The organism is Massilia rubra (genome assembly GCF_011682065.1).
Taxonomy (GTDB): Bacteria; Pseudomonadota; Gammaproteobacteria; order Burkholderiales; family Burkholderiaceae_D; genus Telluria_A; species Telluria_A rubra.
On the sequence record NZ_VUYU01000017.1, the window covers coordinates 113,702 to 164,508 of the forward strand.

Genomic DNA, 50,807 nt, shown 5'->3' on the forward strand with positions numbered 1-50,807 from the left:
GAAGGTTCTGGTGGTGGATGACGACATCGTATCGCGCATGGTGCTGATGCACTTGATCGACGCCTGCGGCAAATACGAAATCCTCGAAGCGGAAGACGGCGCTGACGCCTGGGACCAGCTGGAACAGGGCTTGCGCCCGGCGATCTGTTTTTGCGACCTGCGCATGCCGCGCCTGTCCGGCATGGACCTGCTGCAGCGCGTGCGCGCCGACGGCGCACTGGGCACGATGCCGTTCGTGCTGGTTTCCTCGGCCACCGACCGCGATACGGTCGACCAGGCCAGCGGCCTTGGCGCGTCGGGCTACATCGTCAAGCCGTTCCAGGGCGAGCAGGTGCGCGAGCACATGGCCGGCCTGACCGGGCGCGATCCGATCGCGGTGGCGCCGCGCGCCGAAAAAGTGCAGGCGACCCTGCTGCGCCTGGGGATCGGGGCCGAGCGCCTGATGGTCTACCTGGGCGGGCTGCAATCGCAGGTGGCCGCGGCCGGCGCCGACATCGCCGACCTGCTCGAACGCGGCGACGATGGCGCGGCCCGCGTGCGCATCGAACGCTTGCATGCCGGCTGCCTCACCCTGGGCCTGGACGGCGCGGCCGACACCCTCAAGTCGCTGCAGCCCGGCGCGCTCGATCCTGCCCAGGTCAAGCTGGCGCTGGCCGAGGTGGTGCGCTCGGCGATGCACCAGAGCGAAGCGCTCAAACGGGTAGGCGGCGCCTCCTGACGGCGCTGCGCGAAAGCGCTTGATGTTGTGATAGTTTAGGTCTAAAGTATCTCTCGGTGAACGACTGACACTTTTCCCGGGGCGACCATGACACATTCGACGGCATCGGCATTGAGCGCTTCGGCCTACCAGGACGGCTTTGCGCGCGAACACCTGCCGCCGCCGGGCCAATGGCCCGCCTTCCTGTTCGACCTCCCCGAACTGCAGTACCCATCGCAGCTGAACTGCGCCGCCGAACTGCTCGACGCGGCCGTGGAGCGCGGCGCGGGCGAGCGCATCGCCATCGTCGGCGAGCACGAAAGCTGGACCTACGCGCAACTGCAGCGCCGGGTCGACCGCATCGCCTACGTGCTGCGCGCCGACCTGGGACTGGTCACCGGCAACCGCGTGCTGCTGCGCGGCGCGAACAACCCGATGATGGCGGCCTGCCTGCTGGCCGTGCTCAAGGCCGGCCTGATCGCCGTGCCCACCATGCCGCTGCTGCGCGCGCGCGAACTGACCGCCATCGTCGACAAGGCCAATGTGGACGCGGTGCTGTGCTCCGCCACCTTGCGCGGCGAGATCGACGCCGTTTCCGCCTTGCCGCGCCATGTGGTGACGTTCAACGACCCCGATAACCCGGCCTCCATCGAGGCCATGATGGCGCGGCACCCGGTGCCGTTCGCCGCGCACGCCAGCGCCGCCGACGATGTATGCCTGATCAGTTTTACCTCGGGCACGACCGGCATCCCGAAGGGCACGATGCACTTCCACCGCGACGTGCTGGCCATTTGCGACTGCTTCCCGCGCCATACCTTGCAAGCGCGCGAGGACGATATTTTCATCGGCACGCCGCCGCTGGCGTTCACCTTCGGCCTGGGCGGGCTGTTGCTGTTCCCGATGCGCGTTGGCGCGGCCGGCGTGCTGCTCGAAAAGCTCACGCCCGACACGCTGCTGGCCGCCATCGACAAATACCGCGCCACGGTGTGCTTTACCGCGCCGACCTTTTACCGCCAGATGGCGCCGCTGGCCGCCAATTACGATTTGTCGAGCCTGACCCGGACCGTGTCGGCCGGCGAAGCGCTGCCGCTGGCCACGCGCGACGCGTGGCAGGCGGCGACCGGGCTGCGCATGATCGACGGTATCGGCGCGACCGAACTGCTGCACATCTTCATTTCGGCTGCGGGCGACGCGATCCGGCCAGGTGCGACCGGTAAACCAGTGCCGGGCTACCAGGCCTGCATTCTCGATGCGAGCGGCCGGCAGGTGGGGCCGGGCGTGATCGGCCGGCTGGCGGTAAAAGGCCCGACCGGCTGCCGCTACCTGGCCGACGAACGCCAGAACGATTATGTGAGCGATGGCTGGAACCTCACCGGCGACGCCTACGAGATGGACGCCGACGGCTACTTCTACTACCGCTCGCGCACCGACGACATGATCATCTCGGCCGGCTACAACATCGCCGGCGCCGAAGTCGAAGACGCCCTGCTGCGCCATGAAGCGGTGGCCGAATGCGGCGTGGTCGGGCGCCCTTGCGAGGAACGCGGGCAGGTGGTGGAGGCGCATGTGGTGCTCAAACCCGGCTTCGATCCGAGCGAAGCCCTGGCTACCCAATTACAGGATTTCGTCAAGCTGCAGATCGCCCCGTATAAATATCCCCGTTCGCTCAGGTTCATCGACAAATTGCCGCGTACCGAAACCGGCAAGCTGCAGCGCTTTAAGCTGCGCGTCGCCTAGCGCGTCGCCTAGCGCGCTATCTAAACACAAGACCAAGCCCATGAATATTGTATGTATCGGCGGCGGCCCCGCCGGACTGTATTTCAGCCTGCTCATGAAAAAGCAGGACCCGTCGCACCAGATCACCGTGGTCGAACGCAACCGCCCGTACGATACCTTCGGCTGGGGCGTGGTGTTTTCGGACCAGACCTTGGGCAACCTGGTGAACGCCGATGAACTGACCGCGCGCGCGATCCTGCAGTCGTTCAATCACTGGGACAATATCGACATTTTCTTCAAGGACGAAAAAGTCACTTCGGGCGGGCATGGCTTTTGCGGGATCGGGCGCAAGCGCTTGCTCAACATCCTGCAGCAGCGCTGCGAGGAGCTGGGCGTGCGCTTGGTCTTCGAGAGCGACGTCGATGACGACCAGGCGCTGGCCGCCCAATACGGCGCCGACCTGGTGATCGCGTCGGACGGCTTGAACAGCCGTACCCGCAAGCGCTACGCCGCCACCTATCAACCCGAGATCGAGGCGCGCCGCTGCCGCTTCGTGTGGCTCGGCACGCGCAAGAAGTTCGATGCGTTCACCTTCGCCTTCAAGGAGACGGAGCACGGCTGGTTCCAGGCGCATATCTATCAGTACGATGGCGACACCTCGACCTTCATTATCGAGACGCCCGAAGACGTGTGGCGCCGCGCCGGCCTTGACCAGATGACCCAGGAAGAGAGCATTGCCTACTGCGAGCGCCTGTTTGCCGACCAGCTGGACGGGCATGCGCTGATGTCCAATTCGCCGCACCTGCGCGGTTCAAGCATGTGGATCACCTTTCCGCGCGTGGTGTGCGCGCAGTGGGTGCATTGGAATGGGTCTGTACCTGTTGTGCTGATGGGCGACGCCGCCCACTCGGCGCACTACTCGATCGGTTCCGGCACCAAGCTGGCGCTGGAAGACGCGATCGAGCTGGCGCGCTGCTTCGGCGCGCACGCCGGTGCGGCGCAGGCGCTGGCGGCCTACCAGGAAGTGCGCGCGGTCGAAGTGCTCAAGCTGCAAAGCGCTGCGCGCAATTCGATGGAATGGTTCGAGAACGTGGAGCGCTACACCGCCATGGAGGCGCCGCAGTTCGCGTACTCGATGCTCACGCGCAGCCAGCGCCTGTCGCACGAAAACCTGCGCCTGCGCGACCCGGAGTACATCGCCGGTTTCGAAGCCTGGATCGCGCGCCGCGCCTGCGAGCAGGCTGGCGTCGAGGCGCCGCTTGGCGCGCGCGTGCCGCCGATGCTCACGCCCTTCAAGCTGCGCGGCGTGACGCTGAAGAACCGCATCGTGGTCTCGCCCATGGCGCAGTATTCGGCGGTCGACGGCGTGGCTGGCGACTATCACCTGGTGCACCTTGGCGCGCGCGCGCTGGGTGGCGCGGCTCTGGTATTTGCCGAGATGACGTGCGTGTCGGCCGATGCGCGCATTACCCCGAACTGCCCCGGCATGTACGCCCCGGAGCACACGGCGGCGTGGAAGCGCATCGTCGACTTCGTGCATGCCGGTTCGGACGCCAAGATTGCGCTGCAACTGGGCCACGCGGGACCGAAAGGATCGACCCGTGCCATGTGGGACGGAATCGACCAGCCGCTCGAGAACGGCAACTGGCCGCTGGTGGCGGCGTCCGATGAACAGTACCTGGAAGGCGTCTCGCAGACAGCGCGCGCCGCCACGGTCGAGGACATGGACCGCATCGAAGCCGATTTTGTGCGGGCCACGCGGGCGGCAGCCGATGCGGGTTTCGACTGGCTGGAGCTGCACTGCGCGCACGGCTACCTGCTGTCGTCGTTCATCTCGCCGCTGACCAACCGGCGCGACGACGACTTCGGCGGCACGCTGGAAAACCGCTGCCGCTATCCGTTGCGGGTGTTCCGGGCGGTGCGCGCCGCCTGGCCGGTGGACAAACCGATCAGCGTGCGCATCTCGGCGCACGACTGGGTTGAGGGCGGCATCACGCCCATTGACGCGGTGCTGATCGCGCGCCTGTTCAAGGAAGCCGGCGCCGACATGATCGACTGCTCGTCGGGGCAGGTGAGCAAGCGCGAAAAGCCGGTGTACGGGCGCATGTTCCAGACCCCGTTTGCGGACCGCGTGCGCAATGAAGCGAAGATCCCGACGATGGCGGTCGGCTCGATTTTCGAGGCCGATCACGCCAACAGCATCATCGCCGCCGGCCGCGCCGACTTGTGCGCGGTGGGGCGGCCGCACCTGGCCAACCCGGCGTGGACATTGAGCGAGACGGCGAAGATCGGTTTTTCGGCGATCGCGTGGCCCAAGCCGTACCGGCCCGCCAAGCAGCAGCTGGAACGCAACCTGGAACGCGAACGCCAGTTGGCCGCCGCGGGCGCCGGCATAACCCCGCAGCAGGTCGCGGCCAGGCTGCTGGAGGGTTGATGGACGAGATCACTCAAGACAACAGCGGTGCTGGGCTGGACCTGGCCAGCCGCCTGACGCAAGACCATCACCAGTCGCTCAAACTGTGGCTGCGCATGCTCTCGTGCACGGTGCGCATCGAAAACGAAATCCGCAGCCGCCTGCGCACGACCTTCGACATCACCCTGCCGCGCTTCGACTTGATGGCGCAGCTGGAGCGCCATCCGGACGGGCTGCGCATGGGCGAGCTGTCCAAGCGCATGATGGTCACCGGCGGGAACATCACCGGCATCACCGACCAGCTGGAACAGGAAGCGCTGGTGGTGCGCGTGCCCGACCCGAAAGACCGGCGCGCCTACAGCGTCAAACTCACGCGCGAAGGGCACATCGCCTTCGCCAGGATGGCGGTGGTGCACGAGGAGTGGATCGCCGACCTGCTCAAGGATATATCGCCCGACGATAAAGGGCGGCTCATCGCGCTGCTCTCGCAAATGAAACAGCATCTTCAATAAGGAATACCATGCGTTACCTTCCAGGCCAGGCACAGCAACTGCCCGGCAACCGCAGCGCGCTGGCGTCGTACCAGGCCAGTCATTTCCGTTTCGAGGTCGAGGGCGCGGTGGCGACCCTGACCCTGAACCGCCCGGAGCGCAAGAATCCGCTCACCTTCGACTCCTACGCCGAGCTGCGCGACCTGTTTCGCGCGCTGGCGTATGCCGACGATGTGAAGGCGGTGGTCATCACCGGGGCGGGCGAGAATTTTTGTTCGGGCGGCGATGTGCACGATATCATCGGGCCGTTGACGCAGCTCGACATGCCCGGCCTGTTGGCGTTCACGCGCATGACGGGGGACCTGGTCAAGGCGATGCGCGCCTGCCCGCAGCCGGTGATCAGCGCGGTCGATGGCATCTGCGCCGGCGCCGGCGCGATCCTGGCGCTGTCGTCCGACCTGCGGCTGGGGACTGCGCGCAGCAAGACGGCGTTTTTGTTCACGCGGGTCGGCCTGGCCGGCTGCGACATGGGCGCCTGCGCGCTGCTGCCGCGCGTGATCGGGCAGGGCCGCGCCGCCGAACTGCTGTATACGGGGCGCTCGATGTCGGGCATCGAGGCCGAACGCTGGGGCTTTTTCAACAGCGTCAGCGAGCCCGAAACGCTGCTGGCCGACGCGCAGGCGCTGGCCGCGTCGCTCGCTACCGGGCCGACCTTCGCGCATGGCATGACCAAGAAAATGCTGCAACAGGAGTGGAACATGGGCGTGGACGAAGCCATCGAGGCGGAAGCGCAGGCCCAGGCCATCTGCATGGCGACCAACGACTTTCATCGCGCCTATCACGCTTTCGTGGCCAAACAGCGGCCTGTGTTCGAGGGAGATTGAGATGGCTGACAAAACCTACCTGGACTGGCCGTTTTTCGAACCCGCGCACGGCGCGCTGGAGCAGGCGCTCGATGCCTGGGCCGGCGCCAACATCAATGCCACCCACGGACGCGATGTCGACGGCGTTTGCCGCACGCTGGTGCGCCAGTTGGGCGATGGCGGCTGGCTCGATCACGCGGTGGGCGCGATCGACACGCGCGCCATTTGCCTGATCCGCGAAACGCTGGCCCGCCACGATGGCCTGGCCGACTTTGCGTTCGCCATGCAGGGCCTGGGATCGGGCGCGATTTCGCTGTTCGGCAGTGTCGCCAACAAGGAGCGCTACCTGCCGCGCGTGGCGCGGGGCGAGGCGATTGCGGCCTTTGCGCTGTCGGAGCCGCAGGCCGGCTCGGACGTGGCGGCGCTGCAGTGCGCGGCCGTGCCGGACGGCGACGGGTATGTCTTGACTGGCGAGAAGACCTGGATTTCGAATGGCGGCATCGCCGACTTTTACGTGGTGTTTGCGCGCACCGGCGAGGCGCCCGGCGCGCGCGGCATCAGCGCGTTTATCGTCGATGCCGATACGCCGGGCTTGTCGGTGGCCGAACGGATCGAGGTGATCGCCCCGCATCCGCTGGCGCGCTTGCGCTTCGATGGCTGCCGCGTACCTGGCACGCAGCGCCTGGGCGAAGCGGGGCAGGGCTTCAAGGTGGCGATGGCGACGCTCGATGTGTTCCGCACCTCGGTCGCGGCGGCGGCGCTGGGCTTTGCGCGGCGCGCGTTCGACGAGGCGATCGCGCATGCCAGCACGCGCAAGATGTTCGGGCAAACGCTGGCCGACTTCCAGCTCACGCAGGCCAAGCTGGCCGAGATGGCGACCGGGATCGACGCGGCGGCGCTGCTGACGTACCGGGCGGCGTGGCAGCGCGACCAGGGCCGCAAGGTCACCAAGGAGGCGGCGATGGCCAAGATGACGGCCACCGAAACGGCGCAGAAAGTCATCGACGCGGCGCTGCAGATGTTCGGCGGGATGGGCGTGGTCAGCGAACATCCGGTGGAGCGGCTGTACCGCGAAATCCGGGCGCTGCGCATTTACGAGGGCGCCACCGAAGTGCAGCAGTTGATCATTGCGCGCGAGCTGCTGCGCGAAGCGGCGCCGGCGCTGGAAGGGAAGGCATAGCATGGAATTTCTTCAACCGCCGGGCTGGGCGCGCGCGCGCGGCTATTCGAACGGGGTGGCGGCCAGCGGACGCACGGTGTGCGTGAGCGGCATGATCGGCTGGGACGGGCAGGGCGTATTTCACACGGATGACTTCGCCGGACAGGTCAGGCAAGCGCTGCAGAATGTGGTCGACGTGCTGGCCGAGGCCGGCGCGCGGCCGGAGCATATCGTACGCATGACGTGGTACGTGCTCGATAAGCATGAATATCTGGGTGCGCACAAGGAAGTCGGGGCGGCGTATCGCGAGGTGATCGGCAGGCATTTTCCGGCCATGACGGCGGTGCAGGTGGCCGGCTTGATCGAGGACCGGGCGCGCGTGGAAATCGAGGTCACGGCGATCGTGCCGGCCTGAGCCCGGTAGCGCGGCGCATGCCGCGCATGCAGCAACGGCAGGCGGATAGACCGCGCATCCGACGCCAATCGTGCGTCCGTTGCGGGTGTATGCGGGACGCCGTATGATGGCTGCATGGACCCGCATCCGACACCGTTCGAACGATGTAGCTGTTGCTGTTCGGCGCCCAAGGCCGACCAGGATCAATCGCGTTTCGACCCGGTGGGGATCGTGATGAAAGGGCTGACGGTCATACTTATCATCGTGTTTATCGGGATAATGCTTTTAGGTAATATGTGCCTCGATCAACAGAAAAAGCTTGCCGAAGAGCTTGCCGAAGCGCGGAGTCAATTGGCCAACGAGCGTGTGGCGCATCAACAACTACGACAGCAACTACAGCAACGACAACAACCGTTACCTGCTACTTTGCCGCCCGCGCAGCGCTGAGCTTCCTGTTTTTTGAATTGGTTCCCCTCGTTCTTCCCTTGTCTGATTCACGACAAAGCGCCTCTGAAAAGCGTCATGACGGCAATCGCACGCGCCTACACTTGATGGCGCGGCGTGTGCCGTAACAGCCGGGGAAGGTAGATGACAATGAATGCCGTGCCAAGCGGGCCATCGAAGCCTGACAACAAACGTGCGCCCGGTGCGGGCGGTGGCGGACCGCCGTACGATGGCGGCACCGAACGCCGCCTCACCGCGCTGGAAACGCGTTTCGATACCATTTTGCCGACGTTGGCGACCAAGGCCGACATGGGCGAGCTGCGCCTGGATCTGGAAAAGATGCGATCCGAGCTGGTTGAGAAAATAGGCGGTTCGAGCACCGAGCTGCGTGGAGAAACCAGTGCGTTGGGCACCGAATTGCGTGGAGAAATCAGCGCGTTGGGCACCGGGCTGCATGAAAGAATCAGCGGGCTGGGTACTGAATTGCGTGCGGAAACCAGCGCATTGGGCACTGGGCTGCATGAAAGAATCAGCGGGCTGGGTACTGAATTGCGTGGAGAAACCAGCGCGTTGGGCACCGGACTGCATGAAAGAATCAACGGACTGCATGAAAAAATCAACGTGCTGGGCACTGAATTGCGTGGGGAAACCAGCGCGTTGGGCACCGGGTTGCGTGGAGAAACCAGCGCATTGGGTACAGGGTTGCGCAAGGAAATCAGTGAATTGGGTTCGAGTCTGCGCGCAGAAATGAAGGAGCTGGGCAAGGAAGTGCACCGTAGCTTGATGAGGGCAATGATGTGGTTTGTGGGGTTTACCGCCACCGCGATGCTTGGCGTTGCCGGGGCCTTTTATCACCTGAATAGTCAAGTTGGCAGTCTCGCTGCGCGCCTGCCTCCCGCCTCTTCTGTAGCGCCTGTGCCGGGGCAACCCGCAGCATCGCCCGCAGCCCCGGCGTCTCGTGCACCGTCCCTGTCGTGGGAAGCACCGGGACCCAGTTGAACAATGGTATGACTCGGCCGCTCCTGCTCGCCCCGGAGCCGCTGGCCAGCGCACTTGGCGGCTGGCTGTGCTGGCGCGCCGGCCGTCGGGCTGTTTTTGCTGGCGATGGCGCTGCTGTTGTTGGACACGCCGAAGGTGGTGTTGGCGGGCGGCATCGCAGCCAGGCTCGAAGTGGCTTGACTTGGTGGGCGCGGCGATGTTGCTGCCGGTGATCCTGGCCGGCACGGTGCTGGTGTTCTGGCTGATCAGGGGGAAGGTCAGGGCGCGGAAGGGCGATCACGCGTGACTGCGCCGGGGCACCGGAGGCACCGGTGCTGGGGGTTTCTTTACCGAAATGTGCGACAACATTCATGCTGAGCTTGTAGGCTGCGGCTTTCGGGCGGCTTGCTACCAGCCGACCATCGCATTCGAAGGAGACCACATTTGGATATGCGCACGTTTACCTCCCCGCTGGCCGGGATCGACCCCACCAACTGGCTGCTGGCGGCAGCCGTGGCCGTGGGCAGCTATGTCATCCTGCACGGCGCCGTAGTCCTGTTCCGCCGTCACTTGGCCAGGCTGAGCGAGCAGGGAAGGGCCGACCGGCCCGCCGCCGAATTGCTCAAGGCGACCCTGGCGCGCACCAGCAAACTGGCGCTGATGGTCACCGCGCTGCTGTTGGGGCTGACCGTGCTCGACCTCGGCGCGCCGTGGGACGAGCGCGTACGCCACCTGTGGTTCATCGCCCTCGGCGCCCAGTTGGCGCTGTATCTGGACCGCGCGCTCAGCGTCGGCGCGCAGCGCTATTTCCGCAGCCGCGCCAGTGCGCCGGACGCGCCCGCCACCGTGGCCAATACGCTCATGGTGTGGGTGCTGAAAACCGTGTTGTGGGTGGTGTTTTTACTGGCGGTGCTGTCGAACGTGGGCATCGATGTGTCGACCCTGGTGGCCAGCCTGGGCATCGGCGGCATTGCCGTCGCGCTGGCGGTGCAAAATGTGCTGGGCGACCTGTTCGCCTCGCTGTCGATCGCCGTCGACAAGCCGTTCGAAGTAGGCGATGCGATCAGCGTGGCCGGGTTCTCCGGCAATGTCGAACACGTGGGCCTGAAAACGACCCGCATCCGCTCCGACAGCGGCGAGCAGATCGTGATCGCCAACGCCGAACTGCTGAAAAATACCTTGCGCAACTTCAAGCGCATGTCGACCCGGCGCGTGCAGTTTTCGCTGCGCGCCAATCCCTCGACCACCCGGGCCCAGGCGGCCCAGGTGCCGGGCGTGCTGCGCGCCATCATCGAACGCCAGGAAGGCGTGCGCTACGACCGCGTACACCTGAAAAGCGTGACCCAGGAAGCGCTCGAGTTCGATGTGGTGTTCCATGTGCTCGATCCTTCCTACGGTCGCTACATGGATATCCAGCAAACCATTTTGCTGGCCGCGATGGAGGCTTTCGAGGAACTGGGCGTGTCCACGGTCGGCGCCTCGCGCCATGTGCTGATCGAACGGATGCCACGCCCCGACAACGGCAAGCCGGCCGCGCCCGCCAAGCCGGCGGCGGCGCTGCACAATATTGTGTCGACGCGCAAGCAGCCGTCCTGAATAGACTTTTGCTGCGGTAACGAAATGGCGTCGCATGGCGTTTCCGCGCACAATGTCTTGAAGGAGGAACGTTCCATATGGATACCGCAGTCAGATTTCCCACCACGCCCAAGGCAGTGAAGGCGCACGCGCTCAAGCTCTCGCCGCGCATGAATGTCGAGAAAGCCTTCCAGGCCATCATGCGCAATTGCCTCGACCAGATCGAAGCCAACGAAGCCGGGGTCATCAAGTACCACGATGTCGAGAGCCTGCACCAGATGCGGGTCGGCCTGCGCCGCCTGCGCTCGGCGCTCGGCATGTTCGATGAGGTGCTCAGCCTGCCCGTGGCGCTGCGCCAGGAGCTCGACTGGCTGGTGGCGCAACTGGGACCGGCGCGCGACTGGGATGTGTTGGCCGGCTCGACCTTGCCGGCGATTCGCGCCAGCGTCGATGCGCTGGCGCCGCTGGTGCCGGTGCAACTGGCCGCCGCCGGCAGGGCCAACGCGCTGCATGCCGTCGCTGCCGAAGCGGTCGCGTCCGAGCGCTACCAGGACCTGATTGGCCACCTGGAGCGCTGGCTGGACGAGCGCGGCTGGCGCGCCATGCAGTTGCCGGCGGACCGGGTGCGTCTCAAGATGCGCATCGCCGACTTTGCCAAAGCTATCCTCGAAAAGGACCAGCAACGCCTGCTCAAGCGCGGCCGCAAACTGAAGCATGCCGATCCCGAGGCGCGCCACCGGGTCCGTATCGCCGCCAAGAAAACCCGCTACGCCGCCGAATTTTTCGCTTCGCTCTATCCGCGTAAAACCGTGCGCCCGTACGTCAGGGCGCTGGCCAGCTTGCAGGATGAACTGGGCTTGATGAACGATGCCAGCGTGGCCGGCGGCTTGCTGGCGCAGTTAAGCGAGGCAGATGCCAGTCTCAGGGATGGCAGCGCATTTATACGCGGCTACCTGGCAGGGCGCGGCGGGCAGGGCGACGGCAAGTTGCGCAAGCTGTGGAAGCGTTTTGTCCCTTTGCGCGCGCCGGGCTGAGGGGAAGCGGGCCTTCGCCCTGCACATGACAAGACGGCGCACTGCCGCAGCGGCTACGTGGACAGGCGCTTGCCGGTACGCTCGCGCAGCGTGTTTTTTGAACGGCGTCGGAACCTGGTTGCATGGCTGGCCTGGGCCCGGCTTGCATGGTTTCAAGCGAGCCAGCGCGTCTGCCACCAGCGGCTATCTTGAGATACAATACATATTTCCAAAATGAAATATTGTTGGAAGTGTGGGTGTGCTTGCCCGCAATTTCCAGCGCCCTACATCCATTCGTTTGGCCGCGAGGCCATCGATGTTCTCCCGAAAGACGTCATGCGCACATCCCTGATTTTCATCGTAACGGCTGCCTTCCTGGCCGGTTGCGCCTCCTCCGGTCCGGTTCAAACCGGCAAGGATACCTATATGATTGCCAAAACCAGTGGCGGCGGCATGTTCGTCTCGGGCGCCACGGTCAAGGCCGATCTGATACAGGAGGGTGTGGCTTTCTGCGCCAAAAACGGCAAAACGCTCGAACTGATCAGCGGCGAGGGCAAGAACGCCATTCCGTTTGCACGCACCTCATCGGCCGAGATTGCATTCAAGTGTGTTTGAGGCGGGCTGAATAAGCCAGGCGGGAACGTACAGGCTGAAAAATGGTTCCTCCGACAAGAATCGAATTTGTGGAAGGCACATTTAGGCATTGTTAGCAGCAACGTCCCCCAGTAGGACGTATGCTTGATTGCGGCAATTCGGATACCATTGTCACAAAATTTTTCACAAAACGCCTACGACGCTTTTGCCGCTCTCGGCTTGGCGAACAACGCGCTCAGCTTGGCGTTTTCCCTGGCGCTCGCGGCGCCGTTCATCCACTTGGCGTAGACCTCGAAGAACATTCGCGGGTTGACGTGTCCCATCTGCGCCGATACCTAGGCGGGGTTCATGCCGGCGTGCAGACACATGGTGGCGAACGAGTGTCTGGTCTGGCGAGCGTCGCGATGACGGATGCCCAACTTCTTAAGTGCTGACGGCCAAGCAGATTGCCGGGAACACGCCCCAGGACCTGGTGGCAGCGATCCGGCGCGAGACCGATAGCGGCATGGGGTATCCATCGAAGTCGAACTATTGCGACCTGGTCCAGATTCGTGGAACTGGCGGCGCAGGCCCGATCACCGAATCGGCGGCGGCATTGGAGATCGAGGCGATCATCATCGAGATCCGCCAGAAAGCGGCGGCGCAGTACGACGTTGCGTTTTGGGTTTACCTGGCGGGCTCGATGACAGTGAGCGTATCGCGGCCGAATTACACTGTAGCGAAGTGACGGTGTACAACCGGCTTCACGCGCTGCATTTGGCGGTGATGGACGCCTTGCATGACTTGGAAATTAAGGCACAAGATCTCGCTGAGGGCTCACCGCAGCGCCCACCATATCCCTCGATGTCTCGGGCGCCGAATACGTTTCTCAGTTTCAATGTTGGCTGATCGAACCGTGCGGCATCGCGTGCGTCTGCGTCACGTCCGGAGACCTTGCCTGCCGTTTCGGCAGCCGCGTGCGTCAAGTTCATCAGTTGCTGCCATCGCAACATTTACCTGCGCATAAGCATTGCGTCGGCCTGACAAGGGAGGGCTTCACTATGTAGGAAATCTTGTATGATGTTATTTCCATAACAATTTTGACCGGAAACCAAAATGATCCGTCACTTCTTATGCGCAGCCGCCACCGCGCTTTGTCTCGTTCCCGCCCATGCTGCTGTGAAAACCTATGATTGGAGTTTCACCGGCGGCTTCTTGGAGTACGGCTATCCTAAAGACGCCACCCTCCGAGGTAGTTTCATCGTGAACGACCTGGACGCCAACGGAAAGTTCGACACGTCGGAGCTGGTGTCCCTCAAGTATAGTTTCAAGGACTACGTTAAGTGCAGCGGCTGCACGATCGATAGCTTTGCATGGACACCTGGCCGGGCACCGGAGTTTTCTATCCATTACTCGTATTATGATGGCGGCGATTTTTCTATGAGTGAAATGCTGCACACGGGAGTGGGCTACGGCTTTTCCGTCCACTCTGGTTCGAACGAGCCGTACTACGGTGGCGGCAACTGGACGCCCGATGTTAAATGGAGCGTCACTGCCGTACCGGAACCGCAGACATGGCTCATGCTGGGCGCGGGTCTGTTCGCCATCGGCTCTGTAGCGCGTCGCCGCAAGGCGAGTTGACTCGAACCGGGCCATCCCGTTGCCAGCTTTGCCAACCTGGCGGCGATCACGCTTGGTCGAGCTGCTGTCGGTGGTGCTGCCCGGTTCTGTGGAGCTTGCTGCGCCGGGAGTGGTTTGCGCGCATGGACAATGCTGCGTTGGTTTTCCTGGAATAATCAACCCGTCTAACGCATGCGATCGCGAACAAAAAATTCTGCAATACTCGGCCCATAAATTTTCTTGACGGACTTTAGGGTTGCGGTTATCGCGTGCTACGCTTGCTTGGCTGTACGTAGATGACATCAAAGCAAAAAGCCCGCACCGAAAGGTGGTGGGCTTTTTGCATTCCAGATCACCGGTAGCATGGCTGAGAGGTCGAAGGCAACGGGTTGCTAACCCGCACGGTCGTAAGGCAATCCACCCAGCTTAAGCGCCGGAACTGGCCAATCTATTCACGCCAAATTGTGATAAAAAATGCTTGACAGCATTGCCGTTTCGCAGAGCTGGTGCGTCACGTGTCTGAGCAAGCGTTCGCGAAAGCACGCGCCAAACTTGCCGCCAGCGCCTTGCCTGGCCTGAACGACTGGCTTGAGCAGGCTGGCCTCATCGCTCGCTGGCATGGTCTACGGCTGGTCGCCGCTGACGCCGCCACAGTGCGCTTCGGCCACCGTGCCAGCCGTGCGCCCCGGGCCGCGCCTACCGACCAGATCGCCTTCGGCCTTTACTTGCCGCAGGCAGAACTGATGCTGGCGGCATCGCTGCACAGTACCCATGAACACGCGCGTCAGAGGCTGTTCGAACACCTCGACCGTCTTTCCGGCACGGACCTGCTATTGATGGATCGCGCTTACCCTTGCCACTGACTGCCTCCTCGCCATGCAATATATGGCGAGAATGTCGTCGACAGCCGGTCTATTGTGGCCACGGCAATTCAGCCCGGCCCATCCGGCCTGCTAAAATGTTGCTTTTATGAAAAAATGCCCAAATATGTGGCGTCGGTATGCTCTCCAATGGAGTCCCGCATGAATGTTATCCCCAACTATCGTACAGCCGCGCTTGCCGGCGCCTGGTGCGCCATCGGCATGGTGAGCATCGAGGCTTGGCAGGACCTCCATGCGCAGTCTGTTATTGCCGGCAACGTGGGCTTTCTCGGCGCTGCCGCCGTCTTTTTTTTCGTGCCCGTCTTTTTTTTCGTCATCGGCCGCGATACGCAATTCACGCGTACCTGGTTCTTGGGCCGGCATGAGGCGCAAGCGCACGCGAAGGTCGTCAAAAGGATGTTGGTCTGGTTTTTCAGCGCCAGTGTAGTTGGCGTGATGTTGTCCTTGGCGCAAGCCGTTGTCGCCATGCTCGTGTCATGATGCCGCGTTGCACGGCCTGCAAGACTGGTCCCTCCGACAAGAATCGAACTTGTATCCCACGCTTAGGAGGCATGTGCACTATCCATTGTGCTACGGAGAGGACGCTGTGATTCGGCGATCGGCGCCCGCCTTGGCCGGCCCGGTGTCGTGAATCGACCGCAATTATAGCCGAGGTTTGTGCCCTAAATGGCGCAAATTGGGTGATCGCTGTCCCAAGTCGGTACAATGCGTGCTTCATTCATTCATCCGGCCGGTTTTCCTGCCTGCGCACTTATCCTCTATGGCTGTCATTTCTCTCTCGTCGGCGCAACTTGCGTTCGGCCACGTCGCGTTGCTCGATCACGCGGAATTTTCCCTTGAAACCACCGAGCGCGTCGGCTTGATCGGGCGCAACGGCACCGGCAAGTCCTCGCTGCTGAAAACCATCTCGGGCAAATTCAAGCTCGATGACGGCCTGTTGGTCATGCAACAAGGCATCAAAATCGCCTATGTCGAGCAGGAGCCGACCTTCGATCCCGCCATGTCGGTGTTCGACGCGGTCGCCGCCGGCATGGGCGGCCAGGCCGCCATGCTGGCCGAATACGAAGAATTGACCGGCCAGTTCGGCCAGGGCGACGATGATGCGCTGATGGAGCGCATGCACGAACTGCAAGTGCAGCTCGATGCGACCGATGGCTGGAGCATGCAAAACAAGGTCGACACCACCCTCGACCGCTTGAGCCTGGCGGGCGAGTCGCTCATGGGCACCTTGTCGGGCGGGATGCAAAAGCGCGTCGCCCTGGCCGTGGCCCTGGTTTCCGCGCCCGACGTGCTACTGCTCGACGAGCCGACCAATCACCTCGACTTCCGCTCCATCCTGTGGCTGGAAAGCTTGCTGCGCGACTTCAAGGGCTCGGTCCTGTTCATCACCCACGATCGTAGTTTCCTCGATAACGTCGCCACCCGCATCATCGAACTCGATCGCGGCAAGCTGCTGTCTTACCCGGGCAATTTCACCGCCTACCAGACGCGCAAGGCCGAACAGCTGGAGGTCGAAGAAGTCGAAGCGGCCAAGTTCGATAAATTCCTGGCCCAGGAAGAAGTCTGGATCCGCAAGGGCGTCAAGGCGCGCCGCGTGCGCGACGAAGGCCGCGTGCGCCGCCTGGAAGCGCTGCGCCTCTTGCGCGCCGCCCGCCGCGACCAGCAAGGCCAGGTCAAGCTCGAAGTGTCCTCGGGCGAACGCTCGGGCAAGATCGTGGCGGACCTGGAAAACGTCAACAAGTCCTACGGCGACAAAGTCATCGTCAAGGACTTCAGCGGCACCATCATGCGCGGCGACAAGGTTGGCCTGATCGGCGCCAACGGCGCCGGCAAGACCACCTTGCTGAAAATGATCCTCGGCGAAGAACAGGCCGACAGCGGTTCGGTCCGCCTCGGCACCAAGCTGCAGGTCGCGTATTTCGACCAGATGCGCGCCCAGCTCAACGAGGAGGCGAACCTGATGGAAACCATCGCCCCGGGCAGCGACTGGGTCGAGGTCAACGGCGCGCGCAAGCACGTCATGACCTACCTGAACGACTTCCTGTTCGCGCCGGAACGCGCCCGTTCGCCGGTCAAGTCGCTCTCCGGCGGCGAACGCAACCGACTGCTGCTGGCGCGCCTGTTCGCCAAGCCGGCCAACTGCCTGGTGCTCGATGAACCGACCAACGATCTGGACATCGACACCCTCGAATTGCTCGAAGAGTTGTTGGAAGACTACACCGGCACCGTGTTCCTGGTCAGCCACGATCGTACCTTCCTCGACAATGTCGTCACCCAGGTGGTCGTCGCCGAAGGCGAGGGCATGTGGCGCGAGTTCGTCGGCGGCTACACCGACTGGGAACGCGTGAAATCCCAGAGCCCGGCGCCGGCGGCCAAGGTCCCTGTTAAAGTTACTGCAACAACTCCTGGCGTTCCCGTTGCCAAAAAGGTAAAATTAAGTAACAAGGAACAGCGCGAGCTCGAAGAGCTGCCATTATTGATAGCCAGCCTGGAGGACGAGCAATCGGCCATCACGCAGCAACTCAATGCACCGGACTTTTACAGGACCAACCCAGCCGACGCCAAGCGCCTCAATACGCGCTTTGCCGACATCGATCAGCTTCTGAGCGATGCGCTGGAAAAATGGGAACTGATCGAAGCCCGTTCAAAGGGATGATCACCAACGCATAAACAGGAGCAGGCAGCATGCCTGGCAGATGAAGAACCATGTCCGAACGCAATGAACAACACGACCTGACGGCGCCTGCCGCTGCCAACGTTCCGATGTTCAGCCGCGCGGCATGGTCCCGCATCCTGCCTTTCCTGGTTTATATCTCCTTCATCATCGCGGTCGATGTGCTGGCCCGCCTGGGCGTGGACCTCCAGGCGCTGCGCTGGATGTACGCGCTCAAGATCGGCGCCGTCCTGGCCACCCTGGCCTGGTTCTGGCGCGACTACACCGAATTGCACCGCTGGGATGCGGGCCCGCTGGCTGTCGCCGTCGCCATTGCCACCGGCGTGCTGGTGCTGGTGCTGTGGGTCAGCCTGAACGCCAGCTGGATGATCATCGGCGCGCCCGATGGCTTCAATCCCACCACCGACGGCCAGGTCGACTGGCTGATGGTGGCCGTGCGCATCGCCGGCGCCGCCCTGGTGGTCCCGCTCATGGAAGAACTGTTCTGGCGTTCCTTCCTGATGCGCTGGATCGATTCGGATCATTTCCAATTGCTTGATCCAGCGCAAATAAGCCTCAAAAGTTTTGTGATCGGGGTCGTGCTGTTTGGATTTGAGCATAACCTGTGGCTGGCCGGGATGGTCGCCGGCGCCGCCTATTCCCTGTTGTACATGAAACAACGCAGCCTGTGGACTTCCATCCTCGCGCATGCCGTCACCAACGGCCTTCTCGGGGTGTGGATTGTGCGAACAGGAAATTGGACATACTGGTAATATCTCGCCAATTCGAAATGACTTGAACAAAGACTAACAAATGCCTTCACCTTTGCCATCCTCTCAGCACCGTCCGCGCGTCGCCCCGCGCGTCGCGTCGCGCGCCCTGGCGCTGGCCCTCGCCCTGGGCGCCGTCGCCGGCGGCCCGGCCTGGGCCGGACCGTCCGATGCGCTGCACGTTTACGGCGGCCTCGGCTATTTTTACGACGACAACCTGTTCCGCTTGAGCGATGAGGCGCCCGGTTACGACAACCAGCGCAGCGATTCGTCGCGCCAGAGCGTGGTCGGGGTCTTGTTCGATAAAACCTACAGCCGCCAGCGCATCCAGGCCCAGGGCAAGCTGTCGAAAGTGGCTTTTTCGCATTTCAAGCAACTCGACTACGACGGCAAGGATTTTCAGGGCACCTGGAACTGGCAGCTGGCCAACCATCTCGAAGGCAGCCTGGGCGCGACCTATGCCCAGACCTTGGCGCCGTACACCGATTTCCAGAGCCGCGAGCGCAACTTGCGGGTGCAGCGGCGCCAGTTTGCCGACGCCGCCTGGCGCATGCACCCGAGCTGGCGCGTGCGCGGGGCCGCCTCGCGCGACAAATATACCTATGAGCTGAGCGCCCAGCGCTACAACGACCGCACCGAAGACGCGGTGGAAGCGGGCTTCGACTATCTGCCGCGCAGCGGCAGCACGGCCGGCCTGGTGCTACGCCGCCTCTCCGGCAAGTATTTGAACGAGCGCATCCTGGGCGGCGTGGTGCGCGACGACGATTACGAGCAGGATGAACTGAAGGCGCGCATCGTCTGGCGCGCCACCCCGACCACCACGGTGCAGACGCTGGCCGGCTACGCCAGGCGCAAGAATGCCCAGTCCGGCCCGCGCGACGTCAGCGGCTTTAACGGGCGCGTCACCGCCAGCTTCAATCCGCGCCAGAAACTGCGCCTCAATACCGCCGTGTGGCGCGAGTTTTCCGCCATCGAGAACTACTTCTATACCTTCAGCCTGAACCGCGGCGCCAGCGCCGGCGCCAGTTGGGACGCCAGCGCCAAGGTGCGCGTGGACGCCAACATGAGCGTGGAACAGCGCTCCTACGAAGGACGGCTGCTCAATAATTCGCCGGACGACCTGAGCGACACGCTGCGCCAGGCGAGCGTGGGCGCGAGCTGGTCGCCCCTGCAAACAGTGCAATTTTCTACCTCTTTCATCCACCAGGAGCGCAGCGGCGCGCAGTTCCTCGGTAATGGAAGTTTCAAGGCGAACACAGTTTCGGTGAACGCCAATGCGCAGTTCTAAAGGTGCCCATGACGGTCAATGACATCCCCTTAATTTCGTTTTTCCAGCGCGTGCTCGATCCCCTGATCATCATGGGGACCCTGTATGTGTCGTCGATGTACTTCCATGAACCGTTCACGGGGTATTCGCTGGTATTGATGATTCTCGCGTTCTTCGTGTCCTCGGCCGTCTACCAGCACGTCGACCCTTACCGCACCTGGCGCAGCGGGCGCATGGTCGCCTATGTGCGCGACACCGTGTTCGGCTGGGTGCTGACCGTGTGCGTGCTGCTGTTTCTCGGTTCGGCCAGCGGCCTGTCGGGTTATTACGACAAGCAAGTGGTGCTGGCCTGGTTCGTCGCCACCCCGCTCGTGATGCTGGTCAGCCACCTGGCGGTGCGGCGCGTCTCCGTCGGTCCCGGCAACAATACCGAGATGCGCTCGGTGGTGGTGATCGGCGCCAACGACGTCGGCATCAAGTTCGCCGGCATCTGCGAGCGCCACAAGAACCTGTTCATGCGCGTGTATGGCTTTTTCGACGACCGCACCGAAGACCGCCATCCGGCCAACCTCGGTCATCCGATGCTGGGCAAGATGGCCGATATCGCCGCCTATGTGCGCGAACATAACATCAAGATGATCTTTATCAGCCAGCCGATTTCGGCCCAGCCGCGCATCCGCAAGCTGCTCGACGAGCTGCAGGACACCACGGCCTCGGTCTACTTCCTGCCCGATATCTATATCTTCGACCTGATGCAGGCGCGCTTCGACAACGTCGGCGGCATGCCCGTGATCGCCATCTGCGAAACCCCGTTCATGGGCTTGAACAGCATGATCAAGCGCAGCAGCGATATCGTGCTCGGCCTGGTCATCCAGTTGATGTTGCTGCCGATCATGTTGGTCATCGCCGCCGCCGTCAAATTCACTTCGCCCGGACCGGTGATCTTCCGCCAGCGCCGCTACGGCCTGTACGGCGAAGAGATCATCGTCTACAAGTTCCGCTCGATGACGGTGACCGAGAATGGCGACACCGTGGTGCAGGCGCGCAAGGGCGACCAGCGCATCACCCGGGTCGGCGCCTTCTTGCGCAAGAGTTCGCTCGACGAGTTGCCCCAGTTCTTTAATGTGTTGCAGGGGCGCATGAGCATTGTCGGGCCGCGCCCGCACGCGGTGGCGCACAATGAGCAGTACCGCAAACTGATCAAGGGCTACATGCTGCGCCACAAGGTCAAGCCCGGCATCACCGGCTGGGCCCAGGTCAACGGCATGCGCGGCGAGACCGAAACGCTGGACAAGATGGAAGCGCGGATCCAGTACGATCTCGACTACCTGCGCAGCTGGTCGCTCTGGCTCGACCTGTGGATCATCGTCAAGACAGTGAAAGTGGTGTTCAGCCGCGAAAACGCGCACTGAGCCTGTGCCGGCAGGCCGGCGGAAGCTCTGCTTGTTGCAGGGGCGGATTAAGAGAAGCTTAAGCCTCTGCCGCAGTGCAGCAAAGTTGTTTCGCTGTCATCGCTAACGCGTTAAAATGAAGCCCTGCTGGTGTGCTCCGGAACAGTCCGGCGAGCATGATGCGGGGCGGAATAACGGCGCCATTTAAACGCATCGATTTGCCGATATGTGTAATAATCCCGGCAATGTCGTTGTGTATTAATCAAGCTTTATAACAAAAAAATCGAGGACCAAATTGAACAACTCCACCCTGGCCATGTCGCCGCCTTCACACAAACGTTTGCTGTGCGCCGCCCTGATGGTTGCGCTGGCCGGACTGGCCGGCTGCGGCAATAAAGACAGCAAACCCAAAGTGGGGCAAGCGCTGGTCAGCGTTAATGGAGAAGAGATCACCGAAATGCAGCTGAGCGAGGAGCTGATGCTGGCCAACGTGCCGCCGGCCCAGCAGACCGACGCCAGCAAGAAGCTGGTCGAAGCCCTGATCGACCGCCAGTTGCTGCAAAACGAAGCGGCCAAAGACAAGACCGACCGCGACCCCAAAGTGGTGCAGGCGATCGAACGGGCCAAGGCCCTGATCATCGCCCAGGCCTACATGCAGAAAAAAGTCGGCAGCGTGGCCCGTCCGACCCCCGCTGAAGTGAATGGTTACTACACCCAGAACCCGGATTTCTTTGCCAACCGCAAGCAGTTCGACATGAAGCAACTGGTCATCCAGTCCAAGGACTTGAGCGAGCAAGTCAAGACCGTGGCCGAGAACGCCAAGTCGCTGGACGACGTCGCCGCCTGGTTCGACGCCAACAAGGTCAAGTACATGCGCACCCAGGCCTCGCGCACCACGTCCGACCTGGCGCCGGAAATGTCGGCCAAGCTGAAAAGCATGCCGAAGAACCAGCTGTTCATCGTCAAGGAAGGCGAGCGCAGCATGCTGGTCTCGATCGTCGACGTGCGCGACAACCCGGCCACGCTCGAGGTGGCGGCGCCGCAGATCGAGAAATTCCTGTTCAACAAGCGTACCAAGGACGCCGCCGATGCCGAGCTCAAACGCTTGCGCACGGCCGCCAAGATCGATTACCTGAAGGCCCCGACCCTGGCCGCCGCCCCGGTCGCTCCGGTCGCCGCGACGCCAGCGCCGGCGCCGGCGCCCGTCGCGCCAGCCCCGGCCGAGCCAGCGGCAACGCCGGCCGCCGACGATGCCGCCACCGCGCGCGGCGTGGCCGGCCTGAAATAAGCGGCCCGGCCGCCGTTCCGACAAACTGAAACTGATGAAGGTGACTTACATGAAAACACTGGTACACGGCCTGATGGCTTTTTTGACGACATTGACAATGGGCGCGGCCATGGCGGCCGACTTGCCGCTCGGACCGGGCGACGTGCTCAAGGTCTCCGTCTACGGCAGCCCCGACCTGACCCTGGAAACCCGGGTCAGCGAAGGCGGCAATATCAGCTATCCGCTGATCGGCCAGGTGCCGGTTGCCGGCCTGTCGGCCGCCGCCGCGGAAAAAAAGATCGCTTCCATGCTGGAAGCGGGCAACTTCGTCAAGAAGCCGCAAGTAAACGTCATCGTCACCGCCGTGCAGAGCCAGCAGGTGTCGGTGCTGGGGCAGGTTAACCGTCCAGGCCGTTACCCGATCGAAGGCAAGCGCAGCCTGATCGACTTGCTGGCCATGGCCGGCGGCATCAACGGCGAAGGCGGCGACCGTCTCAGCCTGATCCGCACCCGCGACGGCAAGACCACGCGCGAAGAGATCGACGTCATCGAGATGGTCCGCAACGGCCAGCTGAACAAGGATTACGTTTTGTCCGGCAACGACGTCCTGTACGTCGAGCGCGCACCCAAGTTCTATATCTATGGCGAAGTCCAGCGTCCGGGCGCGTTCCGCCTCGAGCGTTCGATGACCGTGGTGCAAGCCCTGTCGGCCGGCGGTGGCCTGTCCATGCGCGGCACCGAACGCGGCTTGGTGATCAAGCGCCGCGATGCGGATGGCAAGATCCGCCTGATCGACGCCAAGCAGGACGACCTGCTGCAAGTGGACGATGTCGTCTTCGTCAAGGAAAGCTGGTTCTGATTTCCCGGTCCCGGCCGCCGCACCACTTTGAGAGTTGCTAAATGAATTTATCCCAGTTCCTGCTGATTTTGTATGCGCGCAAGTACATCATCCTGGCGACCTTGTTCGTCACCGTCACGCTGACCCTGATGGTCAGCCTGTCGATGCCCAAGACCTACCAGTCCACGGCGTCGGTGTTGCTCAATTACAAGGGCGTCGATCCGCTGACCGGGATTGCCATGCCGAGCCAGCTGTTGCCGGGCTATATGGCGACCCAGATCGACATCATCAGCAGCAAGAACGTGGCGGGGCGCGTGGTCGACCAGCTGAAAATGGCGGAAAACCCGACCGTGGTCGAGCAGTTCAAGAAAGCCACGGGCGGTCGCGGCACCGTGCGCGACTGGCTGGCCGACCTCCTGCTGCACAAGCTCGACGTGGTGCCCTCGCGCGAAAGCAGCGTGGTCGAAATCAATTTCAAGGGCGCCGATCCGCAATTCGTGGCGTCCGTGGCGAATGCCTTCGCCGAGGAATACCAGAAGCTGAGCATCGAGCTGAAGGTCGAACCGATGAAAAAGGCGGCTGCCTACTTCAACGAACAGACCAAAATGCTGCGCGGTAACGTGGAAGCGGCCCAGAGCCGCCTCTCCAAGTACCAGCAAGACAATGGCATCGTCAGCGTCGACAACCGTCTCGACGTCGAATCGAACCGCCTCAACGACCTGTCGGCGCAGCTGGTCGCGGCCCAGGGCCAGGCCATGGAAGCCAATTCGCGCCAGGGCATGGCGCAGGGCGCGCGCGGCGCCGATTCGCCCGACGTGGCCTCCAATCCGCTGGTCCAGAACCTCAAGGTGCAACTGGCTGGCGCCGAATCGCGCCTGGCCGAAGCCGGCCAGCGCCTCGGTGTGAACCATCCGCAATACCTGAGCATCAAGGCCGAAGTCGACAAGATCAACGCCAACCTGTCTTCCCAGCAGCGTTCGGCGTCCAGCAGTGTCGGCAACAACGCCGCCATCCTGCAGCAACGCGAAGGCGCGGTGCGCGCGGCGCTGGCGGCCCAGAAGGCCAAAGTGCTGGAACTGAACCGCAGCCGCGATGAACTGGGCGTACTGGTCAAGGATGTCGAGAGCGCCCAGCGCGCCTTCGACGCCACCTCGCAGCGCTTCTCGCAAACCCGCATCGAAGGCGCTTCCGAGCAGTCCGATATCGCCGTGCTCAATCCGGCCACCGCGCCGCTGGGCGCCAGCGGTCCGCGCGTGATGCTCAATACGATGCTGTCCGCCTTCCTGGGCGTGATGCTGGGCCTGGGCTTTGCCCTGCTGACCGAAATGATCGACCGCCGCGTGCGCTCCGAAACCGACATGGCCGAAGTGCTGCAGATGCCGGTGCTCGGCGTGATCGACTGGGCCGCGTCCAAGCGCCGCTACAGTGCGATCAATTCGCTGCTGCCGCGCCGCCTGCGCCTGGGCTAGCACGCCCGCGCCCGAACCAACAATAGGAAATACCATGACGCAGACCGAGCTTTCCCTGGCCGCCTCCGAGAAACTGAAACGCGCCGATTCGAGCATCGGCGGCTTGCTGCTCGAATCGGGCAAGATCACCCCCGAGAACGCCGAGCGCGTGCTGCGCATGCAAAAGGAGCTCGGGATCCGCTTCGGCGAGGCCGCCCAGCGCCTGGGCCTGATCAACGAGGCCGACATCCAGCAAGTGCTGGCGCGCCAGTTCGACTATCCCTATCTGCAGCCGGGCGAGGGCAGTTATTCGCCGCACCTGGTGGCCGCCTACGATCCCTTCAGCCCGCAGGTCGAAACCCTGCGCGCCGTGCGCAGCCAGCTGATGCTGCGCTGGTTCGCGCGCGGGCGCAAGTCGCTCACCGTGGTCGGCATCGACCGCGGCGACGGTGCCAGCCTGTTCGCGGCCAACCTGGCGGTGGTGTTTTCGCAATTGGGCGAACACACCCTGCTGGTCGACGCCAACCTGCGCAAGCCGGCCCAGCACGCCATCTTTAACCTTCCCGGCAAGCAGGGCTTGTCCGACGTGCTGGCCGGCCGCGCCGAGCTCGACGTCACCGCCCATATCGGCTCCTTCGTCGACCTGTCGGTGCTGGGCGCCGGCACCTTGCCGCCGAATCCCCAGGAACTGCTCAGCCGCAGCAACTTCGCCGGCCTGAACGCCCAGCTCGAATCGAAATACGATGTCACCCTGTACGACGTGGCCGCCAGCCAGACCGGCCTGGACGCCCTGGTGCTGGCCGCCCGCACCGGCGGCGTGCTGATCGTCGCGCGCAAGAACAAGACCCACATGGGCGACGTCAACGCCCTGGCCGAACAGGTGGCCCAGAACGGCGCCGTGGTGGTCGGGTCGGTGCTGGTGGACTTCAAATGAGCACGCAGGCCAAGTCGAACATGCCGGCCGGCCTGTCCGGCAACGGCGCGCTGCCGTCCTGGGCGCCGCTCGCGCTCGGCCTGCTGCTGCTGTATGTGCCGAGCTTCTACGACATGTTCACCGGCCTGTGGGCGACCGAAGAGCAGGCGCACGGCCCGATCATCCTCGGCATCGCCCACTGGCTGCTGTACCGCAACTGGGGCCAGATGCTGGCCGTCAGCGAAGGCGAACGCGGCAGCCCGCTGGGCTGGCCGCTGCTGGTGCTGTCGGTGCTGGTCTACTTCATCGGGCGCTCGCAAGGCATCGCCATCTTCGAGATCGGCTCCTACCTCGGCACCCTGATGGCGCTCATCCTGCTCATGCGCGGCACGCGCGCCCTGCGCGCCCAGTGGTTCCCGTTCTTCTTCATGCTGTTCATGCTGCCGCTGCCGGGTTCCCTGGTCGACATGCTGACCATGCCCATGAAAACCGCTGTTTCCTGGGTGGTCGGCAACGTGCTGTACTGGGTCGGCTATCCGATTTCGCGCAGCGGCGTCATCCTCCAGATCGGCCAGTACAAGTTGCTCGTGGCCGACGCCTGCGCCGGCCTGCACACGCTGTTTACGCTCGAAGCGCTGGGCCTGCTGTACCTGAACATCGTGCGCCACAATTCGCTGTTCCGCAACGTCACCCTGGCCATCCTGATCGTGCCGATCTCCTTCATTTCGAATGTGATCCGGGTGATGGTGCTCACGCTCATTACCTACCACCTGGGCGACGCGGCCGGGCAGGGCTTCCTGCACGGCTTCGCCGGCATGGTGCTGTTCGTCTCGGCGCTGCTCCTGATCATCGCCACCGATTCGCTGCTGCGCTTCGGCGCCTCCGACAAGGAAGCGCTGCCCCTGTTCGCCAGCGAAGCCGGGCCACCGGCCCTGTCGGCCAACTACGGCCCGCTGCGCATGGCGATTCCGGCCGCGCTGCTGATGGGCGCGGCCCTGCTGGCGACGATCGCCCTCAAGCCCCAGAAAATGCTGTCCGACAGCCAGCCCGCGATCATGCTCGACACGAGCGTCCCGGCCGCCTTCGGCGACTGGAAGATCGATCCCGACGCGGTGGCCATGGTGCCCTCGTCCGTGCAGCAGGAAAAAGTGGCGTCCATCTACAGCCAGACCCTCTCGCGCACCTACATCAACAGCCGCGGCCAGCGCGTGATGCTGACCATCGCCTACGGCTCGAACCAGACCCAGTCGATGCGCGCGCACCGCCAGGAAGTCTGCTACGCGGCCCAGGGTTTCCAGATCCGCGACCTGCGCAATGAAAACCTGGTGTTCGACGGCTTGCCGGTGCCGGTCACGCGCATGGTGGCCAGCCATGGTCCGCGCAACGAACCGGTCACCTACTGGTTCACCATGGGTAGCAGCGTGGTGCGCAGCTACCTCGACCGCCAGATCGTGCAGCTCAAGTACGCCCTGTCCGATTACATTCCCGACGGCTACCTGTTCCGCGTCTCGTCCATCGAGACCGACGACCAGGCCGCGTTTGCCGTCCAGGATGCCTTTGTCAACGACCTGATGAAGCACGTGACGCCATCCGTGCGCGCCAAGCTGATCGGCGCTCCTGCGTGATGTGCGGCGGATCGAACGCACAGGGGCCGGCATGATCGAGCACCCGGTTCCCCAGTCGCGCCGCTACAAGGGCGGCAGCAAATGGACGGCGCTGGTCGGCATCGTTGCGCTGCTGCTGCTCGCGGCCGTGTTCGGCGCCGCCGTGCCGACCCTGGGCGTGCTGGTGCCGGCGGCCGTGATCATGTGCGCCCTGAGCTTGTGGGTCATGCTCGATTTCCGGGTCGGGGTTGCCGCCGCCATCGTCATCATGCCGCTCTCGGCGCTGGCCTTCTTTCCGCATGAAATGCTGGGCATCCGCGGTCTCAATCCGCTCAACATGATCTTGTTCCTGACCATCGTCTCCTACGTCGTCCATGCCGGACTGCGGCGCTGGCGCGATCCGATCGCGCCGATGCGCCTGCTCGCCTGGTATGTGCTGCCGATCGGCATCGCCTGCGTGGTCGGCATGTCCAACGTCAATCTGATTCCGCCACGCTTCGAGGCCGAACGCCTGATCCAGTACCACGACGGCTTCGGCTATCTGCGCGACATGTTCATCAAGCCGCAATTCCTGGTGCTGCTGGCGCTGATGGTGGGGCTGTCCGTGCGCCACAGCAAAAAGCCGGAAAAATTCCTCTACCTGATGCTCCTGTCCGGCTGGATCTTCTGTGGCCTGGTGGGCTGGCGCTTGCTGAGCTCGGGCATGTCGCTGCGCCAGCTGGCCTCGCCCCTGGCGCGCGACTTCCTGGGCACCCTCGGCATGCACGCCAACGAGATGAGCCTGTTGTTGAACATGCTCTACGCGGTAACCCTGTTCTCGCTGCGCGGGGCCGGCGACGCCCAGCGCCGCCTGCTGTTCGTATCTTCCGTGGTGTTCGCCGTGTGCGTGCTGATGACCTTCTCGCGCGGCGGCTTCATCGGCTTCATCCTGGTCAACCTGATTTACTTCTGGAAGCGCATCAGCGTCAAGACCGTCATCATCGGCGTGATCGTGGCCGGCTGCATCGGCCCGCTGGTGATCGAACCGATCCTCGAACGCGCCCTGACCGGGGTCGGTAACGGCGACCGCGGCGCCGTGACGGCCGGCCGCCTGGACGGCATCTGGCTGCCGCTGCTGCCGTATGTGCTGGAGGAACCGGTCTTGCCGCACGGCGTGCGCTCGCTCTTGTGGAGTCCGCCCGTGCGCCTGAACAAGATGCTGCCGGTGGCGCAGACCCACAGCGCCTGGCTGGGCGGCCTGATGGACCTGGGCCTGGTCGGCTTCGGCTTCGTGCTCGCCTTCCTGCTGTTCGTGCGGCGCGAATTCTTGCGCCTGTCGCGCGAGCATGCCAGCGCCAGCCTGCAAGGCATGTTCGCCGGCGGCGCCGTGATGATTCCCGTATGGTTCATCCAGGGCTTTACCGACGATATGTTTACCCCCACTTTTTCGCAATCGTATTTCTGGATCCTGCTTGGCGTCCTGATGGGTTGCGGCGGCGTGTACCGCATGAAGGACAGGAACCGGCATCGGGAACCGGCGCCCTGGCACGACAAGCCCTTTGACTTACGGAAAGACGAGTTGGCAACGTGACGGATATTGATTCAACGCAGCGCAAATCGGCGCGCATCTGCATGCTGAACTATTACGCCTGGGGCGTCATCGCCGACCTGGACGGGAAAAAAGTCCACATCGGCGGCGAAGAAGTGCAGCACGCGCTGATGTCGCGCTACCTGGCCCGCAGCGGGCACCAGGTCACCTCGCTGGTCGGCGACTTTGGCCAGCAGCCGGTCGAGCAGGTCGGCGGCGTGACCGTGCGCAAGACCTTCGCCCTTGCCGACGGCTTGCCCGGCCTGCGCTTTCTGGCCCCGCGCCTGACCGCCACCTGGGCCGCCATGAAAGCGGCCGACGCCCAGGTCTACTACGTCAGCTGCGCCGGCGCCACCGTCGGCATCGCCGCCGCCTTTTGCAAGCGCTACGGGCGCCGCTTCGTGTTCCGCATCGCCTCCGACGCCGATTGCGCGCCCGATACGCTGATGCTGACCAACGCGCGCGACCGCGCCCTGTATCACTACGGCCTGCGGCGCGCCGACGCCATCCTGGCGCAAACCGACAAGCAAGCCGCGCTGCTGCTGAAAAACTACGGCTTGCATGCCGAAGTGGCCGGCATGTTTTCCGACTTGCCCGACACCATCGTCCCGCCCGCCGAGCGCCCCACCGACCTGCTGTGGCTGGCCAATATGCGTTCGATGAAGCGTCCCGAGTGGTTCATCGACATCGTGCGCGAGCTGCCCGAATTCGTCTGCGAAATGGCCGGCGGCGCCCATCCGGAGGAGCGCGAGCTGTACGCGCGCGCCGAAGCGGGCGCCAGCGCCCTGCCGAACCTGCGCTTTCACGGCCAGGTCAAGTTCGGCACCACGCGCAGCCTGTTCGCGCGCGCCCGCATTTTTGTGAACACCTCGTCCTTCGAGGGTTTTCCCAATACCTATCTGCAAGCCTGGGCCAACGGCGTCCCGGTGGTGGCCACGTTCGATCCGGACGGCATCATCGCGCGCCTGGGCCTGGGCGTGGCGGTGAGCGACGTGGCCGGCGCCGTCGCGGCGGCGCGCGCGCTGCTGGCCGATCCGGCCCGGCTGGCCGAATACAGCGCGCGTTGCCGCGCCTACGCCAGCACCCGCCTGGCGCCCGAAACCGTTTCCGCTCCCTACCTGTCGGCGCTGCTCGCATGAACCAAGGCATGAACCAAACACCACGTCAACGCCTGCGCATGCTGTGGGGCTCGGACCTGTATCGCTGCCTGCAAGGCGCCAGCGGCTGGAAAGCCGGCCTGCGCGCCTACCGCATGGTGCCGGGCTTTCGCTTCCTGTTCTGGCTGCGCCTGGCGTCTGTCACGCGCGGCGCCGGCGGCCTGTGGAAGCTGGCCCATGTCGCCGCGCGCTTCATGCACAAGCACTACCGCTTCAAGTTCGGCATCTCGATCCCCTACGACACCGAGATCGGGCCCGGCTTTTACATCGGCCACTTCGGCGGCATCGTGGTCAGCCGCGACGCCCGCATCGGGCGCAACTGCAATATTTCGCAGGGCGTCACCATCGGGCAGGTCAACCGGGGCGAGCGCAAGGGCGTGCCCGTGCTCGGCGATAACATCCACATCGGCGCCGGCGCCGTGCTGCTCGGCGCCATCAAGGTCGGCAACGGCTGCGCCATCGGCGCCAACGCCGTGCTCACGCGCGACCTGGACGACAATTCGGTCGCGGTCGGCATTCCGGCCAAGGTCATCTCGACCAAGGGCAGCGAAGGTTACGTGGAGTATTGTGATTATCCAAATGCGTAGCCGGGGCTTGCAATGACGGGCGCCAGCCTGAAACGCGGCGCGATCACCCTGACCGCCGCCAACATGCTCGACTTCGGCCTGCAGTTTTTGATGCCGATCGCGCTGGTGCGCCTGTTGCCGACCTCCGCCTTTGCCGACTACCGGCTGGCCTGGCTGGCGATCGGCACGGCCATGGCGATCGCGCCGTTCGCGCTGCCGCGCAGCCTGTTCTATTTCCTGCCGCGTCACGAAGGGCAGGCGCGCGCGCCGTATGTGCACCAGACCTTGCTGATGCTGCTGTTGACCGGCGCTTTGGCCGGGCTGGCGCTGGGGCCGTGGAATCCGTTGCTGCCGGCCAGCCTGCGCGCCATGCACAGCGCGGCCTGGTTCATGCCGGCCTTCCTCACCCTGTGGGTGGCGGCCAACCTGATCGAGTTCCTGCCCAATGCGCGCGGCGACGTGGCCGGGCAGGCCAAGACCATCGTCGCGCTGGCCGTGCTGCGCGTGGTGATGGTGGCCGCCGCCGCCTGGTCCGGGCGCGCCGACGTGGTGTTCGGGGCCCTGGTGGCCTACGCCGCCATCAAGGTGCTGCTGGTGCTGCTGCATATCGGGCGCCACTACGGCTGGCGCGTGTTTCCGCTGCAAATGCCGGTGCTGCGCACCCAGCTGGTCTATTGCGTGCCGTTCGGCCTGGCGTCGGCCCTGTTCCTGCTGCGCGGCCAGGCCGACCAGTGGGTCGCGGCCGCCATGTTCCCGGCCGCCGCCTTTGCCGCCTTTTCCATCGGCGCCGTCATCATGCCGGTGGTGGCCCTGGTGCGCAACAGCGTCAGCAACGCCATCGCGCCGCGCCTGTCCGCGCTCGAATCGAACAAGGACCAGGACGGCATGCTGCGCCTGAACCAGCGCGCCAACCTGGCCAGCGCCTACGTGCTGCTGCCGACGCTGATGCTCACCGCCGTGCTGGCCGTGCACATCGTGACCGTGGTCTATACCGACAAATACCTGCTCGCCGCCGACGTGATGCGCATCAATTGCCTGGCTCTCCTGGGCGTGGCGGTCGAGGTCAGTACGCTGACGGTGGTGCTCAACCAGGGCCGCTTTTTACTGGCCGCCGACGGCTGCCTGCTGTTCGTCAGCCTGGCCGCCGGCGTCACCGGCGCGCTGCTGTTCGGCATACCGGGCGCTGCGCTCGGCAACGTGGTCACCCTGGCCGCCGGCAACGCCTTCAGTTTCTGGCGCGTTTCGCGCGTGACCGGGGTGCCGCTGCGCCGCCTGCAACAGTGGGGCGCGTTGCTGCGCATCCTGGCCGCCTGCGTCGGCGCCGGCGCGCTGGCGGCGCTGCTCGATGCGGCCAACCTGGTGCGCATCGTATGGCTCGAAGCGGTGCTGATCGGCGTTGTCTTCGCCGTCGCCTATGCCGTCCTGCTCAAGCTGGCCGGCGCGCTGGCCGAGGCGCGCGCCCTGTTCCTGCCGCAGCCTGCGGCCAAAGCCGCATCGCCCGCACCTCCCGCATCGCCTATTCAAAAACACGATTAACCATTCCAGGATCGACCATGCCCGCACTTCAAAAACTGCTCTTCGTCTTCGGCACCCGCCCCGAGGCCATCAAACTGGCGCCGGTGGTGCTGGCCGCGCGCGCCCACGGCGGCTTCGAGGTCGTGGTCTGCGTCACCGCCCAGCACCGCGAAATGCTCGACAGCGTGCTGGCCTTTTTCGGCATCAAACCCGAGCATGACCTGAACCTGATGAAGCCGGGCCAGACCCTGACCGGCCTGACCACCGGGGTGCTTGAGGGCCTGGCGCCCGTGCTGGAACAGGAGCGTCCGGACTGGGTGCTGGTGCAGGGTGATACCACCACCGCCTTTGCCGGCGCGCTGGCGGCGTTTTACGCCAAGGCCAAGGTGGCCCACGTGGAAGCGGGCCTGCGCACCGGCAATATCTATGAACCCTTCCCGGAAGAGATGAACCGCAAGCTGGTCGGCGCCATCGCCGAGATGCACTTCCCGCCGACCGCGCCGGCCAAGGTCAACCTGCTGCGCGAAGGCATTCTTGAAGAGCGCACCCTGATCACCGGCAACACCGGCATCGACGCCCTGTACCTGGTGCGCGCGCGCCTGCAGGAAGACCCGGCTTGCCGTGCGCAAGTGGCCGCCGCGCTCGAGCCGCAGGGCTTGAACCGCTTCATCGGGCCGCGCCGTCCCTTCGTGCTGGTCACCGCGCACCGGCGCGAAAGCTTCGGCGCCGGCTTCGAGGCGATCTGCACCGCCATCGCCGAACTGTGCACGCGGTATCCCGACATCGATTTCGTCTTCCCCGTGCATCCGAATCCGGCCGTGCGCGGCGCCGTCGAACGTTACCTGGTGCCGGCCGGCTTTGCCAACCTGGTGCTGTGCCAGCCGCTCGACTACCTGCCGTTCGTGGCGATGATGATCAACGCTTCCGTGGTGCTGACCGATTCCGGCGGCGTCCAGGAAGAAGCGCCGAGCCTGGGCAAACCGGTGGTGGTCATGCGCGACGTCACCGAGCGCATGGAGGGGGCGGCGTCGGGCATGGTGCACCTGGTCGGCCCCAACCGCGAGCGCATCGTGACGGCCGTGGCTGGCTTGCTCGACAGCGAAGTGCGGGACGGCAGTGGCGGTAATTTCTATGGCGACGGCCACGCCTCGCGGCGCATTCTCGATTCCCTGGCCGGCTTCGGAGAGCGCGCTTGAAGATTTTTGCAATCTGCTACTACGCGCCGCCCAAGCTGACCCCGCAGGCGATCCAGATCGGACGCCAGCTGTACCACCTGGACGCGCGGGTAGAGCTGCTGCACGGCAGCGATCCGCAGTTTTCCGACGCCTACGACCAGTATCCGGATTTTTTCGAGCGCATCGGCTCGCTGTGCGTGCCCAGCCCCGGCACCTTTTTCAAGGGCTTCCTGCACAAGGTCGCGCGCCGCCTGCTGCCGCTGTATAACACCATTCCCGACGGCCTGGGTCCGTGGCGCCGCCGCGCGCTCGGGCCGGCGCTGGAACGGATCGCGGCCAGCGGCAGCGAGGTGCTGGTCAGCTTCGGCATGCCGATGTCGGACCACCTGCTGGCGCTGGAAATCAAGCGCCGCACCGGCTTGCCGTGGCTGGCGCATTTCAGCGACCCCTGGTCGGACAATCCCTTCCATCCGAACACCTGGATGGAACACCGGGTCAACGCGGCGCTGGAGCGGCGCGTGATTGGCGCCGCCGACCGCGTCTTGTTTACCTCGCAGCGCACCCTGGACCTGGTGATGGCCAAGTATCCGCCCGCCTGGCGCGCGCGCGCCGCCGTGCTGCCGCACGCCTGGGACATGGACAATTTCGCGGGCCCGGCCCCCGCATTGGCGCCGGCCGTGGCGGTGGCGGCGCGTCCCGGCGTGCGCCACGTGGTACGCCACATCGGCGCCTGTTACGGGGCCCGCTCGCCCGAGCCGCTGTTCGCGGCGCTGGCGCGCATGCTCGAACGCCAGCCGGGCGCGTTTGATGCGGTGGCCTTCGAATTCGTCGGCCACGTCTCGCCCAACCTGCTCGCCTCGGACGCTTACAAGGCGCTGCCGGCGGGCTTGGTGCGCATGCGCGGCCAGGTCGGCTACCGCGAATCGCTGCAGCTGGCGCGCGACTCCGACGCGCTGCTGGTGATCGACGCGCCCAGCAAGTTGCCCAGTGTGTTCCTGCCAAGTAAGTTGGTGGAATACATCGGCGCGCGCCGCCCGGTCTGGGGCATCACGCCGCCGGGCACCTCGGCCGACCTGATCGCCGAGTGGGCCGGCAGCGCCGACGCCTGCGCCGCGCCGGACGATATCGAAGCGGTCACCCGCATGCTGCGCACCGGCCTGGCCGCGCTCGATGGCGAGGCAGGGCAGGGCGGGCCGGAAGCGGTCGCCGAACGCTTCGCCGCGCCGCGCGTGGCCGCCGCCCTGAAGGCCCAGATCGCGCTGGCGATGGGACGCGACGCGTCCTGAACCGGCTGGCGGCCCCGCCCCCGGCGCGGGCCGCACACTTGACCTTGATTTCTTGACCATGATTGCTCGACAACCCAGATGACGCCAATGACCCTCCTGTTCGTCGCCGACCAGCTCAAGTTCGGCGGCGCCGAACGCCACCTGGTGGCGCTGGCGACCGGCCTGGCCCAGCGCGGCCACAAGGTGGCCGTGGCCTACCTGAAGGATTCCGACGAACTGGCCGCCGAGCTGGAACGGGGCGGGGTCGCGCCGATCGTCTGCTGCCATTCGGGCGGCGGGGTCGACCTTGGCGCCCTCAAGCGCCTGGCCGGCCTGATGGATCAGCTGGAACCCGACCTGGTGATCGCTACCTCCCAATATTCGCAGATGTGCGCCACCATGGCCGGCTGGCGCGCGCGCCGCCGCCCGCCGCAGGCCTTCATTTGCCACAGCATGGGCGTGGTGCGGCGCGGCGGAAGCGCGCGCCTGCGTTTCATCGTCTATCGCCAATTCTATCGGACCGCCGCCTGCGTCATCTTCATCAGCGAGTTGCAGCGCGGGTTCTTCGCCAAGCTCGGTGTCGGCCTGCGCCGCAGCGAAGTGGTGCACAACGGGGTCGACCTCGGGCATTTTTCGGCCGAGCTGGTGGCGCAGCCGGCTAGCGCCCTGCGCGCGCAGCACGGCGTCAAGCCGCACGAGCTGGTAATCGGCCTGTGCGCCATTTTCCGCGAGGAGAAACGGCACGGCGACCTGCTCGAAGCGCTGGCGCGCTTGCGCGCCCAGGGCGTGGCGGCGCGCGCGGTGCTGGTCGGCGATGGCGTCACGCGCCCGCAGATCGAGGCGCGCATCGATGCCCTCGGCCTGCGCGACGCGGTCCTGCTGGCCGGCTTCCAGCAGGATGTGCGGCCCTTCATCGGCATGTGCGATGTGATGACCCTGACCTCGCACGACGAGAATTTTCCGATCGCCACCCTGGAATACATGGCGCTCGGTAAACCGCTGGTGTCGAGCGACGTCGGCGGCATGCGCGAGCAGGTCGACGACGGCGTCAACGGCCTGCTGTACCCGGCCGGCGACGTCAAAGCGCTCACTGCCGCCCTGACCCGTTTGAGCGACCCGGCGCTGTGCGCGCGCCTGGGGCAGGGCGCGCTGGCCTCGGTGCGCGCGCGCTTCGATGTGCAGCACATGATTACGCGCTACGAAACCATCTTCCGCGGACTGGCCGGCGTGCGCGCCGCTGCCGCCACCACAACCACCACAGCATAGAAAGCCCATCAACATGCCGATCGAAGACATTGTCCATCCATTCCTGAAGTTCTATACGGCGGCCCCGCAATGGGTCAAGAGCTCGCTCGGCCATGTGTACTCGATGGCGCCGACGCGCCTGCGCTACGGCGCCAAGTACGACGAGTTCCAGGCCGAAATCAACCGCTGCAACGACCCGGTCTGGACCGCGCGCCGCGCCGACGAAAAACTGCTCGAGACCCTGCGCTGGGCGATCGAGACCGTGCCCGCCTACGCCCACCTGAAAGGGGCGCTGGCCGAGGTGCGCGATCCGTCCGACGCAACGCGCCTGTTGGCGGCGTTCCCGCTGCTCGAAAAAGAATCGCTCAAGGCCGACAGCACCCGTTATCTGTCCAACAAGATGGGCCCGGAAACCCACCTGATGGCGTTCACCGGTGGCTCGACCTCGGTGCCGATGAAGCTGTACCTGGAAAAGTACGTCTCGCGCTCCAAGGACTTTGCCTATAACAGCACGTTCGATACCGTCGCCGGGGTCGGCAGCGGCGACGTCATCCTGGCGCTGCGCGGGCGCAGCGTGCCGGGCGCCGGCAAGCCGGGCGGCTCCCTGTGGATGTACGACCCGATCAAGCGTTACCTGCATCTGTCGTCGGATCACCTGGAAGCGCAGTACATGCCTGGCTACGTGGAAGCGATCGCCAAGTGGAAGCCGACCATCATCCACGCCTTTCCGTCGGCGCTGGTGCCGCTGGCGCACTGGTTCAAGGCCAATCCGGCCCCCGAGCTGGTCGCGCGCATCCGCGCCGTGCAGCTGTTTTCCGAAAATGTCTACGATTACCAGGTCGACCTGATCCGTGAAGTGTTCGGCTGCCCGGTGCTGCTCGACTACGGCCACTCCGAGCGCGCCGTCAAGGCCATCTCGCTGCCCGAAGACAGCCGCTATTTCTTCTGGCCCCTGTACGGCAAGGTCGAATTGGTCGACAACGACGGACGCGCCATTACGGAACCGGGCGTGATCGGCGAAATCGTCGCCACCGGCTTCGACAACCGGGTCATGCCGCTGATCCGCTACCGCACCGGCGACCTGGCCATGTGGAGCAAGGCGCCCAACACCATTCGCCCGGGCTTCGCGGTGGTCGAACGGATCGAAGGGCGGCTGCAGGAATTTTTGGTGTGCCGCGATCACCGCCTGGTGTCGATCTGCACCATCGGCGCGGCCCACTTCGAGCAGCTCGCCAGCGCCGACATGATGCAGTTCGAGCAAGACGCGCCCGGCAAGGCCACCCTCAAGGTCATGTCCGACACCGAACTGACCCCGCGCGCGCGCGCCGCGCTGGCGGCCGGCGTCCTGGCCAAGACCCAGGGCGGGCTCGATATCGAGATCGTGCGGGTCGACGGCATCCCGCGCACCGGCTCGGGCAAGCACAAGCTGCTGATCCAGCGCCTCGACCTGTCCGGCTACCTGGGCGCGGCCCATATCGAGCGCGAGAGCGACAGCGCCGGGACGCTCTGATGAAGTCGGTGATCATGATCGGCCCGTCGCCGGCAGCGCGCGGCGGCATGGCCAGCGTGATCCAGACCTATCTGGCGCACGGCTACGAGGAGGGCGGGCGCTGCCGCTTCATCGCCACCCACGTCGACGGCGGACCGCTGCGCAAGGCGCTGCGCGCGCTGGCCGCGCTGCTTCAATTCCTGGCGCTGCTCGTGCGCGGGCGCGTCTCGGTGCTGCATGTGCACCTGGCCTCCGGGGTCAGCTTCTGGCGCAAGGCGCCGTTCATGGCGGCGGCGCGCCTGTTCCGCCGCCCCGTGCTGGTGCACCTGCACGGGGGCGAATTCATCGACTTCGTCGAGCTGCGCCTGTCCGGCTGGCGCCAGCGCTTCGCGCTGCGCCTCTTGGGCGACGCCGCCGCCGCCTTTGCCCTGACCGAGGTCTCGGCCACCTGGCTGCGCACGCGCGCCGGGCTCAAGACGGTCGAGGTGTTTCCCAACCCGATCGCCGGCATCACGCTGGCGGCGCGCCGGCCCGGGCGCAGCGTGCTGTTCCTGGGACGGCTGGAAGAGAAGAAGGGCGTGTTCGACCTGATCCGCGCCTTCGCCGCCGTGCATGCGCAATCGCCCGAGGCGCGCCTGGTGCTGGCCGGCGACGGCGACGCCGATGGGGCGCGCGCACTGGCGGCCGAACTCGGCGTGGCCGACTGCGTGCGCCTGCCGGGCTGGGTCGATGCCGGCGCGCGTGCGGCCTTGTTGGCCGAAGCGGCCGTTTTCGTGCTGCCATCACACAAGGAACAGATGCCGATGTCAATTTTGGAAGCCATGATGGCAACGGTTCCAGTCGTGGCCACCAATGTTGGCGCTGTGCCACACATGTTGGATCAAGGAAAGTGTGGTTTTCTCGTTGAAGTGAGCAATATACCCCAGCTCGCTGCCTGTATTTTGCGCATTTTGGATGATAATGTCTTGGCGGATATGATCTCCGAGCGCGGACTGGCACGTGTCAAGTCCGAGTACATGGTCGGGACAGTCTTGCGACGTCTTCGACAACGTTATGAGGAGTTGGCAGCATGATAAGATTAGTTAATGTTATTTCACTGGCGACGGCAGCCTTGTGCATGCCTGCCCTGGCCCAGAATTTCACCACCGTCGCACCCCGTTTTACCACGGCCGAGCTGACCGCCACGGCCAGCGCTTTGGCCCCGTCTTCCCTGACCGCCGCCATCGATAAATTCGACGCCGCCGCGCCAATGGGCCACCCGCGCCTGTTCAAGGGCCAGCCCGATTTCCTGGGCATCGTGGCCGCCACCAAGGCCGAGCGCACCTCGTCCATCGTGGCCGTGACCGGCTATTTGCAGCGCAATTCGGTGGCCAATGTCACCAGCGCCCTGAAGACGCAGATTAATTCCAGCAATACCACGGTGCGCATGGAATCCTGGTGGCAGCAGGACCGCATCCTGGAAGGCATGGCCGAGGCGGCCGTGGCTTACCATATGACCAAGAATCCCTGGTTTATCACCGAAATGCGGGCCCGCATGCAACTGTTTGCGCCAGGCATCCTGGCGCGCAAATGCGTCGGCGACGTTTCGGAAACCCGCGATTACGCCTGGTTCTATGCCCTGGCCTACGATTTTGCCTTTCCCGCCATGACGGCCGCCGACAAGCAGATGGTCAAGGACATCGTGCTCGCCTGCGGCAACTCGGGCCTGAACAAGGTGGCCGACACGGTCAAGCTGTATCCGGAAAACGGGATCGCCTACAACGCCCTGGGTAAATTCGTCGGCGCCCTGCTGATCGTGCGCGGCGACATGCCCGAGACCCATGCCTGGCTGCGCACCTCGCTGCCGCTGTATGTCAGCAGCACCAGCCCATGGGGCGGCGACGACGGCGGCTTTGCCAACGGATCGAGCTATGCCGGCTGGGAATCCGGCGAATCGCTGCTGATGTGGGACTTGATCGAGCGCGTGCTCGGCGTGCCGTTCTACCGCAAGCCATGGCTGGCCGAATTCGCCCGCTTCATGGCCTACGCCCTGCCGCCCGGCGTGCCGGTTGGCGTGTTCGGCGACGGCGCCGAAGTGAACCGGATCGAAGAATGGGCCCGCTTCGGCAAGGCCGTCATGAACCGCTCCGACACCACCTTGTCGCGCTGGTACGTCAAGCAGCAGAGCGGCGAAGACTATGCGCGCCTGCACATCCTGCTCAGCCCGCGCGAGTTCTCCGGCCCGATCACCTTGCCGGCCACCCAGCCGAACGGCGCTTACTTCCCGGCGATTGGCTGGGCCGCCATGCACAGCTCGCTGGCCGACCGTGCCCGCACCTCGGTATTCTTCAAGAGCAGCCCGTTCGGCTCGGTGAACCACTCGCATGCCGACCAGAACAGCTTTGTCATGTATTCCAAGGGCAAGGTCCTGGCCATGGACAGCGGCAACTACGATTACTACAACTCGCCGCACTGGCGCGACTACTACAAGCAGACCAAGGCGCACAATGCAATCACCTTCGACGGCGGCCAGGGCCAGTACCTGGGCGCCGGCGGCCTGGGCGATCGCGTCGCGTCCGGCAAGCTGACCAAGTTCCTGCAGACGGCCGCTTACGACATCAGCACCGGCGACGCCACCGCCGCCTATGCAGGCAAGCTGAGCCAGGCGAAGCGCACCGTGGTCTTCATTCGTCCATCGACCCTGGTGACGATCGACCAGCTCAACAGCGCTACGCCGCGCAAGTACGAGTACAACCTGCACACCGTGGCGCCCGTGACCGGCCCGGCGGCCGCCTTCCGCGCCGACCTGGCGCCGGCCGAGCTGTGCGGCACGGTGGCCTCGCCCGATGCGTTTGCGATGAGCACCTCGGTTGGCTACATGCCGGCGCCGACCGTACCGACGGGACCGCATTTCTGGAACAAGTTTAACTATGCGACTGCCAAGAACCGCGGCTTTTTCGTCTCGGTCCTGCGTTCGAACTGTTTGACTGTGAAACCGGAGATCGTTTTTAGCGCTACCAATGCGAAGATCACGGTTGGCGGACGTGTCATTTCGGTGACCGACCTGGATGTGACGGTCAACTGATATCTCCCCCTGCCTTGCGCCAGCGCCTGCTGGCGCAAGGCGACGCGGACCCGGTACGCAAGCGCGGTGCCCGGTCCGCGCGTTCGGGCCCGTGGCCGACACGGGCTGCCTGAACGACAGCGCCGCCTTTTCCCCTCCGCCATCTCTTGAACGAATTGCCGCGACGCCGGCGTTCGACCCATCCGCTTCACCTTCAATCACCCCTTGTTGCCCTCAAGAACGCTTCGTGATGCGTCTCGACAACGGACCGGCTCCGGGCGCAACGCTCGCTTGCCGGGCGGGCGCGCACATTCGATAATGTGCGGACAACGAATTTGCCTTTCCGATTATAATTGCTTTTTTTATAAATCTGGATGACTATGCCACTGATCTATCTGGTTGCCGGTGCTCGACCCAACTTCATGAAAATCGCACCGATCGTGCGCGCCTTGCAACAGCAGGACACGCTCACGTTCAAGATCATCCACACCGGCCAGCACTACGACCGCGAGATGAACGATGTGTTCTTTGAAGAGCTGGGCATTCCCCAGCCCGATATCTTCATGGGCGCCGGCGGCGGCAGCCATGCCCAGCAGACGGCCAAGATCATGGTCGCGTTCGAAGAGCTGTGCCAGGCCGAGCGCCCGGCCGCCGTGCTGGTGGTGGGCGACGTCAATTCCACCCTGGCCTGCTCGATCGCCGCCAAGAAGCTCAACATTCCCGTGGCCCACGTCGAAGCGGGCTTGCGCAGCGGCGACATGACCATGCCGGAAGAAATCAACCGCCTCGTCACCGACAGCATCAGCGACTGGTTCTTCGTCACCGAGCCAAGCGCCGTGACCCACCTGCAGCGCGAAGGCAAGGCCGAGTCGGCGATCCATTATGTCGGCCATGTGATGGTCGATAATGTGTTGTTCCAGGCCGACAAGCTGAGCGCGGCCGATACGTCCTCGTACGAAACGAGCGCCATCAAGGCCACGCGCAGTGCCAACGGCGCGCGCTACGGCGTGGTGACCCTGCACCGTCCCAGCAACGTGGACGACGCCGCCATGATGCGCACCCTGGCCGGCGCCCTGCGCGAAATCGCGCAGGAGTTGCCGCTGATCTTCCCGGTGCATCCGCGCACCCGCGCCAATCTCGACAGCTTCGGCATCGACCTGGGCCCGAACGTCACCCTGGTCGGCCCGCAAGCCTACATGGCCTTTCTCAACCTGTGGAAGGACGCGGCGGTGGTGCTGACCGACAGCGGCGGCTTGCAGGAAGAAACCACCGCGCTGGGCGTGCCCTGCATCACGATCCGTGAAAACACCGAGCGCCCGGTCACCGTCGACGAAGGTTCGAACGTGCTGGTCGGCACCGATCCGGCGCGCATCGTGGCCGAGGCGCGCAAGGTCTTGCGCGGCGAAGGCAAACAGGGCCGCCGCCCGCACCTGTGGGATGGCAAGGCGGCCGAGCGCATCGTCGCCATCCTGACCAAGGAACTGGCAAGCAAGGAACTGGCGTGAGCGAGCGTATCGAGATGATGGGTTGCCTGATGGACAACCTGACGATGGAAGAAACCTTGCTAAAAGTGGAAGGTTTCATCGCCGCCGGCACCCCCCACCAGCACGTGGTCGTCAACGTCGACAAGCTGGTCAAGGCCAACCGCGACCCTGAACTGCGCCGCATCATCAACGAATGCGCGCTGATCAACGTCGACGGCATGCCGGTGGTGTGGGCCGCGCGCCTGCTCGGCAAACCCCTCAAGGAGCGCGTGGCCGGGGTCGACCTGTTCGAAGCGCTCATGAAGCGTGCCGCCGAAAAAGGCTGGCGCGTCTACCTGCTGGGCGCGCGCGAAGAAGTCGTCTCGGATGTGAAGCGCATCTACGAGAAAAAATACGCCGGCATGACCCTGGCCGGCTACCGCAACGGCTACTGGAAACCCGAAGAAGAAGCGGGCGTGGTCGAGCAGATCGCCGCCGCCAAGGCCGACCTGCTGTTCGTGGCGATCAGTTCGCCCAAAAAGGAACACTTTTTGGGCCAGTACCAGGCGCAGATGAAAATTCCATTCGCGATGGGCGTGGGGGGCACCTTCGACGTTGCCGTCGGCAGGGTCAAGCGCGCCCCGCTGTGGATGCAGAAAAGCGGCCTGGAGTGGTTCTACCGCTTCCTGCAGGAGCCGCGCCGCATGTTCCGCCGTTACTTTATCGACGACATGGGCTTCATCTGGCTGTTCCTCAAAGAAGCGACCCGGCGCTGAGCCCCGGTTGCTGAATCTTCGTTGCTGAATCCTATTTACACTATTCATTCAAAGGCAGTTTTATGAGCACAATTGGCGTCATCGGTCTTGGCTACGTCGGCCTCCCCCTCGTTGTCGAGTTCGCGAAACTGGGTCCGACCATCGGCCTCGATATTTCGGTCTCCAAAGTCGAATCCTGCCGGCGCGGGGTCGACCCCTCGCGCGAATTGTCGGACGAGCAGATGGCCGCGGCCGTGCACGCCGAGTACACCAACGATCCGGCCCGCCTGGGCGACGCCGACCTGATCATCGTGGCCGTGCCGACCCCGGTCGACATCGCCCACAATCCCGATTTCGGCCCGCTGATCGGCGCCAGCCAGGTGGTCGGCAAGCACATGAAGAAGGGCGCCACCGTCATCTACGAGTCCACCGTGTATCCGGGCGCGACCGAAGAAGTGTGCATCCCCGTGCTCGAAAAAGCTTCGGGCCTGAAGTGGAAGGATGACTTTTTCGTCGGTTACTCGCCGGAGCGCATCAACCCGGGCGACAAGGAACACACGCTCACCACGATCCTGAAAGTGGTCGCCGGCGACACCCCGGAAACGCTGGAAAAAGTGGCCACGATGTACGAGTCGATCGTCAAGCCGGGCGTGCACCGCTGCTCGAGCATCAAGGCCGCCGAAGCGTGCAAGGTCATCGAAAACACCCAGCGCGACCTGAACATCGCGCTGATGAACGAACTGGCCATCATCTTCGACAAGATCGGCATCGACACTTCCGAAGTGCTGAAAGCGGCCGGCACCAAGTGGAACTTCCTGAAGTTTTCGCCAGGCCTGGTGGGCGGCCACTGCATCGGCGTGGACCCGTACTACCTGACCCACAAGGCCGACATGCTGGGCTACCACCCGCAAGTGATCCTGGCGGGCCGGCGCATCAACGACGGCATGGCCAAGTTCATCGCCGAAACCACCATCAAGAACATGATCGCCGCCGGCAGCTACATCAAGGGCGCCAAGGTCAACGTGCTGGGCCTGACATTCAAGGAAAACTGCGCCGACCTGCGCAATTCCAAGGTGGCCGATGTGATCACCGAACTGAAAACCTACGGCGTCGAGGTATTCGTGCACGACCCCTACGCCGATGCCGACGAAGCGATGCACGAATACGGCGTCAAGCTGGTCGGCTGGGATGAATTGCCGCGCGCCGACGCGGTCGTGGCCGCCGTCTCGCACCGCCAGTTGATGGCCACCTCGATCGAAGACTTCCAGAAGAAGTTGATCAAGGGCGGCGTGTTCATCGACGTCAAGGCCGCCTTCGACCAGGCTGCACTGGTCGAGGCCGGCATCAAGGTATGGCGCCTGTAAAAGGCATCCTGGCAAGGCGGCGCCAACGCGGCGCCGCCTTGCTGCTGATGCTGGCCGTGGTGGGCCTGGGCGCGGCCTCCATGCTCATGGCGGGGATCGGCAAGACCGATACGCGCGCGCGACCGGAGCGGCGCAGCGCGGCCGCGCTGGCCCAGGCGCGCGAAGCGCTGATCGGCTTTGCGCTGGTCAACGGGCGCCTGCCGCGCCCGGCGCAGGAGGACGGCGGCGGACGCGAGTTCGACGGCCGCTGCGACAGCGAAGAGCGCTGCAGCGGCTTGCTGCCCTGGGTAACCTTGGGCCTGCCGCCCGGCGACGGCTGGGGCAAGCTGCTGCGCTACAGCGTCACGCCGGCGCTGAGCGCGGCGCCGGTCCATCCCACCGTAGCCTTCGGCACCAAGTCGATCGTCACGCGGCGCGACGGCCGGCTGGTGCGCCAGGTTGGCGCGGCGGCGTGTTCGATGGCCACCCAGTGCGGCGCCGCCGTGGTGTTTTCTTACGGGCGCGAGCATGGCGGCACCAGCGTGCACGGCGTGCGCCAGCCCGGCACGTCCCTCACCAATGCCGATGAGCGCTTCAACGCGCTCGCCACCACCACCTTCATCGAACGCCCCCTGAGCCGCGATCCGCTGGCCGCCGGCGGCGAGTTCGACGACCAACTGGTGCTGTTGCCGGTCGGCGTACTGTTTAATCGCATGAGCCTTGCGCGCATCTTGCCGCAGAGCGAGTAGGGCGGCCACGGGCTGCCTTCACCTTTTTTCGAAAGCGTCACATCATGAAAATTCTTGTTACCGGCGGCCTGGGCTACATCGGCTCGCATACCTGTGTCGAACTGATCAAGGCCGGCCATGAGCCGATCGCGTTTGACAACCTGTCCAACAGCCAGCGCAGCGTGCTCGAGCGCGTGCAGCGCATCAGCGGCCAGCCACTGGCCTTCATCGAGGGCGACATCCGCGATGGCGCCGCCCTCGACGCCGTCTTCCAGGCGCACCGGATTGACGCCGTGATCCATTTCGCCGGCCTGAAAGCGGTCGGCGAGTCGGTGTCGCAACCGCTGCGCTACTACGACAACAACGTGACCGGTTCGCTGGCGCTGTTCGACGCCATGGCGCGCCACGACGTCAAGTCGCTGGTGTTCAGCTCCTCGGCCACGGTGTACGGCGACCCGGTCTCGGTGCCGATCAAGGAAGATTTTGCCTTGTCGGCCACCAATCCCTACGGCCGTAGCAAGCTGATCATTGAAGACATGCTGCGCGACCTGATCAAGGCCGACCCGAGCTGGCGCATCGCGCTGCTGCGCTACTTCAACCCGGTCGGCGCCCACGAGAGCGGCTTGATCGGTGAAGAGCCGAACGGCATCCCCAACAACCTGCTGCCGTACATTGCGCAAGTGGCCGAAGGGCGGCGCGAGTTCCTGTCGGTGTACGGGGGCGATTATCCGACCCCGGACGGCACCGGCATGCGCGATTACATCCACGTTGTCGACCTGGCAATCGGCCATGTCAAAACCTTAAGCAAGCTGGCGACAGGTCCCGGCATTGTTACGTACAATCTTGGCACCGGGCGCGGCAACAGCGTGCTGGAAATGGTGCGCGCGTTCGAACAGGCCAGCGGCAAGCAAGTGCCCTACCGGATCGTGGCGCGCCGCCCCGGCGATATCGCCGCCTGCTACGCCGACGCCAGCTTCGCCGAAAGCGAGCTCGGCTGGAAGGCGGAGCGCGACGTGGCCCAGATGTGCGCCGACGCATGGCGCTGGCAATCCCTGCCCAAGTAATGTTTGAGCGCATGCTCGACGAACAAACTAAGGAAAGAACTCCATGAAAGCGATGATCCTGGCCGCTGGTAAAGGCACCCGTGTGCGTCCCCTGACCTATGATTTGCCCAAGCCGATGATCCCGATCCTGGGCAAGCCGGTGATGGCTTACCTGGTCGAGCACCTGGCCAAGTACGGCATCACCGAAATCATGGTCAACGTCAGTTATCTGCACGAAAAGATCGAAGAGTATTTCGGCGAAGGGCACCAGTTCGGGGTCCAGATCGGCTACTCCTTCGAAGGCTACACCAACGATGAAGGCGAGGTCGTGCCGCAGCCGATCGGCTCGGCCGGCGGCATGAAGAAGATCCAGGAGTTCGGCGGCTTCTTCGACGACACCACCATCGTGCTGTGCGGCGACGCCCTGATCGACCTCGACCTCAAATCGGCCCTGTTCGAGCACCGCCGCAAGGGCGCGCTGTGCTCGGTCATCACCAAGGAAGTGCCGTGGGATAAGGTGTCGAGCTACGGCGTGGTGGTCACCGACAAGGATGGCCGCATCACCGAGTTCCAGGAAAAGCCGTCCGAAGCCGAGGCCAAGTCGAACTTCATCAGCACCGGCATCTATATTTTCGAGCCGCAGGTGATCGACCTGATTCCCTCCGGCGTGCCGTTCGACATCGGCTCCGAACTGTTCCCGCTGCTGGCCAAGGAAGGCATGCCGTTCTACGCGCAGACGCGCGGGTTCAACTGGATCGACATCGGCAGCGTGTCCGACTACTGGCAGACCCTGCAAAACGTGCTGCTGGGCGAAGTCGCCCACATGGACGTGCCCGGCATCCAGGTCGAAGACGGCCTGTGGGTGGGCCTGAACACCCGCATCGACTGGCAAGGCACGACCATCGAAGGGCCGGTGTATATCGGCTCGGGCGCCTGCATCGAGGCCGGCGTGACCATCATCGGCCCGAGCTGGATCGGGCATGGCAGCCACATTTGCGAAGGCGCCAAGATCGTGCGCAGTGTGTTGTTCGAATACACACGGGTCTTGCGCGATGTAACTTTAGATGAAATGATCGTCTTTAAGGATTACAGTGTGGATCGGGCCGGCGAAATGAAGCACGTGTCGGAGTATGCCTCGGACGAGTGGGTCAATGCGCGCGACCGCCGCTTTACCCGGCGCACCGATGCGCCGCTGGAAGCGGTCAAGTAAGGCCACGCCTTGAGCACCGGGCGGCACATAAAAACAGCAGCATAAAAACGACCTGAAAGAGATGCAATGAAAATCTACCCAGTGATCCTGTCCGGTGGCGCGGGAACGCGCTTGTGGCCCTTGTCGCGCGCGGTGCTGCCCAAGCAGTTGCTGCCCCTGGTGACCGACAAGACCATGCTGCAAGACACCGTCCTGCGCGTGGCCGGCTGGCCCGAGCTGATGGCGCCGCTGGTGGTGTGCGGCAACGAGCACCGCTTCCTGGTGGCCGAGCAATTGCGCGAAATCGGCGTGACCCCGCTCGGCATCCTGCTCGAACCGGTCGGGCGCAACACCGCCCCGGCGGTGGCCGCCGCCGCCAATTACCTGCGCGCCATCGATCCGGACGCGGTCATGCTGGTGCTGCCGGCCGACCATGTGATCGACAAGAACGCGCCCTTCGCCGAGGCGGTGGCCCAGGCCGCGACCCTGGTGGCCGATGGCGCCCTGGCCACCTTCGGCATCGTGCCGCAGGCGCCCGAAACCGGCTACGGCTACATCCACCGGGGCGCACCGGCGGCCGGCGCCAGCGGCGCTTACCAGGTCGACCGTTTCGTCGAGAAACCCGACCGCGCCAGCGCCGAGGGTTTTGTCGCCGACGGCGGCTATTACTGGAACAGCGGCATGTTCCTGTTCCGCGCCGAAGGCTACCTGCGCGAGCTGGGCGAACTCGCCCCGGCCATTGCGGTGGCGGCCGAAGCGGCCGTGCGGCTCGGTTACCGCGACCTCGATTTCTGCCGCCTGGACGAAGCGGCGTTCGCCAGTTGCCCGTCGGACTCGATCGATTACGCCGTGATGGAACGCACCCGCCATGCGGTGGTGGTGCCGGCCGACATCGGCTGGAGCGATGTCGGTTCCTGGTCGGCGCTGTGGCAGGTGCAGCAGGGCCGTGGCGCGGACGCCCAAGGCAATGTGCAGCGCGGCGATGTGTACCTCGATGGCGTGAGCAATTCGCTGGTGCGCGCCGAGAGCCGCATCGTGGCCGTGGTCGGCGTCTCCGACCTGGTGGTGGTGGAAACGCCGGACGCGGTGCTGGTGGCGCACAAGGACCAGGTGCAGCGGGTCAAGCAGATCGTCGACCATCTGAAGTCGAAAGAGCGCACGGAACACTTGCATCACACCAAGGTGTACCGCCCGTGGGGGTATTACGAGGGCATCGACGCCGGCGAGCGCTTCCAGGTCAAGCGCATCACCGTCAAGCCCGGCGAAAAATTGTCGCTGCAAATGCATCATCACCGCGCCGAGCACTGGGTGGTGGTCAGCGGCACCGCGCGCGTGACCTGCGGCGAGAAAGTCAGCTTGTTGTCGGAAAACGAATCGACCTACATCCCGATCGGCATGACGCACCGGCTCGAAAACCCGGGCAAGGTGCCGCTGCACATCATCGAAGTGCAGTCGGGCAGTTACCTGGGCGAGGACGATATCGTGCGCTTTGAAGATATCTACCAGCGCGCCTAGGCTTTGCCAGGTGCAATCAAGCAAGGGAGCTGCGGCTCCCTTTTTGATTGGCGCCCGCGAGGAGGGCGTTCGATTGGTTGTCAGACAACTTGGATGCTGCATTGCAATAGAGTGATGATGGCGATTTCTAGCGCGTCGGCGCGAGAAAATGTTGCCAAACACACTTAGTTACAACTTAGTGCTTTTTTCGTGTCCTTAAATTGACGTTTCCAGAAAATTTTTTATGTTTCTTTATAGATATGTTCGCGCTACGTTGGCTCAATATGCGCCAACGTCGCATAAAAATGATAAAAAAAAGCAATTTGTTAAATCCTGAAATAAATTTCCCCTGCAGAATTGTTTCTCCACGCATAGAATTCGAGCCGTTCTCCGAATTTATCCGATGTGAGGAAGTATGTTTTTTAACGTATTCAAGCATGCGCTGGTCTGTGCCGGCATCTTTGCACTGACCGCTTGCGGTGGTGGAGAGCCAGTCGGCAGCACTAGCGGCAGCATCCAGCCGGCACCGAATTCCGCACTGCAGCAGTCGCCTTCGCCATTACCTTCGCAGTCATCTTCCAGCGCCCCTGTCAGCGCCAGCGCCTTCCGCGCCACGCCGGCGGTCAGCGCGGCCGAGCGCGAAGCCGAGCAACTGCGCATGGTCCCCTACGAGCAAGCTTTTTCGATCGAGATGCAGCGCCGCGCGCAGGAGCGTCCCGAGCATCTGCGCGGGCAGGGCGAGCCTGCCCCGGCGCAGGCGGCCTGCGAGCCGGCGCGGCCGTCCGGCTGTCCCGCCAGCGCGCCCGATGCGGCGACGCTCGTGGTCATGCCCGCCCAGCCGCTATAATCGGCGCTGCGGGGCAAGCGGCCCCGTTCACCCGACCCTGGCCACTCCATGACCCTGCGCGCAGCACTGATCCTGACTTTGGCCCTGGCCGCCACCACCGGCCAGGCCGGCGCCCAGGGCGCTTCGGCGCCGCGCCTGCGCCCCAGCCAGCTGGCGCTGGTCGTCAACGATGCCGAACCGAACAGCGTGGCGATTGCCGCGTATTACCGCAAGGCGCGCGCCATTCCCGCCGCCAACGTCATCCATGTGAGCATCCCCGGCAAGCCGCAGCGGCTCGACGCCGCCCGCTTTCACGCCCTGAAAGAGAGCATCGACAGCCAGCTTCCGGCCGGCATCGAAGCGGTGCTGATGGTCTGGACCGCGCCGTACGCCGTCGACTGCAATGCCATCACGGCCGCCTATACCATGGGCTTCGACCCTGGCCAGTGCAGCAATACCTGCGCCGCCAGCCGTCCCAGCGCCTACTTCAACGCCAGCTCGGTCCAGCCCGTGGCCGACTTCCGCATGCGCCTGTCGATGCTGCTGCCGACCGACTCGGTGGCGCAGGCCAAGGCCCTGATCGACCGTGGCGTGGCCAGCGGCTTTCGCGTGCCGAACGCCACCGCGTATTACCTGGTCACCTCGCAGGCGGCGCGCAATTCGCGGGCCGAACTGTTTCCGCGCGACGGACACATCGCCGCCAAAAAAATCCGCACCAAAACCCTGCACAGCGACGCGCTTGAGGGTGTGAGCGACATCATGGTCTACCAGACCGGCATGGCCAAGGTCGACAAGCTCGACAGCGTCAAGTTTTTGCCGGGGGCGCTGGCCGACCACCTGACCTCGTTCGGCGGCGACCTGTATGGCGCCAGCCAGATGAGCAGCCTGCGCTGGCTGGAAGCGGGCGCCACGGCCAGCTACGGCAGCGTCAGCGAACCTTGCAATCATTGGCAAAAGTTTCCGCATCCCGTCATCCTGCTCAAGCATTACCTGAGCGGCAGCAGCGCCATCGAAGCTTACTGGCGCAGCGTGGCGTGGCCGACCCAGGGCGTGTTCATCGGCGAACCGCTGGCGGCGCCGTATGGACGTTGAGCCTATGGACGTTGAGCCGCTGAGCGAATCCGGGCCGCTGCACGAGATCGGCACGCCCCATCCATGGAGCCGTGTTGTCGTCTCCACGCTCGGCTGGATTGCCAAGATCCTGGCCTGGCTGCTGATGCTGGCGATCCCCTCCTGTATCGGCCTGCGCATGTACCTGGACCGCGCCGAGCCCTTGCCGGATATGCTCGGTTGCTACCAGTCCGCCTACGATACCGTGTGTTTCATGCCGGACGGTCATTTCGAGCAGCGCACGTCAGCGGGGGTAGTCCACAACACCGGAACGTTTACCATATACGTCGACGGCTCGGGCGTGATGGAAGCACGCTATTTCGTCGACGTATGCCCCTGGTGCGACGGGACCCCCGCAGACCGCGAGGAGGTCATCCAGCCCCTCGATGAGCCGCTCATCGGCCCCAACTTCAGGCGCGGCCCAATGGGCGGCAAGGAAGTCACGTACAAGAAGAAATCCGCCGACGGCTCCCCGGCCCCTTCGCGCTATTGAGCGCCGGCCGACGCATGAGGTCTTCATCACGGCGAAAAAACTGTCGGATGGCAGCATGCATGGCCTGGGCGGGCGCGCGCTCCCTGCCTGGACAGGGCGCACGCCCGCGAACTCGGCATCGCGGCCGGGCTGGCCGGGATCCACGCCGTGCGCCAGTTGACTTGTCGTGGCTGGAACGATTGATCGGTTGCGCGGCAAACCTCGCCCTTCAGGGCGGGGTCAAGAGCGCGGACGGCGCAGCCGTCTGGTTTGGTGCGTCTAGTGCGGCGTCTGCTGCTGTTCGATGTACTGCCGGATAACGGCGATAGGCGCACCGCCGCAGCTACCGGCAAAGTAGGAAGGCGACCATAGCGCGCCGCCCCAAAGCTTCTTG

46 protein-coding genes, 1 tRNA gene and 1 pseudogene (1 of these 48 cut by a window edge) are annotated in these 50,807 nt (G+C 64.4%); 46 read left to right on the plus strand and 2 right to left on the minus strand.

Annotation, left to right across the window (positions count from 1 at the left end; genetic code table 11):
* The 17 genes and pseudogenes from F0185_RS22805 to F0185_RS22880 form a co-directional block, all read left to right on the plus strand.
* Positions 1-718: the 3' portion of a response regulator gene (locus tag F0185_RS22805; RefSeq protein ID WP_167228352.1), read on the plus strand. The gene continues 2 nt to the left of window position 1, outside the view; the window shows 718 of its 720 coding nt (coding positions 3-720); only part of the start codon is in view: it crosses the left edge, with 1 base visible at position 1; its stop codon occupies positions 716-718.
* 87 nt (positions 719-805) lie between these two features.
* On the plus strand, positions 806-2,434 hold the full coding sequence (locus F0185_RS22810; protein ID WP_229477148.1) for an AMP-binding protein: 1,629 nt from the start codon (positions 806-808) through the stop codon (positions 2,432-2,434).
* A gap of 40 nt (positions 2,435-2,474) precedes the next feature.
* A complete protein-coding gene (locus tag F0185_RS22815; RefSeq protein ID WP_167228354.1) occupies positions 2,475-4,847 on the plus strand; it encodes a bifunctional salicylyl-CoA 5-hydroxylase/oxidoreductase in 2,373 nt (790 codons plus the stop codon).
* Entirely contained in the window at positions 4,847-5,338 is a 492-nt protein-coding gene (locus F0185_RS22820) for a MarR family winged helix-turn-helix transcriptional regulator (RefSeq protein ID WP_167228356.1), read from the plus strand. Before F0185_RS22815 ends, F0185_RS22820 begins: the two co-directional genes overlap by 1 nt.
* Positions 5,339-5,346: 8 nt before the next feature.
* Positions 5,347-6,201: an enoyl-CoA hydratase family protein gene (locus tag F0185_RS22825; protein WP_167228358.1), complete on the plus strand. Its 855-nt coding sequence runs from the start codon at positions 5,347-5,349 to the stop codon at positions 6,199-6,201.
* Between the two features lies 1 nt (position 6,202).
* A complete protein-coding gene (locus F0185_RS22830) occupies positions 6,203-7,360 on the plus strand; it encodes an acyl-CoA dehydrogenase family protein (RefSeq protein ID WP_167228360.1) in 1,158 nt (385 codons plus the stop codon).
* Position 7,361: 1 nt separating this feature from the next.
* Positions 7,362-7,754, plus strand: coding sequence for a RidA family protein (locus F0185_RS22835; protein WP_167228362.1), 393 nt, complete (start codon positions 7,362-7,364; stop codon positions 7,752-7,754).
* Positions 7,755-7,868: 114 nt separating this feature from the next.
* Positions 7,869-8,180, plus strand: a complete 312-nt coding sequence (locus F0185_RS22840) for a hypothetical protein (RefSeq protein WP_167228364.1) — start codon at positions 7,869-7,871, stop codon at positions 8,178-8,180.
* Between the two features lie 141 nt (positions 8,181-8,321).
* On the plus strand, positions 8,322-9,176 hold the full coding sequence (locus F0185_RS22845; RefSeq protein WP_167228366.1) for an apolipoprotein A1/A4/E family protein: 855 nt from the start codon (positions 8,322-8,324) through the stop codon (positions 9,174-9,176).
* 54 nt (positions 9,177-9,230) lie between these two features.
* Positions 9,231-9,356: a hypothetical protein gene (locus F0185_RS35210; RefSeq protein ID WP_267876021.1), complete on the plus strand. Its 126-nt coding sequence runs from the start codon at positions 9,231-9,233 to the stop codon at positions 9,354-9,356.
* A gap of 249 nt (positions 9,357-9,605) precedes the next feature.
* A complete protein-coding gene (locus tag F0185_RS22850; protein ID WP_229477149.1) occupies positions 9,606-10,751 on the plus strand; it encodes a mechanosensitive ion channel family protein in 1,146 nt (381 codons plus the stop codon).
* 77 nt (positions 10,752-10,828) lie between these two features.
* Entirely contained in the window at positions 10,829-11,764 is a 936-nt protein-coding gene (locus F0185_RS22855; protein WP_167228367.1) for a CHAD domain-containing protein, read from the plus strand.
* 315 nt (positions 11,765-12,079) lie between these two features.
* Complete coding sequence (locus F0185_RS22860) at positions 12,080-12,358, plus strand: hypothetical protein (protein WP_167228369.1); 279 nt, start codon at positions 12,080-12,082, stop codon at positions 12,356-12,358.
* A gap of 406 nt (positions 12,359-12,764) precedes the next feature.
* Positions 12,765-13,064: a hypothetical protein gene (locus F0185_RS22865; protein ID WP_167228371.1), complete on the plus strand. Its 300-nt coding sequence runs from the start codon at positions 12,765-12,767 to the stop codon at positions 13,062-13,064.
* 797 nt (positions 13,065-13,861) lie between these two features.
* A pseudogene (locus F0185_RS35590) lies at positions 13,862-13,957 on the plus strand (PEP-CTERM sorting domain-containing protein); the annotation flags it as partial.
* A 494-nt stretch (positions 13,958-14,451) separates the two neighbouring features.
* Entirely contained in the window at positions 14,452-14,799 is a 348-nt protein-coding gene (locus F0185_RS22875) for a hypothetical protein (protein WP_167228375.1), read from the plus strand.
* Positions 14,800-14,958: 159 nt separating this feature from the next.
* Positions 14,959-15,297 carry a hypothetical protein gene (locus tag F0185_RS22880; protein ID WP_167228376.1) on the plus strand — a complete coding sequence of 113 codons (339 nt, stop codon included), beginning with the start codon at positions 14,959-14,961 and terminating at the stop codon, positions 15,295-15,297.
* A gap of 25 nt (positions 15,298-15,322) precedes the next feature.
* On the opposite strand, the gene F0185_RS22885 is transcribed toward F0185_RS22880, so the two are convergent.
* Positions 15,323-15,397 (minus strand) — tRNA-Arg (locus tag F0185_RS22885).
* A 180-nt stretch (positions 15,398-15,577) separates the two neighbouring features.
* Between F0185_RS22885 and F0185_RS22890 the strand changes: the two genes are divergently transcribed.
* From F0185_RS22890 to F0185_RS23030, 29 genes are all read left to right on the plus strand, one after another.
* Positions 15,578-17,473 (plus strand): ATP-binding cassette domain-containing protein, encoded by a 1,896-nt coding sequence (locus tag F0185_RS22890; protein ID WP_167228378.1) that lies wholly within the window; start codon positions 15,578-15,580, stop codon positions 17,471-17,473.
* A gap of 50 nt (positions 17,474-17,523) precedes the next feature.
* Positions 17,524-18,243 (plus strand): CAAX prenyl protease-related protein, encoded by a 720-nt coding sequence (locus F0185_RS22895; protein ID WP_223164557.1) that lies wholly within the window; start codon positions 17,524-17,526, stop codon positions 18,241-18,243.
* Positions 18,244-18,283: 40 nt separating this feature from the next.
* Entirely contained in the window at positions 18,284-19,528 is a 1,245-nt protein-coding gene (gene epsL, locus F0185_RS22900) for an XrtB/PEP-CTERM-associated polysaccharide biosynthesis outer membrane protein EpsL (protein WP_229477150.1), read from the plus strand.
* 8 nt (positions 19,529-19,536) lie between these two features.
* Entirely contained in the window at positions 19,537-20,919 is a 1,383-nt protein-coding gene (locus F0185_RS22905; RefSeq protein WP_166890637.1) for an undecaprenyl-phosphate glucose phosphotransferase, read from the plus strand.
* Between the two features lie 274 nt (positions 20,920-21,193).
* A complete protein-coding gene (locus F0185_RS22910) occupies positions 21,194-22,186 on the plus strand; it encodes an EpsD family peptidyl-prolyl cis-trans isomerase (RefSeq protein ID WP_308624154.1) in 993 nt (330 codons plus the stop codon).
* Positions 22,187-22,235: 49 nt separating this feature from the next.
* A complete protein-coding gene (gene epsE, locus F0185_RS22915) occupies positions 22,236-23,024 on the plus strand; it encodes a polysaccharide export protein EpsE (protein WP_167228379.1) in 789 nt (262 codons plus the stop codon).
* A gap of 41 nt (positions 23,025-23,065) precedes the next feature.
* Positions 23,066-24,472: a chain length determinant protein EpsF gene (gene epsF, locus F0185_RS22920; protein WP_166890643.1), complete on the plus strand. Its 1,407-nt coding sequence runs from the start codon at positions 23,066-23,068 to the stop codon at positions 24,470-24,472.
* A 34-nt stretch (positions 24,473-24,506) separates the two neighbouring features.
* Positions 24,507-25,385 (plus strand): chain length determinant protein tyrosine kinase EpsG, encoded by an 879-nt coding sequence (gene epsG, locus F0185_RS22925; RefSeq protein ID WP_167228381.1) that lies wholly within the window; start codon positions 24,507-24,509, stop codon positions 25,383-25,385.
* Entirely contained in the window at positions 25,382-26,989 is a 1,608-nt protein-coding gene (gene xrtB / locus F0185_RS22930) for an exosortase B (protein ID WP_167228383.1), read from the plus strand. Before epsG ends, xrtB begins: the two co-directional genes overlap by 4 nt.
* A gap of 31 nt (positions 26,990-27,020) precedes the next feature.
* Positions 27,021-28,538 (plus strand): O-antigen ligase family protein, encoded by a 1,518-nt coding sequence (locus F0185_RS22935; RefSeq protein ID WP_167228385.1) that lies wholly within the window; start codon positions 27,021-27,023, stop codon positions 28,536-28,538.
* On the plus strand, positions 28,535-29,674 hold the full coding sequence (locus F0185_RS22940) for a glycosyltransferase family 4 protein (RefSeq protein ID WP_167228387.1): 1,140 nt from the start codon (positions 28,535-28,537) through the stop codon (positions 29,672-29,674). Before F0185_RS22935 ends, F0185_RS22940 begins: the two co-directional genes overlap by 4 nt.
* 8 nt (positions 29,675-29,682) lie before the next feature.
* Complete coding sequence (locus tag F0185_RS22945; protein ID WP_223164558.1) at positions 29,683-30,279, plus strand: serine O-acetyltransferase; 597 nt, start codon at positions 29,683-29,685, stop codon at positions 30,277-30,279.
* 12 nt (positions 30,280-30,291) lie between these two features.
* Positions 30,292-31,794, plus strand: coding sequence for a lipopolysaccharide biosynthesis protein (locus F0185_RS22950; protein ID WP_167228389.1), 1,503 nt, complete (start codon positions 30,292-30,294; stop codon positions 31,792-31,794).
* A gap of 17 nt (positions 31,795-31,811) precedes the next feature.
* Entirely contained in the window at positions 31,812-32,969 is a 1,158-nt protein-coding gene (wecB, locus tag F0185_RS22955; RefSeq protein ID WP_167228391.1) for a non-hydrolyzing UDP-N-acetylglucosamine 2-epimerase, read from the plus strand.
* Positions 32,966-34,234 (plus strand): glycosyltransferase, encoded by a 1,269-nt coding sequence (locus F0185_RS22960; protein ID WP_167228393.1) that lies wholly within the window; start codon positions 32,966-32,968, stop codon positions 34,232-34,234. The genes wecB (F0185_RS22955) and F0185_RS22960 overlap by 4 nt, the downstream gene beginning before the upstream one ends.
* A gap of 87 nt (positions 34,235-34,321) precedes the next feature.
* Positions 34,322-35,479 carry a glycosyltransferase gene (locus tag F0185_RS22965; RefSeq protein WP_223164559.1) on the plus strand — a complete coding sequence of 386 codons (1,158 nt, stop codon included), beginning with the start codon at positions 34,322-34,324 and terminating at the stop codon, positions 35,477-35,479.
* Between the two features lie 13 nt (positions 35,480-35,492).
* Positions 35,493-36,968 (plus strand): phenylacetate--CoA ligase family protein, encoded by a 1,476-nt coding sequence (locus F0185_RS22970; protein WP_167228397.1) that lies wholly within the window; start codon positions 35,493-35,495, stop codon positions 36,966-36,968.
* Positions 36,968-38,020: a glycosyltransferase family 4 protein gene (locus F0185_RS22975; RefSeq protein WP_167228399.1), complete on the plus strand. Its 1,053-nt coding sequence runs from the start codon at positions 36,968-36,970 to the stop codon at positions 38,018-38,020. The genes F0185_RS22970 and F0185_RS22975 overlap by 1 nt, the downstream gene beginning before the upstream one ends.
* Positions 38,017-40,011 (plus strand): heparinase II/III domain-containing protein, encoded by a 1,995-nt coding sequence (locus F0185_RS22980; protein ID WP_167228401.1) that lies wholly within the window; start codon positions 38,017-38,019, stop codon positions 40,009-40,011. The genes F0185_RS22975 and F0185_RS22980 overlap by 4 nt, the downstream gene beginning before the upstream one ends.
* A 359-nt stretch (positions 40,012-40,370) precedes the next feature.
* Positions 40,371-41,495: a non-hydrolyzing UDP-N-acetylglucosamine 2-epimerase gene (gene wecB / locus F0185_RS22985; RefSeq protein ID WP_167228442.1), complete on the plus strand. Its 1,125-nt coding sequence runs from the start codon at positions 40,371-40,373 to the stop codon at positions 41,493-41,495.
* Positions 41,492-42,229: a WecB/TagA/CpsF family glycosyltransferase gene (locus F0185_RS22990; protein WP_370664054.1), complete on the plus strand. Its 738-nt coding sequence runs from the start codon at positions 41,492-41,494 to the stop codon at positions 42,227-42,229. The genes wecB (F0185_RS22985) and F0185_RS22990 overlap by 4 nt, the downstream gene beginning before the upstream one ends.
* Positions 42,230-42,291: 62 nt before the next feature.
* Entirely contained in the window at positions 42,292-43,572 is a 1,281-nt protein-coding gene (locus tag F0185_RS22995; protein WP_166890679.1) for a nucleotide sugar dehydrogenase, read from the plus strand.
* Positions 43,560-44,300 carry a hypothetical protein gene (locus tag F0185_RS23000; protein WP_167228403.1) on the plus strand — a complete coding sequence of 247 codons (741 nt, stop codon included), beginning with the start codon at positions 43,560-43,562 and terminating at the stop codon, positions 44,298-44,300. The genes F0185_RS22995 and F0185_RS23000 overlap by 13 nt, the downstream gene beginning before the upstream one ends.
* Positions 44,301-44,344: 44 nt before the next feature.
* Positions 44,345-45,343, plus strand: coding sequence for a UDP-glucose 4-epimerase GalE (gene galE / locus F0185_RS23005; protein WP_167228405.1), 999 nt, complete (start codon positions 44,345-44,347; stop codon positions 45,341-45,343).
* 43 nt (positions 45,344-45,386) lie between these two features.
* The gene (locus F0185_RS23010) at positions 45,387-46,532 is read left to right on the plus strand and encodes a nucleotidyltransferase family protein (protein ID WP_167228407.1); all 1,146 of its coding nucleotides are present in this window, start codon (positions 45,387-45,389) and stop codon (positions 46,530-46,532) included.
* Between the two features lie 66 nt (positions 46,533-46,598).
* Positions 46,599-48,026: a mannose-1-phosphate guanylyltransferase/mannose-6-phosphate isomerase gene (locus F0185_RS23015; protein WP_167228409.1), complete on the plus strand. Its 1,428-nt coding sequence runs from the start codon at positions 46,599-46,601 to the stop codon at positions 48,024-48,026.
* 394 nt (positions 48,027-48,420) lie between these two features.
* A complete protein-coding gene (locus F0185_RS23020; RefSeq protein ID WP_167228411.1) occupies positions 48,421-48,852 on the plus strand; it encodes a hypothetical protein in 432 nt (143 codons plus the stop codon).
* Between the two features lie 48 nt (positions 48,853-48,900).
* Entirely contained in the window at positions 48,901-49,923 is a 1,023-nt protein-coding gene (locus F0185_RS23025) for a TIGR03790 family protein (RefSeq protein ID WP_167228413.1), read from the plus strand.
* 4 nt (positions 49,924-49,927) lie between these two features.
* Positions 49,928-50,434 (plus strand): hypothetical protein, encoded by a 507-nt coding sequence (locus F0185_RS23030; RefSeq protein ID WP_167228415.1) that lies wholly within the window; start codon positions 49,928-49,930, stop codon positions 50,432-50,434.
* Positions 50,435-50,692: 258 nt separating this feature from the next.
* Here the strand turns inward: F0185_RS23030 and F0185_RS23035 are convergent.
* Positions 50,693-50,807, minus strand: a 115-nt coding sequence (locus F0185_RS23035) for a transposase (protein WP_187362618.1), incomplete at its 5' end; no start/stop codon positions are given.

What these genes read in the sequence shown, in the direction of transcription:
- F0185_RS22810 (WP_229477148.1), top strand. Translation starts at nt 806, where the DNA reads ATGACACATTCGACGGCATCGGCATTGAGCGCTTCGGCCTACCAGGAC.
- F0185_RS22815 (WP_167228354.1), top strand. Translation starts at nt 2,475, where the DNA reads ATGAATATTGTATGTATCGGCGGCGGCCCCGCCGGACTGTATTTCAGC.
- F0185_RS22820 (WP_167228356.1), top strand. Translation starts at nt 4,847, where the DNA reads ATGGACGAGATCACTCAAGACAACAGCGGTGCTGGGCTGGACCTGGCC.
- F0185_RS22825 (WP_167228358.1), top strand. Translation starts at nt 5,347, where the DNA reads ATGCGTTACCTTCCAGGCCAGGCACAGCAACTGCCCGGCAACCGCAGC.
- F0185_RS22830 (WP_167228360.1), top strand. Translation starts at nt 6,203, where the DNA reads ATGGCTGACAAAACCTACCTGGACTGGCCGTTTTTCGAACCCGCGCAC.
- F0185_RS22835 (WP_167228362.1), top strand. Translation starts at nt 7,362, where the DNA reads ATGGAATTTCTTCAACCGCCGGGCTGGGCGCGCGCGCGCGGCTATTCG.
- F0185_RS22840 (WP_167228364.1), top strand. Translation starts at nt 7,869, where the DNA reads ATGGACCCGCATCCGACACCGTTCGAACGATGTAGCTGTTGCTGTTCG.
- F0185_RS22845 (WP_167228366.1), top strand. Translation starts at nt 8,322, where the DNA reads ATGACAATGAATGCCGTGCCAAGCGGGCCATCGAAGCCTGACAACAAA.
- F0185_RS22850 (WP_229477149.1), top strand. Translation starts at nt 9,606, where the DNA reads ATGCGCACGTTTACCTCCCCGCTGGCCGGGATCGACCCCACCAACTGG.
- F0185_RS22855 (WP_167228367.1), top strand. Translation starts at nt 10,829, where the DNA reads ATGGATACCGCAGTCAGATTTCCCACCACGCCCAAGGCAGTGAAGGCG.
- F0185_RS22860 (WP_167228369.1), top strand. Translation starts at nt 12,080, where the DNA reads ATGCGCACATCCCTGATTTTCATCGTAACGGCTGCCTTCCTGGCCGGT.
- F0185_RS22880 (WP_167228376.1), top strand. Translation starts at nt 14,959, where the DNA reads ATGAATGTTATCCCCAACTATCGTACAGCCGCGCTTGCCGGCGCCTGG.
- F0185_RS22890 (WP_167228378.1), top strand. Translation starts at nt 15,578, where the DNA reads ATGGCTGTCATTTCTCTCTCGTCGGCGCAACTTGCGTTCGGCCACGTC.
- F0185_RS22895 (WP_223164557.1), top strand. Translation starts at nt 17,524, where the DNA reads ATGTCCGAACGCAATGAACAACACGACCTGACGGCGCCTGCCGCTGCC.
- epsL (WP_229477150.1), top strand. Translation starts at nt 18,284, where the DNA reads ATGCCTTCACCTTTGCCATCCTCTCAGCACCGTCCGCGCGTCGCCCCG.
- F0185_RS22905 (WP_166890637.1), top strand. Translation starts at nt 19,537, where the DNA reads ATGACGGTCAATGACATCCCCTTAATTTCGTTTTTCCAGCGCGTGCTC.
- epsE (WP_167228379.1), top strand. Translation starts at nt 22,236, where the DNA reads ATGAAAACACTGGTACACGGCCTGATGGCTTTTTTGACGACATTGACA.
- epsF (WP_166890643.1), top strand. Translation starts at nt 23,066, where the DNA reads ATGAATTTATCCCAGTTCCTGCTGATTTTGTATGCGCGCAAGTACATC.
- epsG (WP_167228381.1), top strand. Translation starts at nt 24,507, where the DNA reads ATGACGCAGACCGAGCTTTCCCTGGCCGCCTCCGAGAAACTGAAACGC.
- xrtB (WP_167228383.1), top strand. Translation starts at nt 25,382, where the DNA reads ATGAGCACGCAGGCCAAGTCGAACATGCCGGCCGGCCTGTCCGGCAAC.
- F0185_RS22935 (WP_167228385.1), top strand. Translation starts at nt 27,021, where the DNA reads ATGATCGAGCACCCGGTTCCCCAGTCGCGCCGCTACAAGGGCGGCAGC.
- F0185_RS22945 (WP_223164558.1), top strand. Translation starts at nt 29,683, where the DNA reads ATGAACCAAACACCACGTCAACGCCTGCGCATGCTGTGGGGCTCGGAC.
- F0185_RS22950 (WP_167228389.1), top strand. Translation starts at nt 30,292, where the DNA reads ATGACGGGCGCCAGCCTGAAACGCGGCGCGATCACCCTGACCGCCGCC.
- wecB (WP_167228391.1), top strand. Translation starts at nt 31,812, where the DNA reads ATGCCCGCACTTCAAAAACTGCTCTTCGTCTTCGGCACCCGCCCCGAG.
- F0185_RS22965 (WP_223164559.1), top strand. Translation starts at nt 34,322, where the DNA reads ATGACCCTCCTGTTCGTCGCCGACCAGCTCAAGTTCGGCGGCGCCGAA.
- F0185_RS22970 (WP_167228397.1), top strand. Translation starts at nt 35,493, where the DNA reads ATGCCGATCGAAGACATTGTCCATCCATTCCTGAAGTTCTATACGGCG.
- F0185_RS22975 (WP_167228399.1), top strand. Translation starts at nt 36,968, where the DNA reads ATGAAGTCGGTGATCATGATCGGCCCGTCGCCGGCAGCGCGCGGCGGC.
- F0185_RS22980 (WP_167228401.1), top strand. Translation starts at nt 38,017, where the DNA reads ATGATAAGATTAGTTAATGTTATTTCACTGGCGACGGCAGCCTTGTGC.
- wecB (WP_167228442.1), top strand. Translation starts at nt 40,371, where the DNA reads ATGCCACTGATCTATCTGGTTGCCGGTGCTCGACCCAACTTCATGAAA.
- F0185_RS22995 (WP_166890679.1), top strand. Translation starts at nt 42,292, where the DNA reads ATGAGCACAATTGGCGTCATCGGTCTTGGCTACGTCGGCCTCCCCCTC.
- F0185_RS23000 (WP_167228403.1), top strand. Translation starts at nt 43,560, where the DNA reads ATGGCGCCTGTAAAAGGCATCCTGGCAAGGCGGCGCCAACGCGGCGCC.
- galE (WP_167228405.1), top strand. Translation starts at nt 44,345, where the DNA reads ATGAAAATTCTTGTTACCGGCGGCCTGGGCTACATCGGCTCGCATACC.
- F0185_RS23010 (WP_167228407.1), top strand. Translation starts at nt 45,387, where the DNA reads ATGAAAGCGATGATCCTGGCCGCTGGTAAAGGCACCCGTGTGCGTCCC.
- F0185_RS23015 (WP_167228409.1), top strand. Translation starts at nt 46,599, where the DNA reads ATGAAAATCTACCCAGTGATCCTGTCCGGTGGCGCGGGAACGCGCTTG.
- F0185_RS23020 (WP_167228411.1), top strand. Translation starts at nt 48,421, where the DNA reads ATGTTTTTTAACGTATTCAAGCATGCGCTGGTCTGTGCCGGCATCTTT.
- F0185_RS23025 (WP_167228413.1), top strand. Translation starts at nt 48,901, where the DNA reads ATGACCCTGCGCGCAGCACTGATCCTGACTTTGGCCCTGGCCGCCACC.
- F0185_RS23030 (WP_167228415.1), top strand. Translation starts at nt 49,928, where the DNA reads ATGGACGTTGAGCCGCTGAGCGAATCCGGGCCGCTGCACGAGATCGGC.